Source organism: Bradyrhizobium nanningense (assembly GCF_004114535.1).
Taxonomy (GTDB): domain Bacteria; phylum Pseudomonadota; class Alphaproteobacteria; order Rhizobiales; family Xanthobacteraceae; genus Bradyrhizobium; species Bradyrhizobium nanningense.
In genome coordinates this window covers 1-53,133 of record NZ_LBJC01000074.1, presented here as the reverse complement: position 1 = coordinate 53,133, position 53,133 = coordinate 1, and the positions used below count along the sequence as shown (strand labels likewise).

Genomic DNA, 53,133 nt, shown 5'->3' with positions numbered 1-53,133 from the left:
CGCTCGGCGGCGGGCAGCAGCCGGTGCCGGCGGGCAGTCCGGTCGGAGCGCCCGGCGGCCGCGGCGCTGGCGAGCCGCTCGATCTCGCCAACACCAGCCCTCGCTATCAGCCGCAGGCGGCCCAGCCCGGCAATCCGCCGGCCCAGCAGGGCTATCCGGCCCCAGGCGGCACCGGGCTGACCACCCTGCCGCCCTCGGCGACGCCGCGCGACGAGTTCGACCTCGGCATCGGCTACATGCAGCGCAAGGACTATGCGCTCGCCGAGCAGACCATGAAGAACTTCACGCAGAAATATCCGAGCGACCCACTGCTCGGGGATGCGCAGTACTGGCTCGGCGAGAGCTACTTCCAGCGCCAGCAATATCGCGACTCCGCGGAAGCTTTCCTCGCCGTCACCACCAAATACGAAAAATCGGCCAAGGCGCCGGATGCGCTGCTGCGGCTCGGCCAGTCGCTCGCCGCCCTGAAGGAGAAGGAGGCCGCCTGCGCCGCCTTCGGCGAGGTCGGCCGCAAATATCCGCGCGCCTCCGCCGGCGTCAAAGCCGCGGTCGACCGCGAGCAGAAGCGGGTGAAGTGCTGACGCCTGGGTCCTGACAACGCGGACGGCGCTGCGCTAGATTGCGCCCGCCATTCGCTGGCGATTGCTGGGCAGCGTCATGTCAGACGACGACCATTCTCCGATCTCGACACGCGAGGCGAGCCGCCTCTTCGCCGGCTTGAAGAGCGCACCGGCGCTGGTGCTCGCCGTCTCCGGCGGGCCGGACTCGGTTGCGCTGATGTGGCTGATGGCGCGCTGGCAGCGCAGCCTTGCGCGCGCACCGCGTCTCACCGTCGTCACGGTCGATCACGGTTTGCGACGCGAGGCGGCGCGCGAGGCGCGCGAGGTCAAGCGGCTCGCCGCCGAGCTCGGATTGCCGCACCGGACCCTGCGCTGGCGCGGCGCCAAGCCGAGGACGGGGCTGCCGGCGGCCGCGCGCGAGGCCCGCTACCGCCTGCTCGCAGACGCCGCGCATGCCGTCGGCGCCAGCCACGTGCTGACCGCCCATACCCGCGACGACCAGGCCGAGACGCTGTTGATGCGGCTGCTTCGCGGCAGCGGACTTGCCGGCCTCTCGGCAATGGCTCCCTTCAGTGAGCGCGACGGAATCGTGCTGGCGCGCCCGTTGCTCGACGTCTCGAAGTCGCAGCTGATCGCGACCCTGAAGCGGGCCAAGGTCGGCTTTGCCGACGATCCCACCAACCGCGACACCGCCTTCACCCGGCCGCGGCTGCGCGTGCTGCTGCCGCTTCTCGCGGCCGAGGGCGGCGATATCAGGAATCTGGCGCGGCTCGCGACCAGGCTGGCGCGGGCCAATGCGGCGGTCGAGGTGCTGGCCGACGGCGCCGAGCGCTTCCTCCGTTTGCGGGATCGCGGCGATGCGCCGCAGGCGGGGCAGCGAAGCTTCGAGGCTTCGGCCTTTGCCGCCCTGCCGGACGAGGTCCGGCTACGGCTCCTGCTGCGGGCCATCAACGCGCTCGGGCATGAAGGGCCTGCGGAACTCGGCAAGGTCGAAACCCTGATGTCCGTGCTGGATCAGGCCATTGCGGCAAGTCTCCGCGCTGGCACCGATCGCCGCCCGATCCTGAAGCAGACGCTTGCGGGAGCCTTGATCAGCCTTGCCGGCGGGCGTATCCAGATCGCGCCGGCGCCGGCCCGGCGCCGCAAGGGCGGAATAGGCGCGGGCGAGGGCGGATCATGACACCAGCCATTTCGGCCCCACACCGTCAGGACACCTTAACCAGGCAGGAAAAACCCCGGCTCAAGCGCCATTATTTCAGCGGGAATCGCTCTAAGATGGGCTAAATAGTCCCATCTCGTTCCCTTGGCAGCGACCCGGGCGGCACCTAAATTGTATGCGTCTAACCGAGAGGATTCCTTGGGGATTTTCTCCAGCTTGCCCAAGTAACACCCGAAGGTAACTCCTGAAGGACCAGGCCGCGATCCGCGCGACCACGAAGGAAGATCGATGAACGCCAATCTGCGCAATTTCGCCCTCTGGGTCATCATTGTTTTGCTGCTGTTGGCGTTGTTCACGCTCTTCCAGAATCCGGGTCAGCGAGCCTCCTCGCAGGACATCGCCTTCTCGCAGCTCTTGAGCGAGGTTGACCGCGGCAATGTGCGCGACGTCGTGATCCAGGGCCCGGACATTCACGGCACCTTCACCAACGGCTCCAGCTTCCAGACCTATGCGCCGAACGACCCGACGCTGGTGAAGCGCCTGTATGACAGTAAGGTGCAGATCTCCGCGAAGCCGCCAGGCGACAACGTGCCGTGGTTCGTCTCGCTCTTGGTCTCCTGGCTGCCGTTCATCGCGCTGATCGGCGTCTGGATCTTCCTGTCGCGGCAGATGCAGGGCGGCGCCGGCAAGGCGATGGGCTTTGGCAAGTCGCGCGCCAAGATGCTGACCGAAGCCCATGGCCGCGTCACCTTCGAGGACGTCGCCGGCGTCGACGAGGCCAAGCAGGACCTGCAGGAGATCGTCGAATTCCTGCGCGACCCCGGCAAATTCCAGCGCCTCGGCGGCCGCATTCCGCGCGGCGTGCTGCTGGTCGGCCCTCCCGGCACCGGCAAGACCCTGATCGCACGTGCGGTCGCGGGCGAAGCCAACGTGCCGTTCTTCACCATCTCAGGTTCGGACTTCGTCGAGATGTTCGTCGGCGTCGGCGCGAGCCGCGTCCGCGACATGTTCGAGCAGGCCAAGAAGAACGCGCCCTGCATCATCTTCATCGACGAAATCGACGCCGTCGGTCGTCACCGTGGTGCAGGCCTCGGCGGCGGCAATGACGAGCGCGAGCAGACGCTGAACCAGTTGCTGGTCGAGATGGACGGCTTCGAGGCGAACGAGGGCGTGATCCTGATCGCCGCGACCAACCGTCCCGACGTGCTCGATCCCGCGCTGCTGCGTCCGGGCCGCTTCGACCGCCAGGTCGTGGTGCCCAATCCTGACGTCGTCGGCCGCGAGCAGATCCTGAAAGTTCACGTCCGCAAGGTGCCGCTGGCGCCGGATATCAACCTCAAGACCATCGCGCGCGGCACCCCGGGCTTCTCCGGCGCCGACCTGATGAACCTCGTCAACGAGGCTGCGCTCACCGCCGCCCGCCGCAACAAGCGGATGGTGACGCAGGCCGAGTTCGAGGAGGCCAAGGACAAGGTGATGATGGGCGCCGAGCGCAAGTCGCTCGTCATGACCGAGGAAGAGAAGCTGCTGACGGCCTATCACGAGGGCGGCCACGCCATCGTCGGCCTCAACGTGCCCGCGACCGATCCGATCCACAAGGCGACCATCATCCCGCGCGGCCGCGCGCTCGGCATGGTCATGCAGCTCCCCGAGCGAGACAAGCTGTCGATGTCTCTGGAGCAGATGACCTCGCGTCTCGCGATCATGATGGGCGGCCGCGTCGCCGAAGAGCTGATCTTCGGCCGCGAGAAGGTGACCTCGGGCGCCGCCTCCGACATCGAGCAGGCGACGCGCCTGGCCCGGATGATGGTGACGCGCTGGGGCCTGTCGGAAGAGCTCGGCACGGTCTCCTACGGTGAGAACCAGGACGAGGTGTTCTTGGGCATGTCGGTGTCGCGGACGCAGAACGCCTCCGAGGCCACGGTGCAGAAGATCGACTCCGAGATCCGTCGTCTGGTCGAGGAAGGCTACAAGGAAGCAACCCGCATCCTCACCGAGAAGCATGCCGACCTCGAGGCGCTGGCCAAGGGTCTCCTCGAGTTCGAGACGCTGAGCGGCGACGAGATCGTCGATCTGCTCAAGGGCAAGAAGCCGAACCGCGAATCCGTACTCGAGCCGGCCACGCCGCGCGCCTCCGCGGTGCCCCCGGCCGGCAAGTCGCCGCGCCCGCGGCCCGATGCGGATCCCGGCCTGGAGCCGCAGCCGCAGGCGTGATCGCGGGGCGCCAGATGAGATTGAAAAACGCGGCGGAAACGCCGCGTTTTTTGTTGGCTGGCGGTGCGCTGGTGCTGCGCGTCCGAGGCGCGAGCGAAGCGCGCTGCGCCGGAAGCGGGCGGCAGGGGCGGAGCCCAGAATCCGCCCGGGGCAAAAGCGCGAAACACTAAAGAAGAACTTAACGCTTGCGTCCTAGTTTGGCCCGCCATGACTGACCAGGTCGTCCACAGCGCGGTTCAACCGTTTTCGGCACGTGCAGCGCTGCCTTGGGCCGTGGGGCTCGTCGTCTATGCTTTGCTGCTGGTTGCCGGGCCGCGGCTGCTGGGCGATCCCGACAGCTATTCCCACATCGCGCTCGGACGCTGGATCATCGCGCATGGCACCCTGCCGGCAAGCGACCCGTTTTCCTTTTCGAAGCACGGCGCGCCCTGGATCACCTTCGAATGGCTGTCCGAGGTCATCTATGCCGCTGCCTACGCGCTTGCGGGCTGGCCAGGCGTCGTCGCCATCGCGGCCGCGGCGATCGCGCTTGCGTTCGGCCTGTTCACGCACGTCCTGCTGCGCGAGCTGTCGCCAACTCTGACGCTGTTGATGGTGATAGCAGCCATCGTCCTGCTGGCGCCGCATATGCTGGCGCGGCCGCATGTCCTCGTGCTGCCGCTAATGGTGGCCTGGGCGGCGGCGCTGGTTCGCTGCATGGACCGCGGCGGCCCTCCGCCCTACTGGGCTCTGCCGCTGCTGATCCTGTGGGCTAATCTGCACGGCAGCGGGGTGCTGGCGCTTGGGCTGATTGGCCCCGTGGTGCTCGAGGCGCTGCTGCGCGAAGAGCGAAGCCAATGGCCCCGCGTGCTGCTGCACTGGCTGCCATTCACGGCGCTCGCCTTGGCGGCGTCTTGCCTGACGCCGCACGGGCCGGAGCCGCTCCTGATGCCGCTGACGACGCTCGGCATCGGCTCCGCGCTCGCCTGGATCGGGGAATGGCGGCCGCAGGATTTCGGTGATATCGGTGGCTTCGAGATATTGCTGCTGGGGAGCATCTTCGCGCTCTCACGCGGCGTGACGCTGCCGGTCGTTCGGGTCCTGGTGGTGATGGGCCTGCTCCATTTCGCGCTGGCGCAAATCCGCAATGCGGATCTGCTGGCCATGCTGGCGCCGCTCTATCTGGCGGCTCCCCTGGGGCGGACGTTCGGCGGACCGGCCGGAAGCGATGTGGCCGGTTCGTCGCGCGGGCTGACTCTGGCCGCACTCTGTGTATTCGTCGCGATCAGCGCGGTAGGCTTGGCGCGTGACTTACGGCCGGCTCCGAGTATCACCCCTGAGGCCGCCGTAGACAAAGGCGGCCTGGCCGGGCCGGCGCGCGTGCTCAACGATTATTCGTTCGGCGGTTATTTGATCTTCGCCGGCATTCCCACCTTCATCGATGGTCGCGCCGAATTGTACCGGGGGCCGTTCATCGAACGCTACAATCGCGATCTGGCGCTGACCGACCTCGGAGATTTCCTCAAGCTGCTCGATGAGTACAACATCGGCGCAACGCTGCTTGCGCCGCGCACACCGGCGGTCGCGTTGCTCGACCGGCTGCCCGAGTGGCAGCGCGTCCACAGCGACGATGTGGCGGTCGTGCATAAGCGGCGCGATACGCCGCAAAGATAAGTCAGGCGGTATCGTCCCAAGTGAGCCGCGGGAAAGATCTCGGTGACGCGCCGGGTCACTCGTTGACGGCGCGAATTGCGGGTGTGGCCGCCGCCTCGTCGCGATCGAAGCCGGCTCGGGTCTGCACCACATAGAGCGGGCGGCGCTTCACCTCGGCATGGATGCGGCCGACATAAAGCCCCACGATGCCCGTCATCAGCATGTTGATGCCACACAGCAAGGACACGAGGACGATCGTCGAAGACCAGCCGGTCACAAGGTGGCTGTCCTTGCTGAGCCATAGCAGAACGACCCAGCCGCCGTAGAGCAGCGCCAGGCCGGAGACCGTCAATCCGCACCAGATTGCCAGCCGCAAGGGCAGGTCGGAAAAGCCGAGCGCGGCGTTCACCGCGAGGCGGACCATCTTGAACAACGGGTATTTGGTTTCGCCCGCGGCGCGCTCGAGGCGGTGGAAGGCGACCTCGGCCTGGCGGAAGCCGAGCCAGGCGATCATGCCGCGCACGAAGCGATCCTGCTCCGGCATCTGCCGAAGTGCCTCCAACACCTTGCGGTCGATCAGGCGGAAGTCGCCGACATCGGCGGGAATGGCGACGGAGGACATCTTGCCGAGGAGCCGGTAGAACAGATGCGCGGTCGCGCGCTTGAAATGGCTTTCGCCCTCGCGCGACAGGCGGCGGGCGTGGACGATGTCGTTGCCCTCCTTCCACTTCGCGATCAATTGCTCGATCACTTCGGGCGGATCCTGCAGATCGGCATCCATGACGATGATCGCTTCACCCTGCGCGGCTTCCATGCCGGCGGTGATGGCGATCTGATGGCCGAAGTTTCGCGACAGGCCGATGAAGCGGAAACGCGGGTCACGCTTGGCGAGCGCTTGCAGCACGATCGAGCTGGAATCGCTGCTGCCGTCGTCGACGAAGATCGCTTCTGCCGGCCCGTCGAGCCGGGATAGGACGAGGTCGAGCCGATGCAGCAGGACCGGCAATACGGCTTCCTCGTTGAACACGGGGATGACGAGGCTGTAGCGGATCGATCTGGAATTGGCCGCCATGCGAAGGATTCCGACTGGGGGTTGCAGGGGCGCAAGTCTATCGTTCCGGGGTTAAGGTCGCCTTGCCGCAACCGTTAAGGGTCTAGGCCACGGGGAAGTTGCTGGCAGGGCGGACGGGGAGGTGAAGTCCGGTTAACCACACTGGTGCAGCCGCGGCTTCGGTCTAGGACTTGTGGCGGATCTTGTAGAGAGCAAATCGCTCCGAGGTGTCCAGCACATCCAACAAGGTCGGCAGCGGGTTTGCGGCCCGCGGCCCAAGAACATACAGGTAGTCGTAATCCTCGGACCAGGTCCGTATGAACGACGGCACCTCCGCCGACGGCTGGCTCGTCGCGATCGCGGTGAGCAAGCTCACTGGCAACACTCCACCGTCGGGGGTGGCAAGACGGCGCACGGCCTCACGCGGCCGCAGAGGCTGCTTGCCCACCTCCGTGAATAGGTTGGGCACGAATGCGTTGGCGTAGTGCACGGCCAGCGTCGGCGCATAATACATCGGATACGAGGTGAGGTCGGCGAAGGGCGGGTCGCCAGCGTCCCCCGTGTTGGCCACCAGGACGCGGGAGCCGCGATCCAGCTTGTCGAACGAGGCGATGATTGCCGCATAGTCGGCGCGGTAAGGCAGCCAGACCGCGAGGACGACGGCGAGATTGAGCAGTGCGATGCCGCTGATTCCTGCGAGCGCAGCCATTCTCCACGCCTGGCCCGGCAGCCACAGCGAGCAGAAGGCCGGCAGGATCAGAGCCGCGGCGGGGATCACGCGAAGATCGGCAAACGAGGTTCCGAACAGTTTTGAGGGAATGACCAGATAGAGCAGCGCAAAACCGATCGCGAGCCAGCTTCCGGCCGGATCGAGCCTGAGAACGCCGCGTCTTGCGGCGAAAAGCAACGCGATCATCAGCGCCAGTCCGGTAGCGGCTCCGATCGTCAGATTGTAGCCATTCATGATGCGGAGCGGCCAGACCGGCTTGAATCCGAGAAACCAGTCCGTGCCTTCGTTACCGATCGAGCCCGCAGCGAGACGCATGATCCCGAACAGCGCAAGCGCCGGGACGGCCAATGCGCCAAGCCGCGCGGCCGCGACGGGATAGGCGACTTGCCGTTGGCGGATGCGCGACAACTCGAAAAGGCCAAGGGTCGCGCCGTAGATGCCGAGCGAAAAGAAATGCGCCACATACAGCGCAGCGACGAAGATCAAATTGGCGATGAAACGCAGCGGCCATGGGCCTTCTGCCGACATCAGATAGAAGGCGATACCCCAGAGCGCGAGGCCGAGCCCGAACTCGAAATTCACGAAGCCCCAGCTGAACGGCAGGCAGTAGAGGAAAGCCAGCGCAGCGAAGCCGGCAAGCTGGACCCGTCCCTTCCGGACCCATTCGAGCAGCAGCGCGCCGGAGACGATCAGCAACTGGCTCAGCAGCAGAAACAGCCGCGTGGCGCTCTCGACGCTCGTCAGCCGCGCCATCTGCGGGACCAGCAGATCCATGCCGAGGTTGGGATAGAAGGCCCAGGCCACCACGTAATACGGATTGGCATCGGGGGTGCCGCTTTGGCTCAGAATGTACATGCGGGCGAGGTGATTGGGATAATCGACCATCGCGGGAATGGGAGTCAGCAGCACCGGAAGAAACGAGACGGCCGCCAGCATTGCCAGAACGGCAATCGCCACCGATCGATCCGAGCCGAGACGCGTCGGGATGGTCAAGGCTGGCCTGCCGGATTCGGAGGCGTCGCGGCCGCGCTGTCCGCATGGTCTCGTACATGAATGACGGCGATGTCGTCCGCGTAGATCCGCTTCCAGCCCTTGAGCTGGTCGAGGATCTGCGGGCCCGGCGCATCGGCGACCAGGAGCGTTGCGTCGATCTTGTACTCGTCGAGCAGGCGCGGCAGCACTTCGGGCTTCTTGCCTTCCGTCGCCTTGAAGAAGTCCATGACGAATTTCTCGCCGTAGAGCTCGGCGCGACCGTCGATGAAGACCGGAATATCGCGCGAGATCAGATAGCCGCCGAATTCGTAGGCGTTGAAGATTCGCTGCACCTTGCGCTGCTCGAGCAGGTCGACCGCCGCAACCGGCGTCTGCGCCATCGTGAAGCTGAAGCGGTGGTGCGCCATGTAGAGCGACGTCGAGGTCCAGCTTGCCGCCACGATCATCAGCGCCCCTGTTACGGTGACATAGCGGGCCGGCCAGCGATCGGCACCCGCGGCGTCAGCCGGCGGGCGCGGGAACATCTCGCCGAGCGGCTTTGCCAGCACCAGCGGCACCAGGAACGCAAATGTCTCGATGCTCCTGACATGGGTCAGCGCGCTCCAGGTCAGGAACAGGATTAGGAAGATCCGGGGCGCCGACAGTACGAGACCGCGATAATAGCCGAATGCGATCAGGCCGAGCAGGGCGCCTTCGAACGAGGTGAACGTGGTGAAGTTCGCCGGCATCCATTCGAAGATTATCGACAGCAGCTCGCCAAGGCCGAGAATGCTGGTGGCGCCCTGTAACGTCCGCCAGCCGTAGGGCGTGCAGCAGCTCGCGATCAGCGCGCCGATTCCGAACAGCACCCAGCGCATGAACAGGGCAAGCCGCCGGCCCTTCTCGGCATGCTCGACCGCCTCGAGCGAGATCGGGCCGATCAGCGCGAGGCCCAGCACGAAACCGCCGTGCAAATTGGCCCAGAGCGCCATCAACGGCAGCCAATACCAAGAGGGCGCGCTCCTGCGGTCGGCGGCCGCCATCAAGAGGCCAACCCACGCCACCATGACGGGCAGCGCCAGGATATGCGGACGCGCCAGCACGTGGTGGGTCGACAGCAGCAGCGCCAGCATCGCGAACAGCACGGCGCGTGGCGCCTCGATCTGCGCGCCAATCAGATAGACGAAGATCGCTACCGCGAGCGCGACCCCGGCCGCGGTGAGGATGACGGGACCTGCCCAATCCCATTGCGCATAGGAGGAAGCGAACAGCACCTGCGACAGCCACGACGTCGAATTCCACGGCACGCCCGTTCGCGTGAAGGAATAGAAGTCGACGGTGGGCATGGCGCGGTGATCGAGGATCCATTGCCCGATCTTGATCTGCCAGAACGTGTCGGAATCCTGCAGCCGCATGTCGCCGAGGTAGAGGATTAACAGATAGGCGCCGGCACCGGCGCACAACGGCACCAGGGCCCTCGCGCGGCCCTGCACCGCGATGCCGTTGGCAAAGGAAAGGGACATGCCGCTTCGTCGTCCTGTTGTTCTTGTCGGTCGAGCATGATCCGGACCCGAAAGGGCCGCGTTGGCGCAAAGTGTTGTGCGGCTTTCCGACAGGATCACGCTCAAACAACACCCCGAACCGCGACGATCGATTGATCTCGTCGCGCTTCAGCTCGAGCGGGCGGCATTGGATCACGGCGGTCATAACTTCGGGTAAACCTGCAGCACCACGCCGGCTTCATGTCCCGACAATTTAACAGATTGTTTTAGATTCCAATTTACCATCGGCCCACACACGCGATCCGCTCGGTGTTTACGCAGTCGAATTAACTGCGGCGCAATTCTTTGCCCCTACGGTCGGTTCCATGGTCGGGCGGCGCTGGGAAGCCGAAAAGACCAGATCAGTTGTAAGCCTCGTGTACTCATTTGGAGCACTCTATGAAGAACCTCGTTGCGCGTTTCGTGAAGGATGAATCCGGCGCCACCGCCATTGAATACGGTCTGATCGCCGCCGGCATCGCGCTGGCGATTATCACCGTCGTCAACAACCTCGGCAGCACGCTGAACACCAAGTTCACCGCGATCTCGACCGGCCTCAAGTAGAGCCGGACGACCAGAGAATTTCGAGAGCCCCGTCCTTGACGGGGCTCTTTTCTTTTGGACGAGGCTTGTCAGTTCTCCTGGACAATGCTCGCCAGTGCAGCCGACGAAGCGGGCGCTGCAGACCCGTGTGGCGCGCGGCTCCGGTCGAGGCAGAATTTCGCGGCCCAGATCGAGGCTGCCGCAAGGCCGACCCCGGCAGCGACGTCGATGATGTAATGCGCGCCGATCACCGGCGTCGCCGCGATCATCGCCAGGTTGAGCGCGGCCGCGATGCCGCCGAGGCCGCGCACCGGCCACAGCGCCCACATGTAGAGCACCGCAGACGCCGCGTGAAAGCTCGGAAACGAGACGATTCCGGAGAGGGAGAACAGCCGGAGCTCGTGCAGGCTGCCGTCCCGGAGCGCGAGGATATCGCGCAGCTGCCCGGCATAGACCGCGGTGTTGATCTCGGGGAAATGCGCGGCCGGCAGATGCAGGGCATAATAGGTGCCGATCGCAGGCACCACGGCCGAGATCGTGATGGTGACCCCGAGCCCCAGGCCCATCGCGAGCATGAATAATTGCAGCCGCACATAGCGCGCGGTCAGCGCCAGCACGACGGGAACGCCGAGCAGCGGATACTTGATCAGTCCGTAGGCGCGCGCAAGGCCGTTTGCGAGCCAGGGATGATCGTTGACGTAGCGCGCGATCGGTTCCGGATCGAGGCCCAGCGCCCGGTCGATCGCCAGCAGCGCCTGGTCCTGCAGCGGCCAGTTCAGCTTGCCCGCGACGTAAGTCAGTGGTCCGACGATGGCGCAGATGAGGATGAGCTGTCCGATGGCGCCGAGTGAAAACACCAGCTTCGGATCCGCAAGGTCGCCCTTGACGATCCGGTGGCCATAGGCGATCGCGATCAGCGCCGCGGCGATCGCCACGACCACGCCGGAGGCGACCGGCTCGAGACTCAGTCCGGTCGCGGGAAGGCCGAGCGCCAGCAGGGTCCCCATCCCGAGAATCGGAAGCCAGTTGAGGTGGAAAAGCTGCCAGGCGGTCCGGGCGTCCGTGTCGAGCATGGTGTACCGAGATGGAATTGCATTGCCTCCGTACAGTTACGGACCCGCATTAAGATCGCTGTAAGAAGTGTGGTTATCGATCTTACAACCGTGGCGTGGTACTTTTATGTGTTGGTAGCGACCTCTCCTGGTGGCGTCCCACGTATTTGTGCCTCACCCATCTGAATGATTGCTCAGTCCTTACTTTCCCGCGGCACCAACCTCATTGAAGACGGATAGATCTGATGAGAACGCGTGTGGCTGCATCGGCTGTTTGCATGCTCACCATTTGCGCGTCGGTATCTCACAGCTCCGAGCTGCAGCTTTTCGCTTGGCCGGTTGCTTGCGAGTTGGGAACGACGTGCTTCATCCAGAACTACGTTGACCATGATCCCTCGGACAAGACCTTGGACTTTCGATGCGGTCATCGAACCTATGACGGCCACGACGGCACCGACATCCGGCTACCCGATCTGGCCGATCAGAGAAAAGGCGTCGAGGTCGTTGCTGCCGCTTCGGGGCGCGTTGCGCACACGCGCGACGGCATGGATGACGTATCGGTCAAGGTCCTCGGCAAAGCTGCAATCGCCGGAAGGGAGTGTGGCAACGGCGCAGTCGTCGAACATGAGAACGGCTGGAGCACGCAATACTGCCACATGGCCAAAGGCAGTCTCAGAGTGAAGCCCGGCGACAGGGTCAACTCCGGGCAGGCGCTTGGTCTGGTGGGTCTGTCCGGAAACACCGAGTTCCCACACCTGCATTTCACGGTGAGGTATGACGGGACAGTCGTGGATCCCTTCGCTGAGGGCGCCGCGAAAGGCGAATGCAATTCCGGTCGTTCGTTGTGGCAGCCAACGCTCGACTCCGTTTCGAACTATCGGCCGACCGAGATCATCAATGTCGGCTTTGCTGACCGAGCGGTGACTATGGACGAGATCGAGACCGGAGAGATCAAGCAATCTCCGCCCGGCTCTCATTCTGCCGCTCTGGTTGCGTATGTTCGCGCGATCGGGCTTCAGGCGGAGGACGAGCAAGCCATCGAGCTGAGGTCGCCTGAGGGGCAACTCATCGCGGAATATCGCGCACCGAAGCTGCCGCGAGATCAGGCCCAATATTTCGTCTCGGCCGGAAGGAAGCGCGGAGGCTCCGCCTGGCCGCCTGGCGCCTATACGGCAACTTTTGTCCTTCGCCGAAAAGGTGCCGAGATCGAGCGGCGGTCCTTCCAGGTGGACATCGCGCCATAGCATCTCGTCTCGCGAATCCCAGCGCCCCTGCGGGCGGCATTCCTTTCGGCAAGCAGGGTCCGTGGCGAGGTGGCGCGAGCAAGGCCCAATCAGCCGTCGCGATCAGCGCCGGCGCTGCAGCCGGTCGCCGTGACGCTCCACGCATTTCCCATCTTGTCATCTACCCTGAATAGTTGTTCAGTCCTTGCGGGGCGATTTGCATCTTTGACGTGACGAAGCGTTCGGCCGCAGGGCGTGCGGCTGGCGTGTGGGACAGGAAGCGCGCCATGGTTTATCGGCGGACGCATCAAGTGGTGAAGCGCCTTGCGGCGCGGCGAAGCGCAATTCTGGCGGCGGCGCGGGAGACTGCGGCGGAAGGCGGGATGGCGGCGGTGCAGATCGCGCCGGTCGCGGTCCGGGCCAATGTCGCGGCCGGCACGGTCTACCGTTACTTCCCCTCCAAGGCCGAGCTGATCTCTGAACTCATTGCCGAGGTCTCCCGGGACGAGCTCGCGGCAATCCGGCGGGCGGCCGATGCCGCGCCGGGGCCGTCCTCGGCATTGGCCGCGGCCGTGACAACCGTGGCGGTCCATACCCTGTCGCAGCGCAGGCTCGCCTGGGGCATCCTGGCCGAGCCCGTCGATGTCGACGTCAGTGCCTCGCGCCTGGCCAGCCGGCGCGAGATCGCGGGCGAGATTGCTGGGCGGATCGACGCTGCGGTGCGGGCCGGTCACCTGCCGGCGCAGGACACCGCGCTCGCCGCCACCGCCTTGCTTGGCGCGCTGCATGAGGCCCTGGTCGGGCCGCTGGCGCCCGACAATCTCGATGATCCCGTCAAGATGCGCGATGCGGTGCAGACCGTGACGCTGCTGGCCCTGCGCGCGGTCGGCGTCATGGACGCCCGCGCCAGGGGTCTGGTGGTGCAGCAGACGCTGCTGCCGACGACGAAGACGCTGGTTGGCGCGTAAAATCGGCCGCGCGATCGAGGCGGCGGCCTGATCGCGCTCAGGTCGTTGACGCAACGAGCCTTTTTGCAAAACCCCAGCAAGCTCGCCGGAAGCTCCGGCTACTTTGCATGGGGTTGTTTTTCGATATTTGCGTTGACCGGGTCGTGGCGACCTACATATTCGCGTCGCCTTCGGGGCCGACCGAGGCGATGCGCACCATGTTGGTGGTGCCGGGGATGCCGAGCGGGACGCCGGCGACGATGATCACGCGCTGGCCGGCGCGGACGAAGCCGTCCCGGAACGCGATCTGGCCGGCGCGGCCGACCATGTCGTCCTGGTCGCGCGCGTCCTCGGCCACCACGCAGTGCACGCCCCAGACCACAGCGAGCCGGCGTCCGGCGGTGATGTTCGGGGTGATCGCCACGATCGGCGGCTTCGGCCGCTCGCGCGCCACGCGCACCGCGGTCGAGCCCGATGAGGTCCAGCAGATCAAGGCGGGCAGGTCGAGCGTCTCGGCGATCTGCCGCGCGGCATCCGCGATGGCATCGCCCGCGGTGGACTCCGGCGCCGGGCGCTGGGCCATGATCACCGAGCGGTAGGTCGGGTCGCGTTCGACCTCCTCGCCGATGCGGTTCATGGTCGAGACCGCTTCGACCGGGAATTTTCCGGCCGCCGATTCCGCCGACAGCATGATGGCGTCGGCGCCCTCGTAGACCGCGGTTGCGACGTCCGAGACCTCGGCGCGGGTCGGGACCGGTGACTGGATCATCGATTCCAGCATCTGGGTCGCGATCACCACCGGCTTGCCGGCGCGGCGCGCCATGCGCGTCATCTGCTTCTGCAGGCTCGGCACGCGCTCGAGCGGCAGCTCGACACCGAGGTCGCCGCGCGCCACCATCAGCGCATCTGAGGCCTCGATGATGTCGGCGAGGCGGTCGATCGCCTGCGGCTTCTCGATCTTGGCCATGACCGCGGCACGGCCGCGGATCATCTTCTTGGCTTCGAGCACGTCGTCGGCGCGCTGCACGAAGGACAGCGCGATCCAGTCGATGCCGGTGACGAGGGCCGCCTCGAGGTCGGCGCGGTCCTTCGGCGTCATGGCGGAGACCGGCAGGTCGGTGTCGGGCAGGCTGACGCCCTTGCGGTCGCTCATCTTGCCGCCGACCACGACACGCGTCACCGCGTGCTCCTTCGAGGTCTCTTCTGCGATCAGCCGCACCTTGCCGTCGTCGAGCAGCAGCGCGTGGCCCGGCCTGAGTGCGGCCAGGATCTCCGGATGCGGCAGGTGGACGCGCGTGGCATCGCCGGGCGCCTTGTTGGAATCGAGCGTGAAGGTCTGGCCGTTCTGGAGCTGCACCGAGCCTTCGGCGAAGGCACCTAGCCTGAGCTTCGGGCCCTGGAGGTCGACCAGGATGCCGATCGGCCGGCCATAGCTCGACTCGACGTTGCGGATCGTCGCCACCAGCTCGCGCATCTTGTCATGCGGGGTGTGGCTCATGTTGATGCGAAACAGGTCTGCGCCGGCCTCGAACAGGCGGCGAATCATCGCGAGATCTGAAGAGGCCGGTCCCAGGGTCGCGAGAATCTTGATACGGCGAAGACGCCTCATGGCTTATTTCCAGACGGGGGCGGGGCGGCACCTGGCGGGAGGCCGGGTGCGGCGGGGGGCGTACCACCGGGCGGGCTATTGGGCAAACCCGGAACCCCGCCCGGGCCAACCGGACCGGGTAGACCAGGTACGCGTTGCTGCGCCGGCTGTTCGTTGGCGTCGGTCAGCTGCACCGTCCACGCCCGCTGCTCACCGGTGTCGACCTCGAAATAGCCGGTCCGGTCGTAGCCGCGCGCGAGGCAATCCTCGGTGCCGCGGATGGTGAACTCCTTGTCGCGCGAGCACATGAAGGCCTGCCCCGACCACTCGCCGCCGCGATCATAGTCGATCGCGTAGATGTAATAGTAACGGGCGACCAGCGTTCCCCGCAGCAGGGTCTCGCAGGAGCGGGAGGAGATGTTCCACCAGCCCTCGGTGGTCCAGCCCTCGGCGTCCTTGTAGCCGAGCGCAATGCCGACCCGGCTCGAGGTGTTGTTGCAGAGGCGGAAATCCGCGGAGGCCGGGCTGGCGCAAAGGCACAGCCAGGCGATCACCAGCACCGGGACCAACCGGGCGAGCAGACGAAGCGGGGGGAGGGGAGATTCGGCAATCATTGTCGCGGTAGCTATACCAGATCATTGACGATTTGGCGTAGGGCCGGGGAACCGCCCCAAGAGAGCGCAATTCCGTCGTCGGGCCGGTTTGCGCCGGGATATGGCAAAATCTGTGACAGGGCCCACCTGATCCCGTAAGGGTGACCTCCATCGGGTCGGGCCCAAGGGATGAATACAGCTATGGCAATCGACGACAAAACCAGAACGGAGCTCGAGGCGGCCGCTTTCCGGCGCCTGGTCGATCATCTGAAGACGCGGACGGATGTCCAAAACATCGACCTGATGAATCTGGCGGGCTTCTGCCGCAACTGCCTGTCCAACTGGCTCAAGGAAGCCGCCGACGCTCAAGGTGTCGCCATGAGCAAGGATGAGAGCCGGGAGGCCGTCTACGGCATGCCCTATGAGACCTGGAAAGCGAAATACCAGGGCTCGGCCACGCCCGAGCAGCTCGAGACCATGAAGAAGGTCCATCCCCACGGCCACGGGCACTGAGTTCGCGCAAGCCTTGAGTCGCATCACACAACAGCTTTCTTCGCTCTGCCGCAGGAAGGTGTGGGCGCGCTGTGGACGAGCACGATGGTGCCTTGAACGCAATCGGCACCAACCCTAAGGGTTCTAGCCAGCACGCGCGGTGAGGATGCCGGCGTCACCTCGTTTTGCCAGTTTCATTGGGAGTACCTAGATGGCCACCTCCGCCGCCGTCCGCGACGACGAGCCCGCGACGAAATTTGCCAAGGACCAGCTCAAATCCATCATCGAGCGCATTGAGCGGCTGGAGGAAGAGAAGAAGGCGATCTCCGACGACATCCGCGACGTCTATGCCGAGAGCAAGGGCAACGGCTACGACGTCAAGGCGCTGCGCACCATCGTGCGCCTGCGCAAGCAGGACCCGAACGAGCGCGCCGAGGCCGAGACGATTCTCGAGACCTACATGCAGGCGCTGGGGATGATCTGAGGCGTCCCGCCCGGGTGGCGTTGCAGCGCATTGGACTTGGGCGAGATCTTTTCATCTGCTAGACTGCTCGGTGAAGGGACCGAGCGATGGATGTGCCGGGACCAGAGCGAAGGCTCGCCGCGGTCCTCGCTGCCGATATGGTCGGCTTTAGCCGACTTATGGAGGTCGACGAGGCGGGTACCCTTGCGCGCCTCAAGACCCATCGGGTCGAGCTGATCGATCCCGCCATTGGTAAGAATCGCGGCGTCATCATCAAGACGACCGGCGATGGCATGCTCGCCGAGTTTCACAGCGTCGTCGACGCCGTGCTATGTGCCACCGAGGTTCAGCGCCGTATGGCGCGGCGCAATGCCGACGTCCCGCCAGCGCGATGGATACAATTCCGTATTGGGATCAATCTTGGCGACGTCATCGTCGATCAGGATGACATTTTTGGTGACGGGGTGAACGTCGCGGCGCGGCTGGAGGCGCTCGCCGAGCCTGGAGGAATCTGCGTTTCAGGCGCGGTGCGCGACCAGCTGGGCGAACGATTGGACGGAGTCCAATTCGACGATCTCGGCGAGCAGACTGTCAAGAACATCGCTCGTTCGATCCGTGTCTTCCGCGTCCGGCTGTCGGAGGGGCTTGCAAGCCTGCCCCAAGCGACAACGGCTGTTGCGCCGACCGTTGGCTCGAAGAAGCCATCCATCGCAGTGTTGCCGTTCGCCAACATGAGCGGCGATCCGGAACAGGAATTCTTCGCGGACGGTCTCACGGAAGACATCATCACCGAGCTCTCGCGCTTCCACGACTTGCTCGTGATCTCCCGAAACTCAACCTTCGTCTACAAGGGCAAGGCCGTAAAGGTCCAGGACATCGGCCGGGAGTTCGGCGTCGACTACGTCATCGAGGGTAGCGTGCGGAAAGCCGGGGGGCGCGTTCGCGTCACCGTGCAATTGATCGATGCCGAAACTGATCGCCATATCTGGGCCGAACGTTACGATCGCGAGCTCCAGGATATCTTCGCGATCCAGGATGAGATGACCCGCGCAATCGTCGCGACGTTGCCAGGCCGCGTGGAAGCGGCAGCACATGACCGCACCAAGCGCAAGCCGACCGAGAACATGCGGGCCTACGAATGCGTGCTGGCTGCAAAGCTGCTGCATCATCGTTCGACCCGCGAGGACAATGCTCAGGCGCAGATCCTGCTCCAACGGGCACTGGCGATGGATCCGAACTACGCCCACGCTCACGCCTGGAAGGCATGTGTGCTCGGCCAGTGCTGGATCTATGGCTGGTGTGCCGACCGTGACGCAACCTTTGAGCAGGTGGCTTCCGAACTCGAGATCGCGCTGGCACTCGACGACAATGATGCGGATGTGCACCGGATCCTTGCCGCGCTCAATCTGACGCGCCACGACTATGAAAAAGCCACCTATCATCAGGAGCGTGCGCTAGCTCTCAACCCGAACTATGACCTTATCGTCGTGCAGCAGGGAGAGCTCCTGACCTGGCTTGGCCTACCGGAGGAGGGCATCGACTGGATCAGGAAAGCGATGCGCCTCAATCCTCATCATCCCGAGCGGTTCTGGAGCCATCTTGGTCGTGCGTATTATTGCGCGGAAAGATACGCCGAGGCTGCCGAGGCGTTTTCAAGGATCACGCGACCCGATCACACCCATCATGCGTTCCTGGCAGCCATATTCGCGCAAATGAACAATGCCGTCGCGGCTGGCGCTCACGCCGCTGAGGTTCTCAAGCGCGAACCTGGATTCTCTGTGGCCGCGTACCTTGCAACCTTGCATTACAAGCGCGCGATCGATCGCGAGCGTCACGAAGCCGGGCTCGTCAAGGCTGGTCTGCCGGCATGATCGATGCGTGGAGAAAACAACAGGCAGGAGAGCTTTGCCGGGTCCAAGCGCTCAGCGCAGCGCGGCAGTCCGCACGACGAACGACGTCGTCTGGAGTTTTGCGGTGGCGCTGCCCGAGAAACTGTCACAGGACAGGCCCTGCATCGGGTCGTCGACAAAACCCATCGCGATCACGGCTTTCGGCTTGACGAAATAGCCGCGCAGCGCCGCCGTATCGAGCTCGCCCATCAGCGTGACCGACATCGCACGGCTGGCGCTCGGCGACAGCATCACGATCTTGAGCCAAACGCTCTCGCCCTTGGCGGCGGAGAGGCGGGTCGCGGTGGCGATCATGCCGTCGGTGCTCTTGCCGACCACCGAGTTGATCTCGGTCGCCTGAGCGAGGCTGCGCGATGCGGGGCGGGCAGAACGGGGGATCGGCGCGGAGGCGGCGACGACATTGGCGCGGTCAACCGGCGAGGCGGCCGGCGCGAAGGCCAGCGCCTGAAGAGCCGAGTTCGACACGCTCGCGGTGGCCTGCGGATCGGTGGCGGCGGCAAGGGCCTGGCGGGCCTTCAATGCGGCCACTTGGGCCGGCGTCGCCTGCTGCGGCGCGGCCGGGATGTCATCCCAGAAGCCGCGGGCATTGATGATGTCGGCCGGGGTCTCCGGCTTGCCGTCAACCGATTTGCCCGCCGCGGGCTTGTCTGCCACCGGCGCGGGCTTCGGCTTGGGCGGCGCAACCAGCTGCGCATCGGCTGAGGCGAGCTGGATCGCAGCGGCGATCTGCGGCTTGGCGCGGGGCGTCGGCACCAGTTCGGCGGGCTTGGCTGCTGCGGCGACGGTCGGTACCGCCGGCTTCGCGGCCGGGGCGGGCGCGCCCTCGTCGTCCTCGTCGCTGGCGGCCGGAGCTGCAGACTTGCCCTTGAATAGCGCGGCAAAGAAGTTTGGCTTGCTGCCGGCATCGTCGCCGCTGCCGCGTCGCTCGATCTCGGCCTTGGCGAACTCATAACCCTTCAGCGGCACGCCGTCGGTCGGCAGATGGACCGTCTTGCCGTCCGGGAAGACGCGGGCGAGCTGGTCATGCGTCATGCGCGGCCAGTGCCGGATGCTGCCGGTGTCCAGATGCACGAAGGGCGAGCCGGAGGTCGGATAGAAGCCGACGCCGCCGCGCTGCAGGCGCAAGCCGGCGAAGCGGATCTGCTCCAGCGGCACGCTTGGAATGTAGAAGTCCATCGCATGTCCCAGCATGTGCTGGCTGAAGCGCGCCACCCCGGAGGAGCGGCGGCGGAGCATGGCGTTGGTGGCGGGGGAGCGGTAGGAGGAGATGATCTGGATCGGCTGCTTCGCGTCGACGTCGCGGTAGACTTCCCAGAGGATGTCGAACAAGTGACGGTCCATGACCGTCTCGTCCTGGGTGCGCCAGTCGCGCAGGAAATGGTTGAGCTGTTTCAGCGCCGCTTCATCGTAGCGGCCGTCGCGCTTGAAGGTGACGGTGAGGTCTTCGCCGGAATGGGTGTGGTGGAAGGAGAGGGTCTTGGTCTCGTTCAGCGCGGCGGCATTATGAACCGAGCCTGCGCCCGCAAGCAGCGATACGGCAGCGAGGCCGATCCGCGAACCGGCCTTCACTCCCGCATGGGACAACGACAGCACAACGAATTGGCGTGCGAGACCAGTCAGCACGTATGAGCCCACCCAGTCGACGAGCGTTCAAATGGACTCTCCCGCCAACCCCGTTAGCAGCGCGAAGAGGATGAACGCTTTCTTAAAGCGAGAAGGTTAATTCGAGGTTGACCTTCCCGCCCCCAAACCAAGTCAGAATACGATCCTAACCGGTTGAGTGTGGCAAAAAAACGCCCGCTGCCCGGATCCAGGTCGACAATGGTTAACGTTAAACGGCCCCATCCATGGGACGGGGCCGTTGATATCGTTGCAGAACTCGGAAAACAGGGGCCGCGAGAGGCTTAACGCGTGAACACCCGCTGGGACCGGCGGCCGACCGGAGCCGGCGGCGGGGTCGGGGCCCCGCCTCCGAACAGCCGCTCGAAGAAGTTCGGGCCGGACGAGCCGAAGCCGCCGCCATTGTTGGCCACCGCCACGCCTGAGGGCAGGGTCGTTGCCGGGCGCGAATAGCTCGGCTGCGAATGGGCCACGACGGCCTCGAGATCCTTGCCGCGATTGTTCTTCAGGATGTTGATCATGGTCGCGTCGCGGCCATAGACGTCCTTGCGGAATTGCAGTTTGCCGGCATCGTCCACGAACGCGGTCTGATAGGTGATGTTGACCGGGATCGGCGTCGGGAATTTCAGGTCGATCTCGCTCTTGCCATACATGCTGCGCACGCGCTCGGGCGTGTATTTCTCGTTCGGCATGGTGATGTTGAGCAGCACCGAGGCGTACTGATCGGGGTTCTGCACGCGCATGCAGCCATGGCTGAAGGCGCGATCTTCCCTGGCGAACAGGTTCTTGTCCGGCGTGTCATGCTGATAGACCAGGAACTTGTTCGGGAAGTTGAAGCGGATGCGGCCGAGCGCGTTGGCTTCACCGGGCGGCTGCGAGATATGCACCGAGCCGTCGCGGTTCTGCTCGAGCTTGAGGCCCATGCGCTGGAGCACGGTCGGGTCCTGCTGAAGCGCCGGCAGGTACTCGTTGTAGACGATCGACGGCGGCACGTTCCAGGTCGGATTGACCGTAATGTACTTCATCGTCTCGGTCAGCAGCGGGGTCGCATGCGTGCCCGGCTTGCCGGTGACGACGCGGGTGGTCCAGACCTGCTGCCCGCGCTGCATCACCTTCAGCGTATAGTCGGGAATGTTGAGGATCACATAGGCATCGCCCAGCGATGGCGCGCCGAGGTCGCGCGGCAGCCAGCGCCAGCGCTCCATGTTGACCAGCACCACGTCGATCTGCTTGTCGCGCTTCGGGGTGTTGAGCGCCTTGACCGTCTTGTCGTCGAGGATGCCGGTCGCCTTCATCTCGGCGCCGCTCTGGAATTTGCGCACGGCTTCGGCGAGCGCGGCGTCATAGCGGGTGTCGCTGGCGTTCTCGGCGAGGCCGAGCTTGGCGCGCAGCTGCGGCACGCGCGGATCTTCCACGACGATCTCAGCCTGCTTCTTGCCGGCCGGGGTGTATTTCAGCGCCGGACCGTCGGCGATCTCGATCACCGGGCCGTTGCCCTGACCGCGAAGCTCCGCGAGCTTGGCCTTCAGCTCCTTGTAGAGCTTTTGCGGCGGGTTGTAGCTGTCGAGCGCGGTGGAGGCGTCAGTTGCGCTCGTGACCTTGGCGAGCACCTCGTTCGGATCGACCGGGTGCTCGGGATAGAGGATGTCGGCGCTGACCTGCGACCAATGCATGCGGCCGCTCTGGGCATGGCGCGCATAGTCGAACATGCTGGCGGTGAGCTTGAGCTCGGCATCGGCCAGCGCATCGGGCGTGGTGGCGCCGGCGAAATCCGGCACTGGATAGTCAGCGGGATTGAGGCCGTCGGAAGCGGCGTCCTTCAGCCGCGCGATCACGCCCTTGGCCGCAGCGGTCAGGCTACCGCCTTGCGTCCAAACCGGCGCGAAGTCGCGTGCGCCATAAAACTTCTCGATCGCCGCGCGCTCGTTCTTGCGGTCGAAATGGCGGGACGTCTTGGCGCCGATAATGTCCTTGAGCTTGTCGGCGACTGGCTGGTCGGCGGCGGGAACGTTGCTCGCAGCCTTCACCGGCTCGGCGGCCGGAGCCGCAGCGGGTGCCGCGGGCGCAGCCGGCGTTGCCGTCGCTGTGTCGGCCTTGGCCGGCTCGGTTTTCTCTGGCTCAGTTTTGGCGGTCTCGCTCTTCGGCGCCTCGGTGGCGGGTGTCGTGGCGACGTCGGAAGGCTTGGCCTCGACCTTGTCCGGGGTGGGGGCGACGTCAGCCTTCACAGGCTCCTTTGCCGGCTCCTTGGCGGAGTCCTGAACGGTGGCGGTGGTGTCGAGCTTGATGTCGGCTGCTGTCGGGGGCGGGACGTTGGCCGGCTCGGGGCGCGGGATCGCAGCTTCGATCGCGAGCTCGGCAGCGCTGCTGCGCGCCTGATCCTGCGCCAGAGCTGAGCTGGCCGACACCGTGAGGAAGGTTGCCGCGACCGTCATCAAGACACGGTCGAAACCCGCACGGTGGTTCAAACAGTCACGCATTGTGTCGCACCCCTCGGGTGAACTGTCCCCCATGGAACAGCTTCGTTATCGCCAATTGAGCTTCGGCTAAATCGCGCCGGCCTCTCGAAAGTTGCACGCCTGCACGCAACGATTCCTACGCAGACGATATACAGGCCCCGGTTTTGCAGCCAGCGCCAACCGGAACAATTCACGCCAAACTGACTTCAAGGGAGCCTGTTGGCAACGGATTGTGCGCTGGCCCCACGCGCTTTTCCCTATGTCTGTCACTTCCAAGTCACGGTTCAAGACGCAACCAAATTCTGTCGTCATGCGAACGGCTTACAGCCGGTCTTGCATCGCCCCGCGAACCTCCGTTCGCATCAAGCTCAGTGCGTCTCCTCGCCGCTTTTCCCGCCATGTCCGGGAACCCCGGCCTCGTCGAGTTTGCGGTAGAGCGTGGACCGGCCGATTTTGAGGCGGCGGGCCACCTCGGACATCTGGCCGCGATAATGCGAGATCGCGAATCGGATGATCTCGTTCTCCATGTCCTCGAGTGCGCGGACATCGCCGGTCGGGGTCAGCATGGCGAGAGTTCCAACGGCCGGGAGCGGCGCGATCGGTATTTCGTTACTTGACACGACTGAAGGGGTCGCCGCCGGCTCGAGCATCAGCGGGGCCGTCGGAATCTCCGCGCCGGAGTACTGTTGCGAGGCGAGCAGAGGGAAATCACTGAGGCCGAGCTGGTCGCCCTCGCTCATCACCACTGCACGGTAGACCGCGTTCTCGAGCTGGCGGATGTTGCCGGGCCAGTCGAGCTGGGCGAGATGCGCCATGGCCTCGCCGCTGATGCCGGTGATCTGGCGGTTCTCCTCGGCGGCAAAGCGCGCCAGGAAATGTCGGAGCAGATGCGGGATGTCCTCGCGCCGAGCCCGGAGCGAGGGAATCGTCAGCGGCAGCACGTGCAGGCGGTAGAACAGATCCTCGCGGAAGTGACCCTGTTTCACCCGCTCCAGCAGCCGGCGATTGGTTGCCGAGACGATACGGACGTCGACCTTGACGGGCTTGCGGCCGCCGACCGCCTCGACGGCGCCTTCCTGGAGCGCGCGAAGCAGCTTGACCTGCGCAGTCAGCGGCAGCTCGCTGACCTCATCCAGAAACAGCGTCCCGCCATGGGCCTCGACGAACTTGCCCATGTGCCGTTCGGTGGCGCCGGTGAAAGCACCCTTTTCGTGGCCGAACAGAATGGATTCGACGAGGTTGTCGGGGATCGCACCGCAATTGACGGCGACGAACGGCTTTGCCTTGCGCTCGCCGCTGCCATGGATGGCGCGCGCGAACATCTCCTTGCCGACGCCCGACTCACCTTCGATCAGAACCGGAATCGCGGAGTTCGCTGCCTTCTGGGCGGCGCGCATGACGCCCGCCATCGCCTCGGCGCGCGTGATGATGTCGGAGAAGGTCAGCCGGCCCTCGCGGCTGTGACGGATGCGCTGCAATTCGCCCTTGAGCGCGGAGGCGTTGAGAGCATTGCGCAGTGAGACCTGAAGTCGCTCGAGGCCCACCGGCTTGACCACGAAATCGGCCGCACCTGCGCGCATCGCCGAGATCACGTTGTCGATGCCGCCATGGGCGGTCTGCACGATGACGGGGACGCTGAGGCCCGCTTCGCGCATTTTGGCCAGCACACCCATGCCGTCGAGGCCGGGCATCACGAGATCGAGGATGACACCGTCGATGGCCGGAGCATCGGGAGCGGTGAGGGCGGCGATCGCGGCGTCGCCGGAATCCACGACGACCGTTTCATAGCCGCATTTCTGCACCATGTTCTCGACCAGCCGGCGGGCTACGGCGTCGTCGTCGGCGATCAAAATACTGGCAGCCATGGTGTTCCCCGCACGCTACTACTATCTGTCTCGAATCGGGGCACTCTGGCCGAAGCCGATTAACGCACTCTTAAACCTTGATGCCCCAGCCCGCCGCCGCGATTGTTGAACACAGGTTTCCCACACAATGAATTCGCGCTCCAAGTCTGCTCTGAACAAGCCTGCTCTCAAGAAGTCTGCCCTCAAGAAGCCCGCTCTCCGCAAGCCTGCCGCCAAGACATCCGCCGTCAAGACATCTGCCGTCAAGAAATCCGCAGCCAAGACAAAGCCCTCCAAGACCTCACTCGCAAAGCCCGCGAGCAAGACCGGTAAGCTTCCGGAGTGGAACCTCACCGATCTCTATTCCGGGATCGATGCGCCGCAGGTGGCGCGCGATCTCGAAAAGATGGATGCCGACTGCGTCGCGTTCGAGACAGACTACAAGGGCAAGCTGGCAACAGGGACAGCAAACGAAGATGGCGGAAAATGGCTCGCGGAGGCGGTGCGACGCTATGAGGCGATCGACGATCTCGCCGGCCGCCTCGGCTCCTATGCCGGGCTTGTCCACGCCGGCGACAGCGTGGACCCTGCGATTTCAAAGTTTTACGGCGATGTCTCGGAGCGATTGACGGCCGCGTCGACGCATCTTCTGTTCTTTGCGCTCGAGCTCAATCGCGTCGATGACGATATTTTGAACCGTGCGATGCAAGCCCCCGAGCTCGCGTACTACCGCCCGTGGATCGAGGATCTGCGCAAGGAGAAGCCGTATCAGCTCGACGACAAGCTCGAGCAGCTTTTCCTGGAGAAAGCGCAGACCGGCTATTCCGCCTTCAACCGGCTGTTCGACCAGACCATCTCCGGCCTGCGTTTCAAGGTCGGGTCCAAGGAGCTGGCGATCGAGCCGACGCTCAACCTGCTGCAGGACCGCGATGGCTCAAAGCGCAAGAGCGCGGCCGAGGCGCTGGCAAAAACCTTCAAGGCCAATGAGCGCACCTTTGCGCTGATCACCAACACGCTCGCCAAGGACAAGGACATCTCCGACCGCTGGCGCGGCTTCCAGGATGTCGCGGATTCCCGGCACCTCAACAACCGGGTCGAGCGCGAGGTGGTGGATGCGCTGGTGGCCTCCGTGCGCGCGGCCTATCCAAAATTGTCGCATCGCTATTATGCGCTGAAGGCGAAGTGGTTCGGCAAGAAGCGGCTGGCCTATTGGGACCGCAACGCGCCGCTGCCGTTTGCCGCGACCGACGTCATCGGCTGGCCGGAAGCGCGAAGCATGGTGCTGACGGCCTATCGCGGCTTCTCGCCAAAAATGGCCGACATCGCCGAGCGCTTCTTCACCGATCGCTGGATCGACGCGCCGGTGCGGCCGGGCAAGGCGCCGGGTGCGTTCTCGCATCCGACCACGCCGTCCGCGCACCCCTATGTGCTCATGAACTATCAGGGCAAGCCGCGCGACGTGATGACGCTCGCCCACGAGCTCGGCCATGGCGTGCATCAGGTGTTGGCGGCGAAGAACGGCGCGCTGATGGCGCCGACGCCGCTGACGCTGGCGGAGACCGCAAGCGTGTTCGGCGAGATGCTGACCTTCCGGCGGCTGCTGGCGCAGACCAAGAGCGCCAAGCAGCGCCAGGCGCTGCTGGCCGGCAAGGTCGAGGACATGATCAACACCGTGGTGCGGCAGATCGCGTTCTATTCCTTCGAACGTGCAGTCCACACCGAACGCAAGAATGGCGAGCTCACCGCGACGCGGCTCGGCGAGATCTGGCTGTCGGTGCAGGGCGAGAGCCTCGGGTCGGCGATCGAGATCAAAGCGGGCTACGAGAACTACTGGATGTACATCCCGCACTTCATCCACTCGCCGTTCTATGTTTACGCCTATGCCTTCGGCGATTGCCTCGTGAACTCGCTTTATGCCGTCTACGAGAACGCGGCCGAGGGTTTTGCCGAGCGCTATCTCGACATGCTCGCGGCCGGCGGCACCAAGCATTATTCCGAGCTGCTGCGACCGTTCGGGCTCGATGCCAAGGATCCCAAATTCTGGGACGGCGGCCTGTCGGTCATCGCCGGGATGATCGACGAGCTGGAGGCGATGGGCTGACAGGGCTAGGTGCATTTCGGTGCCGCAGCGCACAAGCCCGGCCCGCTGACCTGCCTGCCAAGTTGTATGGAACCTGCCCTGAACATTTGAACGTTTGCACGCCGGGGCAGACTAATCGTTGGAGGAGCATTCCGGCTCGAAATACATCTGTGATTGTTGTTCATCGTCGTGGGGATGCTCGGCCAGGGAGGCGAACATGGCCAGGACCGGTGCTCGGGACCCAAAGACAGAGCCCCCAAGGGCGGTCGAACAACAGCAGTCGTGGGGGTGTCAGCACCGGAAGATCGTGAAGCGCGAGCTCGCAGCCATCAACAACCGGCGGCGCGCCGAAGGCATTGAACCTGTCTCCTATCCCGGCGACGAAAAGGCCGTCGAGACGGTTGGCCTTGCCTTCTCGGGCGGTGGAATTCGATCTTCCGCAGTCTGCCTCGGCGTCTTGCAGGCCCTCAATCACCACGGACTCGTCAAGCACATCGACTATCTCTCGACCGTCTCGGGCGGCGGGTACACCGGCTGCTCGTTCACCGCGAGCATGGCACGCGCGCAAAATTTCGTCTTCGGAAGCGGGCCGTCACCCGGAGCCCAGAACGCCAACGAGATCAGCGATACGCCTGCCGTCGGCCATATTCGAAACTACTCGAACTACCTCGTTCCGGCCGGCGCACGCGACTTGCTCACCGGCGTTGCAATCGTCGTGCGCGGGCTCGTCGCCAATCTGAGCCTGACTTTGCCCGTCGTGCTGCTCGTTGCTGTGATCACGATCCTGTCCAACGCCGCACGCTCATCGCTTTATACGACAAATTTCTTCGGGCTAAGCGTCGACGACAGCCAGAGCCTCGGTCCGCTCTCCAGCCTGGGATTGATGCCCGCCTATTTTCTCGTCGGGCTCGTTGCCGCCTTGCTGCTTTTGTTGGTCGGACGCCTCTTCAAAGCCGGGCGGCGCGAGCTGTTTCGCTACCTTGCTGGTCTTGCGTTTGCGATGGGACTCATCTGCGCGATCGCCAGCTGCCTGAACGTCGATCACTTCGGCCTTTCGCTTGCGGCCGTCCTGCTCGGCCTCGTGCTTTTCTTCGGCTGGGCCGTGCTGCGATCGGTTTCGCCGACCAAGGGGGGTGAATTCCGCGGCTATCCGTCGACTGCCGGCGCGACCTATCTCGTTCTGCTTGCCGCCATCTGCTTCTTCGAATTCCAGCCCTTCATGATCGCTCAGATGTTCGAAGTCGCGGAAGCCAGTACGGCTCAGTCCGGCGCCATCGTTGCGGGCGTTGCAATCAAATGGGTCCAGTCGCTCGCGGCCATCACTGCGCCGGTTGCCGCGGCCGTTACGGTGTTCCGGCAGCAATTCGCCGACCTGCTGAAGGGCGCCGGCGCCTCGGACCTGGGCTCACGCCTGCTCGCCCATGTGGCGAAAGCCGCCGTGCTTGTCGCGGGACTGGCACTCCCGCTGCTGATCTGGGTCGGATATCTCTATCTCTGCTATTGGGGCATCGCGAACGACAAGACCCTCGACGCCGTCTATCGTCAATATCCCATGATCGAGGAATGGGGGCCGGTAGGTGTGCAGCCCGCGCTCCCGTCCGCCAGTCTCGACGTCAAGGGCAATGTTCAATTCGACTCGGCGGCGCGTAAATTCTCCGCCGAGATCAGCAACGGCGAAAAGAAGCCAGCCGTCGCGAAGCCGGTGGGACCGATTACGCATATCCCCGCATGGCTGTTTTCGATTGCCTCACTGCAGTCCCCCGACGCATTCAAGTGGTCGACGTACCAGTTTGGCAACAGCGTCAATTTGCGGATGGCGCTATTCTACTTGCTGTCCGGTTCGATCCTGTTCGGCCTGTCGTGGGTTCTTGGGCCGAACGCCAATTCGCTACACCGGCTCTATCGCGATCGCCTCAGCAAAGCCTTCTTGTTCAACCCGCTCTATTACGCCGATGGCGAGCCGTCGCGGAACGAGCCGAGCCTCGATCAGGGGAGGGACTTTCTTCCACTCGACAACGAGAAGCTGAGCGGTCTGCTTCATGGAATCGTCTACGGGGTGGATCGAGCGGGAGCGATGACGATCACGACATCGAAAAAATGCAGCCTGGCCTCCCCGTATCACATCATCAACGCCGCCCTGAACATCCAGGGATCCGACTTCGCCAACCGGAGGGGACGTAATGCCGACTTCTTCATGTTCTCGCCGCTGCACGTCGGCAGCGAGGCGACCGGTTATGCCAATACACGAGCGCTCGAGAAGGTCGTGCCGGACCTCGATCTGGCAACCGCGATGGCGATCTCGGGAGCCGCTGCCTCCTCGAACATGGGGTCGGGTTCGATCCGCTCGCTGACCCCGACGTTGGCCTTGCTCAACGTGCGCCTGGGATACTGGCTGAAGAATCCGCGCTGGGTCTCGACCAAGGACAAGCCGCAGCACCACTCGATCCCTCTGTTTCTATGGTCCGAAATCTCGGGTCGGCTCTACGAGAATGCTGATGCGGTTTATCTGACTGACGGCGGGCACATCGAGAATCTGGGCGTCTACGAGTTGTTGCGGCGACGCTGCAAGGTGATCATCGCCGTTGACGCTGAGGCTGATGCGCCGATGAATTTTTCGTCGTTGGTGACGCTGCAGCGCTATGCGCGTATCGATCTCGGAATTATCATCGACCTGCCCTGGACGCCCATCCGCAACACCACCCTCGAGTGGATGAAGTGCAATGCAGCCAAAACCTCGAGCTCAGCCCTGCGCTCGGCGGGCGGGCCGCACGTCGCCGTCGGCACCATCGACTACGGCGCGGGGGAAAACGGCTATCTCGTCTACATCAAATCGTCCTTGACCGGAGACGAAAACGACTACATCCGCGACTACGCGCGCCGCAATGACACCTTCCCGCACGAAACCACGGGTGACCAGTTCTTCTCGGAGGAGCAGTTCGAGGTCTATCGTGCGCTTGGCTTTCATATGACGCATGGCTTCCTCGCCGAGGGCGCTGGCGCTGACGCGATCGTGGTCAACGTTCCCGGAGAACGTTGCGCGAAACGAAACTTCAGCGACAGCAAGCTGGAGCCCATCAGGGCAGTCCGCCGCGCGCTCGGCCTGCGCTGATAGGCCTTCGGCTCGTCGCACCCCGGGGCCGCCGCCCAGCGGGTGCCGACCGGCCTGTGCGAATTCCCGGCAATTGGAATTCCAAATGACCTGATTTGCAGGAAAACCGCGCCTGCCTGCCGTTGCCCTGCCCGAAACTTTGCGGTATCCCAGCCTAAGAATTGAACTTTCGACTGGGGACATTCCATGGCTGATCATAGCGAAGTGGCGTACAGCACCGCCGATGGCAACGACTACGTTGCCCACGAGCAGACCTACGAGGGCTTCATCAAGCTGGTGAAGTACGGCACGGCCTCGGTCGCGCTCATCGTGATCCTGATGGCGATCTTCCTGACCTGATCGATCGGCAGCTGCACACGCCAGCGGCAGCAGCTGCCTAGAATATTTGCATCCAAGCCGGTGCTAAAACCGGTATCGAACGCCGCGGGAGTAACGCTCAAGTTTGCGCGCGCGCTGTCCCGCGCCGCCGGAGGACCTATGAAGATCGCCGTTGCCAAGGAAATCGATCCGTCGGAGCCGCGCGTCGCCGCTTCGCCTGATACGGTGAAGAAGTTCAAGGCGCTGGGCGCCGAGATCGCCGTCGAGCCGGGCGCCGGCCTCAAATCGGGCCTGCCGGATTCCGAATTCACTGCGGTGGGTGCCACCGTCAGCGCCGACGCGCTGAAAGATGCCGACATCATCATCAAGGTGAAGCGTCCCGAAGCCTCGGAGCTCGCGCAGTACAAGCGCGGTGCGCTCGTGATCGCCATCATGGATCCCTATGGCAACGAGGCCGCGCTGAAGACGATCGCCGATGCCGGCGTCTCCGCCTTCGCGATGGAGTTGATGCCGCGCATCACCCGCGCGCAGGTGATGGACGTGCTGTCCTCGCAGGCAAACCTTGCCGGTTACCGCGCCGTGATCGAGGGTGCCGAGGCCTTCGGCCGCGCCTTCCCGATGATGATGACCGCGGCCGGCACCGTGCCTGCGGCCAAGGTGTTCGTGATGGGCGTCGGCGTCGCCGGCCTCCAGGCCATCGCGACCGCGCGCCGTCTCGGCGCCGTCGTGACCGCGACCGACGTGCGTCCCGCCACGAAAGAGCAGGTCGAATCGCTCGGCGCGAAGTTCCTTGCCGTCGAGGACGAGGAGTTCAAGAACGCGCAGACCGCCGGCGGCTACGCCAAGGAAATGTCGAGGGAATATCAGGCCAAGCAGGCCGCGCTCACCGCCGAGCACATCAAGAAGCAGGACATCGTGATCACCACCGCGCTGATCCCGGGCCGGCCGGCGCCGAAGCTGGTCAGTGCCGAGATGGTCAAGTCGATGAAGCCGGGCTCGGTGCTGGTCGATCTCGCCGTCGAGCGCGGCGGCAATGTCGAGGGCGCGAAGCCGGGCGAGGTCGTCGACCTCGATGGCATCAAGATCGTCGGCTACACCAACGTCGCGGGCCGCGTTGCGGCCTCGGCCTCCAGCCTCTACGCGCGCAACCTGTTCTCCTTCGTCGAGACCATGGTCGACAAGAAAGAGAAGAAGCTCGCCGTCAACTGGGACGACGAGCTGGTCAAGGCCACCGCGCTCACGAAAGACGGCGCCGTCATCCACCCGAACTTCCAGCCGAAGGTTTAAGGAGACCCGCCATGGAGCATGCTGCACAGGTCGTCGACCCCTTCATCTTCCGGCTGTCGATTTTCGTCCTCGCCGTCTTCGTCGGCTATTTCGTGGTGTGGTCGGTGACCCCGGCGCTGCATACGCCCCTGATGAGCGTGACCAACGCGATCTCCTCGGTGATCGTGGTCGGCGCGCTGCTCGCGGTCGGCGTCGGCATGGTTTCGAGCGGCTCGGGATGGGCCCGCGGCTTCGGCTTCGTCGCGCTCATCTTCGCCTGCGTAAACATATTTGGCGGCTTTCTTGTCACCCAGCGCATGCTGGCGATGTACAAGAAGAAGTCGAAGTGAGCGGCCACCTCGGGCTGAAGGATTAATGGGGACCTGAGATGAGCGCCAATCTCTCTGCATTCTTGTATCTCGTGGCGGGGGTGCTGTTCATCCTGTCGCTGCGCGGGCTGTCGAGCCCGGCTTCGTCGCGCCAGGGCAATCTGTTCGGCATGATCGGCATGGCGATCGCGGTCGCCACCACGCTGGCAAGCCATCCGCCGGCCGACGGCCTGGCCTGGCTGCTGGTCATCCTCGCAGTCGCCATCGGCGGCAGCATCGGCGCGGTGATCGCCCGCCGCGTGCCGATGACCTCGATGCCGGAACTGGTCGCGGCCTTCCACTCGCTGGTCGGCATGGCCGCGGTGCTCGTTGCCGCGGGCGCGTTCTATGCGCCCGAGGCCTTCGACATCGGCACTCCCGGCAACATCCATCCGCAGAGCCTGGTCGAGATGTCGCTCGGCGTCGCCATCGGCGCGCTGACCTTCACCGGCTCGGTGATCGCGTTCCTGAAGCTGTCCGCGCGGATGAGCGGTGCGCCGATCATTCTGCCGTTCCGCCACGTCATCAACATAGCGCTCGCCGCGGCGCTGGTGTTCTTCATCGTCGGCCTCGTGCTGACCGGCAGCGCGTTCGACTTCTGGATGATCACCATCCTGGCGCTGGCGCTCGGCGTGCTCATGATCATCCCGATCGGCGGCGCCGACATGCCGGTCGTGATCTCGATGCTGAACTCCTACTCCGGCTGGGCCGCGGCCGGCATCGGCTTCACGCTCGGCAATTCCGCGCTGATCATCACCGGCGCGCTGGTCGGCTCCTCGGGCGCGATCCTGTCCTACATCATGTGCCATGCGATGAACCGATCCTTCATCTCGGTCATCCTCGGCGGTTTTGGCGGCGAGACCGCCGCGGCCGGCGGCGGTACGGGCGAGCAGAAGCCCGCCAAGCTCGGCTCGGCCGACGATGCCGCCTTCATCATGAAGAACGCGCAGAAGGTCATCATCGTGCCCGGCTACGGCATGGCGGTGGCGCAGGCCCAGCACGCGCTGCGCGAGATGGGCGACATCCTGAAGAAGGAAGGCGTCGAGGTGAAATACGCCATTCACCCGGTGGCAGGCCGTATGCCCGGCCACATGAACGTGCTGCTGGCGGAGGCCAACGTGCCCTATGACGAGGTGTTCGAGCTCGAGGATATCAACTCCGAATTCGCGCAGGCCGACATCGCCTTCGTGATCGGCGCCAACGACGTCACCAACCCCGCGGCCGAAGAGGACAAGACCTCGCCGATCTACGGCATGCCCGTGCTGCAGGTCTGGAAGGCCGGCACGGTGATGTTCATCAAGCGCTCGCTCGCCTCCGGTTATGCCGGTATCGACAATCCGCTGTTCTATCGCGACAACACCATGATGCTGCTCGGCGACGCCAAGAAGGTCACCGAGAACATCGTCAAGGCGATGTAGCGCGTGGAAGAAGCGGACCGTGGCCCTGAACAAGGAGTGGCACCGGTCCCATCGCATGCCGCCCAAGGCGACGCGCGAGCAGCGCCTCAAATGGCACGCCGCCCACAAGGCGGCGTGTGGCTGTCGCGACGTACCGGCAAGCCTTCCGCCTGACGTCATGAAATTGCTGCGGAGCCGTCGCAAGTCCTGAGTTCAAACCGGGGCCGGCCGCGCAATGATCACCATCGCCAAATGGACCATCGTCCTGCTCGCGACCGTTTATCTCGCCGGGCTCGTCGTGCTGTATGTCCGGCAGCGCGAGATGCTGTTCCCCATACCGACTGCCAGGCGGACCTCTCCTGATGCGGCGGATTGTCCCGAGGCGGAGGAGCACGTCCTGACCACATCGGACGGCGAGAACGTCATCGCCTGGCACGTGCCGGCAAGGGCCGGCCGTCCCGTGATCCTGTACTTCCCGGGCAATGGCGACTTTCTTGCCGGTCGTGTCAGCCGCTTCAAGGCGATGATTGCTGACGGCACCGGCCTCGTCGCGCTGTCCTATCGCGGCTATGCCGGCTCGAGCGGCGCGCCGAGCGAGCAGGGCTTGCTGCGCGATGCCGCCGCTGCCTACGCCTTCACCACCACCCGCTACGAGGCGGAACGAATCGTCGCCTGGGGCTTTTCGCTCGGGACGGGCGTGGCGGTCGGGCTCGCCACCGAACACGCCATCGGCAAATTGGTCCTGGAGGCGCCGTACACCTCGACGGCCGACATTGCCGCATTGGCATTCCGGTACGTGCCGGTGCGCCTTCTCATGCGCGACCAGTTTCGCTCCGACGAACGGATCGCACGCGTCACGGTGCCGCTGTTGGTGATGCATGGCACCAATGATCTTGCCATTTCGATCCTGTTCGGGGAGCGTCTGTTCGCGCTCGCGCATGAACCGAAGCAGTTCGTTCGCTTTGCGGGCGGCGGACATGACAATCTCGATAGTTTCGGTGCGGTCGAAACGGCAAGGCGCTTCATTGGATATTAAACGACCTGTCATGCGGCTCCGGGGCGTCTGCCTCGTCGCCATCCTCACCTTGTTGCCGCAGCAGGCATGGGCCGCAACCGGGCTCGATGGTGCGGCGATGCGCTGGCCCTATGCGCTGCCCTTTGCCGGCCTGTTGCTGTCGATCGCGCTGGGGCCGCTGTTGCTTCCGAAGATCTGGCACCATCATTACGGCAAGATCGCCGCTGCCTGGTCGCTGGCGGCGCTCGTCGCGCTCGTGATCTTTGCCGGCAGCATGGCGACGCTGGCGGCGCTCGTTCACGCCATGCTCGCCGAATATCTCGGCTTCATCGTGCTGCTGTTCTCGCTCTATGTCGTGGCCGGCGGCATTCTCATTACCGGCGACATCAAGGCCACGCCGGCGACCAATGTTGGCATCCTCGCGCTCGGCACGCTGGGTGCGAGCATCGTCGGCACCACGGGGGCCGCGATGATCCTGATTCGTCCACTGATCCGAGCCAACCGGCCGCGGCGCCACAACGCCCATGTCATCGTCTTCTTCATCATCCTGGTTGCCAATGTCGGCGGCGCGTTGAGCCCGCTCGGCGATCCTCCGCTGTTCGTCGGCTTCCTGCACGGCATCGACTTCTTCTGGACCACACGGACCATCTGGCTGCAGACCGCGCTCGTGGCCGGATTGCTGCTCGCGATCTTCGCCGCCATCGACGTCTGGCGCTTCCGCAGCGAGCCTTTGCTCGGGGAGGCCGGCCCCGCCAAGCCGGTCCGCATCCGCGGCCTCGTCAATCTCGCGCTGATAGCTGCCATCGTCGCGAGCCTGCTGATGTCGGCGATGTGGAAGCCCGGCATTGCCTTCGATGTTCTCGGAACGAAGCTCGAGCTGGAGGATATCGCGCGCAATTTGGCGCTGCTGGCGATTGCCGCGCTGTCGGTGTGGCTGACACCGGACGAGCACAGGCTGGCCAACGGCTTCACCTGGGAGCCGATCCGCGAGGTCGCAAAGCTGTTCGCGGGCATCTTCGTCGCCATCATTCCGGTCATTGCCATGCTCAACGCCGGTCACCACGGCGCCTTCGCGGGGCTATTGGCAGCCGTGACGGCACCGGACGGCACGCCGCGCGAGGTCGCCTATTTCTGGTTTACCGGATTGATGTCGGCGTTCCTCGACAATGCGCCGACCTATCTGTTGTTTTTCCAGCTCGCCGGCGGCGATGCCCAAACGCTGATGCACGAGATGTCGGGCACGCTCGCTTCCATCTCGATGGGAGCGGTCTACATGGGAGCGCTGACCTATATCGGCAACGCGCCGAACTTCATGGTGAGCAGCATCGCCAGCGAGAACGGCATCGAGATGCCGAGCTTCTTCGGTTATCTCCTGCGGGCCGGTGCCGTGCTGATCCCGCTGTTCCTGCTGCTGACCTTGCTGCCGGTCGCGCCGATCCTGCGCTGGCATTGAATCTGCCGGCCGATTTGCTACTGCTCGGCTGAAACGATTGGATCCGGTGGATGAGCGCGCATAATCCGATGCCCCGGTCGGCCTGGATCTTTCCGGCGCTGGCCGTGCTGTTGTTCGCAGCCGTCAGCGCGACGAACTACGTGTTCACGCTCTCGCTGAGCGGGCTCGTCTTCGCGACCGTGCTGCTCGTCATCCTGTTCGGCACGGTGTTCGCTGCGGTTCATCATGCCGAAGTGATCGCCGAACGGGTCGGCGAGCCCTACGGCACGCTGGTGCTGACGCTCTCGGTGACCATCATCGAGGTGGCGCTGATCACCACGATCATGCTGGGTGACAAGCCCGCGCCGGAACTGGCGCGCGACACGGTGTTCGCCGTGGTCATGATCGTCTGCAATGGCCTCGTCGGGCTCTGCATCTTCATCGGCGGCCTGCGCTATCGCGAGCAGGGTTTTCAGCTCTCCGGCGCCAACGTCTATCTCAGCGTCCTGTTCGCGCTGGCGACCATCACGCTGATCATGCCGAACTACACGACCAGCACGCCCGGGCCGGTCTATTCGGCAGCGCAACTCGGTTTCGTCGACGTGGTCACGCTCGCGCTGTACGGGGTATTTCTCTACACCCAGACGGTCCTGCACAAGGATTACTTCGTCCATGAACGGGCGGACGGGGACAGCGGAGAGCTGCACCTGCCGGGCGGGATGTTCGTGCTCAGCGTCGTGCTGCTGCTGATTGCGCTGCTGGCGGTGGTGCTGCTCGCCAAGAAGTTCTCGCTGGTGGTCGATGCCGTTGCGGTCAAGATCGGCGCGCCTCCGGCCTTTGCCGGCCTTCTGGTCGCGCTCCTGATCCTGATGCCGGAAGGCGTTGCGGCTGTAGCTGCGGCCCGCAAGAACGACCTGCAGAAGAGCATCAACCTCGCGCTCGGCTCGTCGCTCGCCACCATCGGGCTGACGATCCCGGCCGTCGGCGTCGCCACCTACGCGCTCGACAAGGAGCTCGAGCTCGGCCTCAGCGCCCAGGGCAGCGTGCTTTTGCTCCTGACCTTCTTCCTGAGCATGCTGACCTTCGGCACGGGCAGAACAAACGTCCTGTTCGGGCTGGTCCATATGGTGGTATTTGCCGTCTACGTGTTCATGGTTTTCGTGCCCTGACCCACTTTGCGCGTCCGCGGCCCTACAGGGTCCGGGTCGCGTCCCAGGAGAGTTCCCGATGCTTGCCGCCAGATCCGAGGTTCAGGTCGATAACGAGGAGGTCCGGGTGACCGAGTGGCGCCTCGGTCCGGGCAGCGCCACGGGGCATCACACCCACGGCATGGACTACGTGATTGTTCCCGTCGTGGCGGGGGAGATGACCATCGTGGCCCCCGGCGGCGAGCGGTCCAAGGCGCAGCTTGCGGCCGGGAAATCCTATTTCCGCAAGGCGGGCGTCCAACATGACGTACTTAACGAAACCTCAACCGAGATCGTGTTCCTTGAGATCGAGCTAAAGCCGTAAATCCGACCCTACCACTTGCCATCGATCCGTCGCAGTTGATCCCTTACAATGCCCCAAAGTTCCCGCATCAGATCGCGCGGGGAGTGGCCGGAATGCTGAAATACCTCGCTAAAATTTCAATGGATATTTTCCCCTCGGTGCTCGCGACGATCATCGGGGCGTACATCGTTAACCACTACATCAACGCCAAGCCGGCGGCTGATACCCCCGCGGCCGTTGTGGCTCCTGCCGAGGCCGGCAAGAACGGCAAGCCCGCCGATGTCGCCAATCTCCCGGCGCCCGGCGTCAAGGCGAAAGGCATCTCCGAGAAGAGCGTGACGGACAAGCCGGCGGCTGAGAAGGCCGCCGATCAGCCGGCCGTCGAGCACAAGGCTGCGGACGTGACACCGGCCGAAGCGAGCCCGCGTGGCAAGCCGTCGGCGCGCGAGAAGGCGGCCGCCAAGGCTACGCCGACGTCGACCCCTGCCGCGGGTGTACCCGCTCCCGCTGCCCCGGTGGCAGAGGCCAATTCGGCGCCGGCTGCGACCCCGGATGCCAACGATCTCGTGCGTGCCGCGATCGAGCGCCTGCGCAAGACGCCTGAGGGCAAGTCGTCTGAAGGCAAGTCGTCTGAAGGCAAGTCCGTCGAGGCCAGATCTTCCGAAACCAAGCCGGCCGAGGTTCGGCCGTCAGAGGCCAAGTCAGCCGAGAGGTCAGCCGAGCCTGCGGTGCGGGAAGCCTCCCGCGCGCCGGAGGCCCCGCGGATCATCAATATGGAGCCGTCCGCGGTCCGCCCGCTGCCGCCGCCGATTACGGTGTCGACGCCCTCACCTGAGGCCTATGGCAATAATGGCTCCTCGTCGGCCAATCCGCCCTACACCGCCTCGGTCGGTAACGACGATCCGAATCGGATAACGCCGCCGGCTGATATTCCCGTGCCGGTGATTGCGCCGCCCCTCGACCTGCGCGCCGATGCCGGTGCCTCCATGCCGCGGCCGAAGAAGACCAATGTGGCCGACGAGATGCTGTCGGGCATGAAGTCGATGTTCCACTCCGTGCTGCCGAAGAGCGCCACCCCCGACTAAGACGACAGTAGCTGCCTGCGCCCAAGCCGTCAGCCGCCGACGCGGGCGAGGCCGCTGCGTGCGGTGTCGTCGCGTGGACGAAGCGAGACGGCCCTGGTGTAGGACGCCGCCGCCTTGGCCTTGTCGCCCAGCCGTTCATAGGCCTGTCCGCGCGTGGTCCAGACCTGCGCGTTGTGCGGATCCGCCTCGGAGGCCTCATCCAGATCGGCTGCGGCCTCCTTGACCTTGCCGAGCGCGAGATAGCTGGTGGCGCGGCCGAGCAGCGGCTCGACCTTCTGCGGGTTAAGCCCGCTCGCAGCGCTGAAATCGGCGATCGCGAAGTCGTGCTGGTTCTTGCTCTGATAGATCAGCGCGCGGCCATAGAGCGCCTGGGCATTGTAGGGATCGAGCCCGACGGCGCGATTGAACTCCTCGAGCGCTGCCGCGGTCTCGCCTGACTTCGCCAGGGATTGCGCCTTTGCGGTGTGAGCCTGAGCTTCGGTGACGTTGGCGGCGCTCACCGCGCTCTCAGCGGGCGCGGCTTCCTTGGGTGCCTCCTGCGGCTTGTCCTTCTCCGGCATCAACGATCCCAGATCGAAGGAGCAGCCGCATAGCGCAATCCCCATCAAAGCCAGCGCGAACGGCCGCCAGATCTGGCGTCGCCGCGCCAAGCCGCGCTCGGGAAAAGGGGAGGCCATCTACGGTTCGCTCGCGCTCGTGCCGCACCGGTCGTGCCCGTCCCAGAAGGCACCGCTCACAAACAATAACGCGGGCCAGTGGCCCGCGTCATCGGAAACTGAAGTCTTGCAAGATCCGGTAGATCAGCGCGGTCCGCGCGGACCTGCACCCGGGCCACCACGACCGCCGCGATCACCGCCGGGACCGGCACCGAACACCGGCTTCGGCTTCATCGGCAGCAGGCCTTCGCGCTGCAGCTTCTTGCGGGCCAGCTTGCGCGCGCGGCGCACGGCTTCGGCCTTTTCGCGGGCCTTCTTCTCGGAGGGCTTTTCGTAGTGACCGCGGAGCTTCATCTCGCGGAAAATACCCTCGCGCTGCATCTTCTTCTTCAGCGCCTTGAGGGCTTGATCGACATTGTTATCGCGAACGAGAACCTGCACGCGGCATCCTCTTCAGTGGATCGGATTTGAATTCTGGTAAGACGAAGGGGATGGCGAAACGCGCAAGCCCTTAACCTTGAGGGCGCGGATGTACCAGACAAAACCCTGGATGTCCACCGGCCAAGCGGGAATTCGGGCCAAGTTCAGCCATTAAATGAGGCAAAATATCTCCGTGCGGCCCTGATTTGGGAGATTTGACGCCAATGGTGGGGCCGTTTCCGGAGCTCTGTTCCGGAATCTTGAAAGCAGGGGACTGCACATGGATATCAAGAAATACGCTGCCGAAGCCATTGGGACCTTTTGGCTCACATTCGCAGGTTGCGGGAGCGCGGTGATCGCCGCCGGCTTTCCGCAGGTCGGAATCGGCCTGGTCGGTGTCTCCCTCGCGTTCGGGCTCAGCGTGGTCACCATGGCCTATGCGATCGGCCATATCTCGGGTTGCCATCTCAACCCCGCGGTCACCGTCGGTCTTGCTGCCGGCGGCCGTTTCCCCGCCGGGCAGATCCTGCCCTACGTGATCGCCCAAGTGGCTGGTGCGATCGTGGCTGCATGGCTCCTCTATGTCATCGCGAGCGGGGCTCCCGGATTCGACGTCAGCAAGGGCTTCGCATCCAACGGCTATGATGCGCACTCGCCCGGCCAGTACAGCATGATCGTGTGCTTCCTCACCGAGGTGGTGATGACCATGATGTTCCTGTTCATCATCATGGGCGCCACGCATGGCCGCGCGCCCGCAGGCTTCGCACCGCTCGCGATCGGGCTCGCGCTGGTGATGATCCATCTCGTCAGCATCCCCGTCACCAACACGTCGGTGAACCCGGCGCGCAGCACGGGCCCTGCGCTGTTCGTCGGCGGCTGGGCGACAGCGCAGCTGTGGCTGTTCTGGGTCGCACCGCTGATCGGCGGTGTGCTGGGCGGGGCGATCTATCGCTGGCTCAGCGAGGAGCCCGCAGGAATCGTCGCCGGCGTGAAGACGGCGTAGAGAGCGTTTTCGAGCGAAGCGGATACCGGTTCGCGTCTAGAAAACGCGTCAACAGATTGCCAAGCGGGATCGCAGCGATTGCTGCGGTCCCCTCACTTGCTCTGGTTCACCTGCCTTGCGACGGCCCGATTTCGGTGACGTGGCCCATCTTGCGGCCGGGACGCGGCGCCCCCTTGCCATAGATGTGCACGGTCGCGCCCGGCACAGACAGCCACTTCTCGTAGTCGTTGATCTCGTCGCCGATCAGGTTGGTCATGGTGACGACCTCGCCGTGCCGGACCGGCTTGCCGAGCGGCCAGCCGGCGATGGCGCGGATGTGCTGCTCGAACTGCGAGACCGACGCGCCATCGAGCGTCCAGTGCCCGGAATTATGCACGCGCGGGGCGATCTCGTTGACCAGCACCTTCGGTCCCGTGCCATTGGCGAGCACGAACATCTCGACGGCGAGCACGCCGACATAGTCGAGCGCGCTCGCGATCTTTCCGGCAATGCTGCGCGCTTCCTCGGCAAGCGCAGCCGGGATCGGCGCCGGCGCGCGGGATATCTTCAGGATGTGGTCGCGGTGCTCGTTCTCGGTGACGTCGAAACACTCGACCTCGCCTGTGACCGAGCGTGCGGCGATCACGGAGATCTCGCGCTCGAACGGCACGAAGGCTTCCAGGATCGCCGATTTGGTGGCGAGGCTGGTCCACACCTTGGCGATGTCGTCGCCCTCGCGGATGATGGCCTGGCCCTTGCCGTCATAACCGAAGCGGCGGGTCTTGAGCACGGCCGGAACGCCGATCCTGGCGATCGCCTCGCGCAACGAGGCGACGGAGGTGACGTCGGCGTAGGCTGCGGTGCCGATCCCGAGGCGCGTGACAAAATCCTTCTCGGCGAGCCTGTCCTGGGTGGTCTCAAGGATCTTGCGATTGGGCAGCACCGGGCGGCGCGCGTCCAGCACCATCGCAGCGGCCGAGGGCACGTTCTCGAATTCGTAGGTGATGACGTCGACGTCGCCCGCGAACAGCTCGAGCGCTTCGACATCGGCATATTCGGCGCAGGTCGCGTTCAAGACGACGTCGAAGGCCGGCGAGTCCGGATCGGGCGAGAACACCTGGCAGCGCAGGCCGAGCCGCGCCGCAGCCATCGCCAGCATCCGGCCCAATTGTCCGCCGCCGAGGATTCCGATGGTGTCACCGGGCTTCAGCTTCACGTGCCTGCTGTCGGTCACGCCTTGTCCTCCGGGCGCTCGGCGACCGCCTCGGTCTGAGCCTTGCGCCAGGCGGCGAGGCGATCGGACAAGGCCGGGTCGGACAATGCCAGGACGGACGCTGCCAGCAGCGCGGCGTTGGTCGCGCCGGCCTTGCCGATGGCGAGGGTGCCGACCGGGATGCCGGCCGGCATCTGGACGATCGAATAGAGCGAATCGAGGCCCCTGAGTGTCTTGGATTCGACGGGAACGCCGAATACCGGCAGTTCGGTCAGCGCCGCCGCCATGCCGGGCAGATGCGCAGCGCCTCCAGCGCCGGCGATGATGACCTTGTACCCCGCGGCCTTGGCGCCCTTGGCGAAAGCAAACAGCCGGTCGGGGGTGCGGTGGGCCGAAACGATGCGGCTGTCGGCTGCAATGCCGAGCGCAGCAAGCGTGTCGGCGGCGTGCCGCATCGTGTCCCAGTCCGACTGGCTTCCCATGATGATGGCGATCGGCGCGGTCATGACGTTAATTGTGCCCGAAAAACAGAAGGATAGGCCAGATTAACGGTTCCGGCCGGCGGCTCGCAAGGCGGTGGCAAGGAGAAGGGAATCCACTATCCTGTCTTGGTGAATCCCCGCAAGCCTTCATTGAGCAGGATGCCCATGAAGAAACCAAAAAGGGCGAGCGCTGCGAAGGCCAAAGCGGGCCGGAAGACCAGCGCCGGCCGTTCCAAAGCCGCCCCGAAGCGGCTGACCAAGCGTCCGGCGAAGCCGCCGCGGCGCGGGGCGTCCGGCGATGATGGAGCCAAGGCGACCGTCAAAGCGACGATCCGGGGCTTGCGGACCAAGCTCAAGCATGCACAGCGCCGGGTCGCGGAGCTGGAAGCTGCGGCCGATACCGATTTCCTGCTCGAGATCCCCAACCGGCGCGGCTTCGAGCGGGAGCTCGCGCGCGCCATCGCCTACATGAAGCGCTACCGCGCCAGCGGGGCACTGATCGTGCTCGACGTCGATCGGTTGAAGCCGATCAACGATTCATTCGGTCATGCCGCCGGCGACGAGGTGCTCAAGGCGATTGTCGCCACACTGGCGAGGCAGGTCCGTGCCTCCGACGTGGTCGGCCGGCTCGGCGGCGACGAGTTCGCGCTGCTGCTGTGGAATCTGAGCGAGACCGATGCCAAGGCGAAGGCCGCCGCCTTCGAACGGGCAATCGACGAATTGTCCTTCGTCTTTCGCGGCCAGCACGTCACCGCGGGCGCCTCCGCCGGCATCGCGTCGTTGGGACCGCATTCCGATGCGGCCCGCGCCCTCGAGGAGGCGGATGCCGCCATGTATGTGCGCAAGGCGCACCGGCGGCACGAGCCGCGGATCTGGCTGGTCGGCAGCTGATTCTTACAGCGTGGCGAGATCTTCCGGCACGTTGCCGAATTTGCGCAGCAGCGTGGCGTCACCGAATTCGCCGGTCATGGGATCGCCGCTGCGGCTGAACGCGACCGCACCGATGTGGCCTGCGCCGCGCGACAAGGCCTCGGCGCGCCGCAACGCGGCCGTCGAACTCTGGCATTCTTCCGCGGCGCCGGCGACAGGCGAGCCGTCGGCGTCGATCAAGAAGGGCATTGCAACGTAATAGGTCACATCCGACATGGCGTTGCTCCGATGGAGCATGATCCGGAAAAGTGTGAAGCGGTTTTCCGACAAGATCATGCACGAAATAAAAGCGCGATCTCCATCGCGCTTTGAAACTCAGGCGGCGCTGCTCTTGCTCCGCATCTTGCTGCGCGAGGTTTCCGGAATGCAGCCGGCGGAGATCGCCGCCTGCAATTCCTCGAGTTCGGCTTCCAGATATTCGTTGGCCATGATCAGCGCCTTGATGGTGCTGCGCAGATTGCCGTCGCACATCGCGATGGCCTGGTCGCAGGCCTCCTCATAATGGCTGTTGTCGAGAAGGGCGGCTGTCGACATCTGCATTGTTCCTTCAGTTGTCCTGGGGCGTTTCCTGGGGCGGTTGGGGTGCCCAAATGTTCCTATTTTGTTCTTTTCGAGTCAAGCGGATTCATGCGCGAACCGCCGCGCCAAGCAGCTCACGGATCAAGCGATGATATCAGGGGTAATCTGGTCTTCGATGAAGGCGATGCGGTCGCGCAACAACAGCTTGCGCTTCTTCAACCGCTGCAACCGCAACAGGTCGGGCGCGGGCGATTGATGCAGTGCATCGATCGCCGCATCGAGATCTCGGTGTTCCTGCTGCAACCGGGTGAGCTCGGCTTCGAGCTCACGCTCATCTTCATTGGTCATGTCTGCGGTGGCCGAAAACCGATAAGGCGTGAGACTAAGGCTGTGGATGCCCTGTGGAAATTATCGTCCTTGCGCGGCGTGACCGCAAGCGATCTGCGACCCTCGCTCGCCGATCTCCCGCAACATATTTCTGCGGGGGCGCTGAGGGGTTGTGCGAGCGCATTGATATCATGGATTTTTCCCGCGTGGTTCCTTTACTCACGCTTCGTTACATATGAATTTTCAAAAATGAAGCTGCGACGACGGATACCCATCGACAGAACGAATCGGTGATGTAGACTTCATTGTCCGGATCGAATCCTAAGGTTCAACCCTACCGAGGAGGTTTCGAATGACAATTCAGGCACATCTCGTTGAATTGGAACGGAAGCACAAACTTCTCGAAAACGAATTGCACGACGCTCTCGTGCACCTTTCAACAGACGACCTGCAAATTGTTGAGTTGAAGCGCCGGAAGTTGATGGTCAAGGACCAGATCGAGCGTCTGAAGCACGGCGACACGCTCCACTAGCAACCCCCGTAACAGTGTAGAGTTGATCGAACCCTTATCCGCAGGGATGGGAGCCTTTGCGCTCATCCCTGCTACAGGGCGCACCGTGCAAAGATGTTTGCGCGGTTTAGACGTCTGCGAGCTCGGCGACGTGATCTGCGATCGCCAGCGATGACGTCAGTCCGGGCGATTCGATGCCGAACAGGTTGACCAGGCCCGCGACGCCGTGATCGCGTGGCCCCTGCATCAAGAAGTCCTGCGTTGCCACCGCGGGCGGCACGATCTTCGGCCGGATCCCCGAATAGCTCGGCATCAACGCGCCGTCAGGCAGCGTCGGCCAATATTTGCGGATCGCCGGATAGAAGCGCTCGGCGCGCGACGGATCGACCTCATAGTTGATCGTCTCGATCCACTCGACGTCGGGGCCGAAGCGCGCCTGGCCTGCCATGTCCAGCGTCAGATGCACCCCGAGCCCGCCAGGTTCGGGCACCGGGTAGATCAGGCGCGAGAACGGCGCCTTGGCATTGCAGCTGAAGTAATTTCCCTTGGCGAGATAGGCCGGCGGAATTCGGTCCAGCGGCATGCCGTCGATGTTGCGCGCCACCTTCGTCGCCGAGAGCCCCGCGGCGTTGACGAGGAGGCTGCATTGCAGCGTCATTGGCGCCTCGCCGCCGGCCTCGATCTCGATGGCGCCGCCGGCCGCCTTGGCGCGGATCAGCGGGGTGTGAAACGCGAAAGCCGCGCCTGATGCCTCGGCTTCGCCCCGCAGCGAGAGCATGTAGGCGTGGCTGTCGATGATGCCCGTTGAGGGCGACAGCAGCGCGGCATCGCAAGCCAGCGCCGGCTCCAGCGCGCGTGCCGCCTCGCCCGCCAGCAGCTGCATGTCGAGCACGCCATTGGCCTCGGCATGCGCCTTGATCGATTGCAGCTTCGCGGTCTCCTGCGGGCTGGTCGCGACGATCAGCTTGCCGCAATTCTTGTGCGGGATGCCGCGCTCGGCACAGTAGCGGTAGAGCGCGTGCTTGCCGTCGACGCACATGCGCGCCATCCAGCTCCCGGCGCGGTAGTAGATGCCGGCATGGATCACCTCGCTGTTGCGCGAGGAGGTGATGGTGCCGATCGCCTCGGCCTCCTCGAGCACGATGACCTCGCGCCCGGCCTGCGCCAGCTTTCGGGCCACCGCGAGCCCGACCACGCCAGCTCCGATGACGACGCAATCGACCCTATCCATGGTTGTGCAGCATGTCCGCTGGGAGCGCCGGTGGCATCAGGCCCGGGAAGAATGGCGCCCGGCCGTTTTCCGTTAAGGAAGAATTTATCATGTCAGGGCAATTGGCGTATTTCACGTCACATTTTTCTGTTGCGCGTACAGGCGTTTACCCGATCCAAACCCGTGAAGCCAGACAATCCGACGTTGAAATCGCGGGTGGCTGATGGCTGAGAAGAACTGGCACGAGGGCAGCACGCTTCCGATTGCTGTGCAGGCCGTTGTGTGTCTGGCCGGCACGGTTGCGCCCGCGCGCGCCTTTGCGCTGTCGGACGGCCTTGCCGCGCCGAGCTTTCTTGGTGAGCTCGATCCCAACGTGGTCTGGGAAGCCCTGATCGCGGGCATCGTCGTCTGTGCCTTCCTCGCCGCGATCGCGCTGTGGATCCATTCCTCGTTGCGCCGGACCCGGCGCTTGCAGCTGCGGCGCAATGCCTTCGTCTCCTCCGCCATGAACAATCTCAATCAGGGCGTGGTGATGACGGATTCGCAGCGCCGCATCATCTTCTGCAATGACCGCTATCTCGAGATTTACGGCCTGACGCGCTCGGATGTCTGGGCCAACATGAGCGGCCATGAGCTGCTCGAGCTGCGACGCAAGCGCGGCGTGCTCGGCGTCGCCTCCGACGACGAGTTCTACGAGAAGGCGGCCAGCACCAACGGCCTGATCACCGAACTGCCGGACGGGCGGGCCATCCTGGTGAAATATTTCGTGCTGCCCAACGGCGGTTCGGTGGCGACGCATCTCGACGTCAGCGAGCAGCGCAAGCTCTCGCGACAGCTCGCCTCGACCAAGCAATTCCTCGAAACGCTGCTGGACAACGTCCCGGCCTGCGTGGCCGCGAAAAACATCGAGGATGGCCGCTATATCTTCGCCAACAGCGCCTATGAGCGGTTCTGGGGCTTCTCGCGCGACCACGTCGTCGGCAAGAATGCGCGCGAGCTGTTCGAACCCGCCTCGGCTGGTAGCATCGAGGCGACCGACCGGGCAGCACTCGATTCGCCGGACGGCCAGTTCCGCAACGAATTCGAGGTCGATCGCGGCGGCGAGCGGCGCATGGTCGCCTCGATCCGGATCGTGGTCCGCAACGAGAGCAACAAGCCCGAATTCCTGATGCTCGTGTTCGAGGACATCACCGACCGCCGCTCGCTGTCGAAGGAGCTGGAGAGCACCAAGAAGTTCCTCGAACTGGTGGTCGACAACATCCCGGTGGCGCTGATCGTCGAGCAGGTCAAGGATGGACGCTATCTGCTCGCCAATCGCAGCGCGGAGACGATCCTCAATCGCCGGCGCGAGGAAGCCACGGGCCTGACCGCGTCAGATATCTTCAACCCCAAGGAAGCCAAGCTGATCATCGCGCGCGACGAGGCCGCGATCAAGAAACGCGGGATGATCACCGAGGAACATCCGATCTCGACCAAGGATGGCCTGCGACTGTTCCTGACCCGCCGCGCCACCGTGCTCGGCGATGCCGGCGAGCCGCAATATCTGATCAAGACCCACGAGGACGTCACCGACCGCAGGCAGACCGAATCGCGCATGGCGCACATGGCCTATCACGACGGCCTCACCGATCTGCCGAACCGTGCCGCGTTCCTTCAGGCGCTGACCCAGATGATCGAGGCCTGCGAAGGTACCGACGAGGAGTTCGCCGTCCTGTGCGTCGACCTCGACGGCCTCAAGGAGGTCAACGACGTCTTCGGCCATGCACTCGGCGACAAGCTCCTGATCGAGGTGGCCCAGCGGCTTCAGGACTCCGCCCGCGGCGGCGTGGTCGCGCGCCTGTCCGGCGACGAATTCGGCCTCATCATCGACGGCAAGCAGCCGGATTCCGGCCTCGCGCTGGCGCAGCATCTCGGCGAAGCCGTCGCGAAGGAATTCCAGATCGACGGCCGGGCTGTCCGCGCCGGCGCCACCACCGGCATGGCGGTGTTCCCGCACAACGGCACTGACGGCGCCTCGCTGCTCGCCAATGCCGGTGCGGCGCTGTTCCGCGCCAAGCAGAAGTCCCGCGGCACGATCAGCCTCTACCAGCCGGAGATGGATCAGCAGATCCGCGATCGCCGCGTGCTGCACCAGGATTTGTCGATGGCGATCAAGAACGGCGAGCTCTCGCTCGCCTTCCAGCCGCAAGGCGTCGCCGGCCACAGCGTTGCCGAGAGCGAGATCATCGGCTTCGAGGCATTGTGCCGCTGGCAGCATCCGGTGCGCGGCCAGGTCTCGCCGGCCGAATTCATCCCGATCGCCGAGGAGAGCGGCCTGATCGTCGAGATGGGCGAGTGGATCCTGCGCGAGACCTGCCGCGAGGCGGCGTCCTGGCCGAAGCCGCTCCAGGTCGCGGTCAATCTGTCGCCGGCGCAGTTCATGCACGGCGACGTGGTGGGCCTCGTCCATTCGATCCTGATCGAGACCGGCCTTGCACCCGGCCGGCTCGAGCTGGAAATCACCGAGGGCGTGCTGATCGAAGATTTCGACCGGGGCCTCGCGCTGCTGCGTCGCCTGAAGGCGCTCGGCGTGCGCATCTCCATGGACGATTTCGGCAGCGGCTACTCCTCGCTGAGCTACCTCCAGGCGTTCCCGTTCGACAAGATCAAGATCGACCGGGCCTTCATCATCAATCTCGGCCGCAACCCGCAATCGGCTGCGATCGTCCGTGCGGTGATCGATCTCGGCCACGGCCTCGAAATGTCGATCATCGCCGAGGGCGTCGAGACGGTCGAGCAGCTCGCCTTCCTCGCCAAGGAGGGCTGCGACGGCGTTCAGGGCTATCTGCTCGGTAAGCCGCTGCCGATCGGGAAGTATGCCGGTCTCGTCGGTCGCGCCGAGGTCATGGAGCTCGCGCTCAAGACCGGCTAGAGCGTTTTCGAGCGAAGTGGACACCGGTCCGCGTCAAGAAAACGCGTCAGAATATGAATCGAGAGCCCCGTTCCGATTTCATCGGAACGGAAATGGCTCTAAAGCGCGACGCGATTAGGATGAATCGTCATCGCGCTTTAGGTTGTTGTTCAAGCATGATCTTTTCGGAAAACCGCTGCGCACTTTTCCGGATCATGCTTTAGTGATGATGGGGCGCTTCGCTCCTTCTCGACGGCCTCATGGCGGATTACGACCTTGCGATCATCGGCGGTGGTCTGAACGGTGTCAGCCTCGCGCGCGATGCAGCCGGCCGCGGTCTGCGGGTCGTCCTGTTCGAGCAGGGCGATCTCGGCGGCGCGGCGTCCTCGGCGACACCGCGGCTGATCCACGGCGATTTGTCGGTGCTGGAGCGGCGAGGGTTCTGGCGGGTGCGCCGGGCCCTGGCCGAGCGCCGGATCTGGCTCCGGATTGCGCCGCATGTGGTCCGGCCGATGCGCTTCGTGATCCCGGCGCATTCCGACGAGCGTCCACCCTGGCTGCTGCGCGCCGGCCTGTTCCTCTATGATAGCCTCACCAGCCGGAGCGGTCTGCCTGGATCTGCGACCATCGACATCACCCATCATCCGGTCGGCAACGCGCTGAAGCGGCCGTTCGGCACGGCCTTCGAATATTCGGACTGCGTCGTCGACGATTCCCGCCTGGTGGTGCTCACGGCGCTGGACGCGGCCGAACGCGGCGCTGCGATCCGGACCGGTGCGCGCTGCGTCCGTGCCGATCGGACCGACACATGGCGGCTAGCGATGGTCGATCGCGGCCATCGCCGCACGATCACGGCCCGGGCGCTGGCCAACACCACCGGGGCGTGGGCCTCGATGGTCGCGGAGACGGTGCTGCGCCAGCCGCAGCCCGCCGCAGCGGCCATGCAGATGAGCCAGATCATCGTGCCCAAGCTGTTCGATTCGGACAACGTCTACGTCTTTCAGAACAGCGACGGACGACTGATCTTCGCATCTCCCTTCGAGCGGCAGTTCACGCTGATCGGAACGGTCACGCATGACTTCACCGGCGATCCCGCCATCGTCGCGATGCGAGGGGCCGATATCAGCTATCTCTGCGAGGCGGCCAGTCGCTATTTCCGCGAGCGTGTCGCCCCGGCCGACGTGATCCGGACCGTCTCCGGCGTCAATTTGACGCCTGCGTCCGCACGGCGAGGCGACGGCACGACGCTGTTCCACGCGCGCCGGCGCAAGGCGCCGCTGATCACGATGTTCGGCGGCGACGTCACGACCTCGCGCCTCCGGGCGGAGCGGGCCGTGACGAGGTTGACGCCGTTCTATCCGATGTCGCCGCGCTGGACCGCTGGCGCGGCGCTGCCCGGCGGCGATTTCGCCTGGGACCGTTTCGACACCCAAGTCGACCTTGCGCGCGAGCGCTGGCGCTTTCTCTCGGAGGGGGAGGCCCGGCGCCTGGTCGCGGCCTATGGCTCGCGGCTCTCGGCCGTGCTTGGCGAGGCCAAGACCCGCGACGAACTCGGCCCGGCCTTCGGCCCCGAACTGACCGGCGCCGAGGTGCGCTACCTGATGGCCTGCGAATGGGCGCGCTTTCCCGAGGACATCCTCTGGCGCCGCTCCAAGCTTGGCCTGACGATGTCTGCGGCGGATCGCGACACGCTCGCCGCGTTCATGGCGGGTGTGAACGATCCATCCCGACCCGGTTGAGCAAAAGCCGATCGGCCGCTAGCGTGCGGCGGAATTGGGGTTGGCAGGGAACATGACCGACGAATTGCCCAAAACGCACGCCGCGACAGGTGCGGCCGATCGAGAAGCAGCCCCCGGCCAGCCGCTGCTGCGCATCGAGGGCGTCGCCAAGACGTTCGGGACGTTCCGCGCCGTGGATGGTGTCTCGCTCGACATCAGGGCCGGCGAATTTTTCGCGCTCCTCGGCCCGAGCGGCTGTGGCAAGACCACGCTGCTGCGCATGCTCGCCGGCTTCGAGGCGCCGGACGAGGGGCGCATCCTGCTCGGGGATAAGGACATCGCGCAGGCCTTGCCGCATGAGCGGCCGATCAACATGATGTTCCAGAACTACGCGCTGTTTCCGCATCTCTCCGTGCGCGACAACATCGCCTTTGGCCTGAAGCGCGCCGGCATGGCGCGTGCCGACATCGCCACACGGGTAGCCGAGATGGTCGCACTGGTGAAGCTCGAAGGGCTGGAGAAGCGCAAGCCCGACCAGCTCTCCGGCGGCCAGCGCCAGCGCGTGGCGCTGGCTCGCGCGCTGGCACGGCGGCCGCAGCTCTTGCTGCTCGACGAGCCGCTTGCGGCGCTCGACAAGAAGCTGCGCGAGAGCACGCAAGGCGAATTGATGGAATTGCAGCGTCGGCTCGGCACGACCTTCATCATCGTCACCCACGACCAGGAGGAGGCGATGACGATGGCGAGCCGGATCGGTGTGATGAACGCCGGCAAGCTCGCCCAGGTCGCGAGCCCCCGCGAACTCTACGAGGCGCCGCGCTCGCGCTGGATCGCGGAGTTCGTCGGCGACGTCAATGTATTCGACGGCGAGACCAAATTGCGCGATGGTCATCGCCTGGTCATTGGCACGCGCGATGCGGGGCCGCTGGTGGTGGCTGAGCCACGCGAGCCGGTCGGCGCGGGAAAATTGGCGGTCGCGATCCGCCCCGAGAAGGTCAAGCTGTCGCGGCGCGGCCCGGTGAGCGAGGCCGGCTATGAGACGGCGATCAACCGGCTCGATGGCGTGATCGCCGACGTCTGCTATCTCGGTGGCAGCACCACCTACAAGGTGAAGCTCGAAACCGGCGGAACGGTGCAGGCGTCCGTCGCCAACAGCGCGCGGCTGGATGTCGACGCCTACAGCGTGGACCAGCAAATCGTCGCCTGGTTCTCGCCCGATGATTGCGTGGTGCTGCAATCATGAGCGCCCGCCGCATCTTCGCAAGGCCAGCGCGCTTTGCCGCGATCGCGCCGTATGTCTGGATGGTGCTGTTCTTCCTGGTGCCGTTCGCCTTCGTCTTGAAGATCAGCCTGTCGCAAACCGCGATCGCACAGCCGCCCTACGATCCGGTGTTCGACGTGACGGCGGGATGGGACGCGCTCAAGGCGGCCCTTGCTGCGCTGTCGTTCGACAATTTCAGGCTGCTCGCCTCCGACGATATCTATGTGTTTGCTTATGTGCGCAGCCTTACCGTCGCCGTCACGGCGACTGCGCTGTTGCTGCTGATCGGCTATCCCATCGCCTATGGCATGGCGCGGCTGCCGAAGAGTTGGCAGGCGGTGGTGATGGTGCTGGTGATCGTGCCGTTCTGGACCTCGTTCCTGATCCGCATCTATGCCTGGATCAACATTCTGCAGCACGACGGCCTGCTCAACCAGATCCTGCTGGCACTGCATCTGGTCAGCCAGCCCGTGGTCTGGCTCTCCACCGACAGCGCGATGTATATCGGCATCGTCTATTCCTATTTGCCGTTCATGATCCTGCCGCTCTACGCCACGCTCGCCAAGATGGAGCCGGCGCTGGAGGAGGCAGCCGCCGATCTCGGTGCGCCGCCGTGGCAGGTGTTCTGGCTCGTCACCTTCCCGCTGTCGCTGCCCGGCGTCGGCGCCGGCGTGCTGCTGTGCTTCATTCCCATCGTCGGCGAATTCGTCATTCCGGACCTTCTGGCCGGCTCCAATTCGCTGATGATCGGCCAGACCTTGTGGCTCGAATTCTTCACCAACAAGGACTGGCCGGTCGCCTCTGCCGCGGCCATCGTGCTGCTGGTCGTGCTGCTGGTGCCGCTGTTGCTGTACGAGCGGCTGCAGAGGCGGCAACTGGAACTGGGGCGCTGAGACAATGCGCAAGGTCTCCCGTCTCTCCCGCTTCAACATCGCCTCGCTCGCGCTGGGACTGGCGTTCCTTTATCTGCCGATCCTCATCCTCGTCATCTATTCCTTCAACGCCTCGCGTCTGGTGACGGTGTGGGGCGGTTGGTCGCTGCGCTGGTATCACGCGTTCTTCAATGACCGCGCCATGATCGAGGCGGCCTGGATGAGCCTGCGGGTCGCGGTCGCCTCCGCGACCATTGCCACGCTGCTCGGCACGCTCGCCGCCGTCGCGCTGTCGCGTGGCGAACGCTTCCGCGGCCGTACGCTGTTCTCCGGAATGCTCTATGCGCCACTGGTGATGCCGGAGGTGATCACTGGTCTGTCGCTGCTGCTGCTGTTCGTCGCCCTGAACGCCGAGCGCGGTTTCTGGACCGTGACGATCGCGCACACCACGCTGACGATGTGCTTCGTCGCCGTGGTCGTGCAGTCGCGGCTCGGCTCGCTCGATCGTTCGCTGGAGGAGGCGGCGATGGACCTCGGCTGCGACCCGGTCCGCGCATTCGTGTCCGTGACGTTGCCGCTGATCGCCCCCGCGATCGTCGCCGGCTGGATGCTGGCCTTCACCCTGTCGCTCGATGACCTCGTGATCGCGAGCTTCACCACCGGGCCCGGCTCGGCGACGCTGCCGATCCGGATCTACTCCGAGGTGCGTTTGGGGGTGAAGCCGGAGATCAACGCGATCTGCACGCTGGTGATCGCCCTGATCGCTGTCGTCATCGTCATCGCCTCGCTCGCCTCGAAACTGTCGAGTTCGCAGGGCGAGAGCGCGGCACCGTTGTAGCCCTTGCTGTCATTGCGAGGAACTCTTGCGACAAAGATCAATCCAGTCTGCCTCTGCAGAGGTAGTCTGATCTTCCCCCAAAAAAGTGGACAGGGTTCAAGCCGATTTTAGCTCCATCTCGACCGGGCTGATATAGCCGATAGCCGAGTGTCTGCG

General features: G+C 64.6%; 46 protein-coding genes. 29 read left to right on the top strand and 17 right to left on the bottom strand.

Annotation, left to right across the window (positions count from 1 at the left end; all coding sequences use genetic code 11):
• The 4 genes from ybgF to XH84_RS33750 all read left to right on the top strand — a co-directional run.
• Nucleotides 1-581: tol-pal system protein YbgF (gene ybgF / locus XH84_RS33765; RefSeq protein ID WP_128948623.1), on the top strand; the 581-nt coding region annotated here is incomplete at its 5' end.
• 76 nt (nt 582-657) lie between these two features.
• Entirely contained in the window at nt 658-1,740 is a 1,083-nt protein-coding gene (gene tilS, locus XH84_RS33760; RefSeq protein ID WP_128918240.1) for a tRNA lysidine(34) synthetase TilS, read from the top strand.
• 267 nt (nt 1,741-2,007) lie between these two features.
• Nucleotides 2,008-3,933, top strand: a complete 1,926-nt coding sequence (gene ftsH, locus XH84_RS33755) for an ATP-dependent zinc metalloprotease FtsH (RefSeq protein WP_128918239.1) — start codon at nt 2,008-2,010, stop codon at nt 3,931-3,933.
• Between the two features lie 63 nt (nt 3,934-3,996).
• Nucleotides 3,997-5,586: a hypothetical protein gene (locus XH84_RS33750; protein ID WP_245471953.1), complete on the top strand. Its 1,590-nt coding sequence runs from the start codon at nt 3,997-3,999 to the stop codon at nt 5,584-5,586.
• 55 nt (nt 5,587-5,641) lie between these two features.
• On the opposite strand, the gene XH84_RS33745 is transcribed toward XH84_RS33750, so the two are convergent.
• The 3 genes from XH84_RS33745 to XH84_RS33735 form a co-directional block, all read right to left on the bottom strand.
• The gene (locus tag XH84_RS33745; RefSeq protein WP_128918238.1) at nt 5,642-6,637 is read right to left on the bottom strand and encodes a glycosyltransferase family 2 protein; all 996 of its coding nucleotides are present in this window, start codon (nt 6,635-6,637) and stop codon (nt 5,642-5,644) included.
• Between the two features lie 163 nt (nt 6,638-6,800).
• Entirely contained in the window at nt 6,801-8,303 is a 1,503-nt protein-coding gene (locus XH84_RS33740) for a hypothetical protein (RefSeq protein ID WP_128918244.1), read from the bottom strand.
• A 32-nt stretch (nt 8,304-8,335) separates the two neighbouring features.
• Nucleotides 8,336-9,841, bottom strand: a complete 1,506-nt coding sequence (locus tag XH84_RS33735; RefSeq protein ID WP_128918237.1) for a hypothetical protein — start codon at nt 9,839-9,841, stop codon at nt 8,336-8,338.
• A gap of 417 nt (nt 9,842-10,258) precedes the next feature.
• On the opposite strand from XH84_RS33735, the gene XH84_RS33730 reads away from it, so the two are divergent.
• Entirely contained in the window at nt 10,259-10,423 is a 165-nt protein-coding gene (locus tag XH84_RS33730) for a Flp family type IVb pilin (protein WP_126258786.1), read from the top strand.
• Nucleotides 10,424-10,491: 68 nt separating this feature from the next.
• On the opposite strand, the gene XH84_RS33725 is transcribed toward XH84_RS33730, so the two are convergent.
• Nucleotides 10,492-11,475, bottom strand: coding sequence for a phosphatase PAP2 family protein (locus XH84_RS33725; RefSeq protein ID WP_128918236.1), 984 nt, complete (start codon nt 11,473-11,475; stop codon nt 10,492-10,494).
• A 224-nt stretch (nt 11,476-11,699) separates the two neighbouring features.
• On the opposite strand from XH84_RS33725, the gene XH84_RS33720 reads away from it, so the two are divergent.
• A complete protein-coding gene (locus XH84_RS33720) occupies nt 11,700-12,698 on the top strand; it encodes a M23 family metallopeptidase (protein WP_128918235.1) in 999 nt (332 codons plus the stop codon).
• A gap of 266 nt (nt 12,699-12,964) precedes the next feature.
• Nucleotides 12,965-13,645, top strand: a complete 681-nt coding sequence (locus XH84_RS33715; RefSeq protein ID WP_128918234.1) for a TetR/AcrR family transcriptional regulator — start codon at nt 12,965-12,967, stop codon at nt 13,643-13,645.
• A gap of 151 nt (nt 13,646-13,796) precedes the next feature.
• Here the strand turns inward: XH84_RS33715 and pyk are convergent, their stop codons facing one another.
• Together pyk and XH84_RS33705 are read right to left on the bottom strand one after the other, a co-directional pair.
• Nucleotides 13,797-15,233 (bottom strand): pyruvate kinase, encoded by a 1,437-nt coding sequence (gene pyk / locus XH84_RS33710; protein WP_128918233.1) that lies wholly within the window; start codon nt 15,231-15,233, stop codon nt 13,797-13,799.
• Nucleotides 15,230-15,826, bottom strand: coding sequence for a DUF1036 domain-containing protein (locus XH84_RS33705; protein ID WP_128918232.1), 597 nt, complete (start codon nt 15,824-15,826; stop codon nt 15,230-15,232). Before XH84_RS33705 ends, pyk begins: the two co-directional genes overlap by 4 nt.
• Nucleotides 15,827-16,006: 180 nt before the next feature.
• On the opposite strand from XH84_RS33705, the gene XH84_RS33700 reads away from it, so the two are divergent.
• From XH84_RS33700 to XH84_RS33690, 3 genes are all read left to right on the top strand, one after another.
• Nucleotides 16,007-16,318, top strand: a complete 312-nt coding sequence (locus tag XH84_RS33700) for a DUF1244 domain-containing protein (protein ID WP_128918231.1) — start codon at nt 16,007-16,009, stop codon at nt 16,316-16,318.
• Nucleotides 16,319-16,508: 190 nt separating this feature from the next.
• Entirely contained in the window at nt 16,509-16,781 is a 273-nt protein-coding gene (locus XH84_RS33695; protein ID WP_008546273.1) for a DUF2312 domain-containing protein, read from the top strand.
• An 86-nt stretch (nt 16,782-16,867) separates the two neighbouring features.
• The gene (locus XH84_RS33690; protein ID WP_128918230.1) at nt 16,868-18,631 is read left to right on the top strand and encodes an adenylate/guanylate cyclase domain-containing protein; all 1,764 of its coding nucleotides are present in this window, start codon (nt 16,868-16,870) and stop codon (nt 18,629-18,631) included.
• Between the two features lie 51 nt (nt 18,632-18,682).
• On the opposite strand, the gene XH84_RS33685 is transcribed toward XH84_RS33690, so the two are convergent.
• The 3 genes from XH84_RS33685 to XH84_RS33675 all read right to left on the bottom strand — a co-directional run bounded on the left by XH84_RS33685 (nt 18,683) and on the right by XH84_RS33675 (nt 24,611).
• Nucleotides 18,683-20,293: a peptidoglycan L,D-endopeptidase MepK gene (locus tag XH84_RS33685; protein ID WP_245471952.1), complete on the bottom strand. Its 1,611-nt coding sequence runs from the start codon at nt 20,291-20,293 to the stop codon at nt 18,683-18,685.
• A gap of 281 nt (nt 20,294-20,574) precedes the next feature.
• Nucleotides 20,575-22,767 carry a L,D-transpeptidase family protein gene (locus tag XH84_RS33680; RefSeq protein ID WP_128918228.1) on the bottom strand — a complete coding sequence of 731 codons (2,193 nt, stop codon included), beginning with the start codon at nt 22,765-22,767 and terminating at the stop codon, nt 20,575-20,577.
• A gap of 347 nt (nt 22,768-23,114) precedes the next feature.
• Nucleotides 23,115-24,611 (bottom strand): sigma-54-dependent transcriptional regulator, encoded by a 1,497-nt coding sequence (locus XH84_RS33675; RefSeq protein ID WP_128918227.1) that lies wholly within the window; start codon nt 24,609-24,611, stop codon nt 23,115-23,117.
• Nucleotides 24,612-24,738: 127 nt separating this feature from the next.
• Here XH84_RS33675 and XH84_RS33670 point away from each other — a divergent pair, with 127 nt between their 5' ends.
• The 11 genes from XH84_RS33670 to XH84_RS33620 all read left to right on the top strand — a co-directional run bounded on the left by XH84_RS33670 (nt 24,739) and on the right by XH84_RS33620 (nt 38,151).
• Nucleotides 24,739-26,691, top strand: a complete 1,953-nt coding sequence (locus XH84_RS33670) for a M3 family oligoendopeptidase (RefSeq protein WP_128918226.1) — start codon at nt 24,739-24,741, stop codon at nt 26,689-26,691.
• A 196-nt stretch (nt 26,692-26,887) separates the two neighbouring features.
• Entirely contained in the window at nt 26,888-29,779 is a 2,892-nt protein-coding gene (locus XH84_RS33665) for a patatin-like phospholipase domain-containing protein (RefSeq protein WP_128918225.1), read from the top strand.
• A 186-nt stretch (nt 29,780-29,965) separates the two neighbouring features.
• Nucleotides 29,966-30,118 (top strand): aa3-type cytochrome c oxidase subunit IV, encoded by a 153-nt coding sequence (locus tag XH84_RS33660; protein ID WP_018317799.1) that lies wholly within the window; start codon nt 29,966-29,968, stop codon nt 30,116-30,118.
• Between the two features lie 138 nt (nt 30,119-30,256).
• Nucleotides 30,257-31,384, top strand: coding sequence for a Re/Si-specific NAD(P)(+) transhydrogenase subunit alpha (locus XH84_RS33655; RefSeq protein ID WP_128918224.1), 1,128 nt, complete (start codon nt 30,257-30,259; stop codon nt 31,382-31,384).
• Between the two features lie 11 nt (nt 31,385-31,395).
• Nucleotides 31,396-31,713: a proton-translocating transhydrogenase family protein gene (locus XH84_RS33650; RefSeq protein WP_024337650.1), complete on the top strand. Its 318-nt coding sequence runs from the start codon at nt 31,396-31,398 to the stop codon at nt 31,711-31,713.
• Between the two features lie 38 nt (nt 31,714-31,751).
• Nucleotides 31,752-33,149: an NAD(P)(+) transhydrogenase (Re/Si-specific) subunit beta gene (locus tag XH84_RS33645; RefSeq protein ID WP_128918223.1), complete on the top strand. Its 1,398-nt coding sequence runs from the start codon at nt 31,752-31,754 to the stop codon at nt 33,147-33,149.
• A 214-nt stretch (nt 33,150-33,363) separates the two neighbouring features.
• Nucleotides 33,364-34,164, top strand: coding sequence for an alpha/beta hydrolase (locus XH84_RS33640; RefSeq protein ID WP_430642003.1), 801 nt, complete (start codon nt 33,364-33,366; stop codon nt 34,162-34,164).
• Between the two features lie 10 nt (nt 34,165-34,174).
• Complete coding sequence (locus XH84_RS33635; RefSeq protein WP_164936106.1) at nt 34,175-35,596, top strand: sodium:proton antiporter; 1,422 nt, start codon at nt 34,175-34,177, stop codon at nt 35,594-35,596.
• 50 nt (nt 35,597-35,646) lie between these two features.
• Complete coding sequence (locus tag XH84_RS33630; protein ID WP_128918222.1) at nt 35,647-36,744, top strand: calcium:cation antiporter; 1,098 nt, start codon at nt 35,647-35,649, stop codon at nt 36,742-36,744.
• Between the two features lie 58 nt (nt 36,745-36,802).
• Nucleotides 36,803-37,087, top strand: coding sequence for a cupin domain-containing protein (locus XH84_RS33625; RefSeq protein WP_028140292.1), 285 nt, complete (start codon nt 36,803-36,805; stop codon nt 37,085-37,087).
• Between the two features lie 92 nt (nt 37,088-37,179).
• Nucleotides 37,180-38,151 carry a hypothetical protein gene (locus XH84_RS33620; protein WP_128918221.1) on the top strand — a complete coding sequence of 324 codons (972 nt, stop codon included), beginning with the start codon at nt 37,180-37,182 and terminating at the stop codon, nt 38,149-38,151.
• A 29-nt stretch (nt 38,152-38,180) separates the two neighbouring features.
• Here XH84_RS33620 and XH84_RS33615 read toward each other — a convergent pair whose 3' ends face one another.
• Both XH84_RS33615 and rpsU read right to left on the bottom strand, forming a co-directional pair.
• A complete protein-coding gene (locus XH84_RS33615; RefSeq protein ID WP_128918220.1) occupies nt 38,181-38,828 on the bottom strand; it encodes a tetratricopeptide repeat protein in 648 nt (215 codons plus the stop codon).
• Nucleotides 38,829-38,951: 123 nt separating this feature from the next.
• Nucleotides 38,952-39,248 (bottom strand): 30S ribosomal protein S21, encoded by a 297-nt coding sequence (gene rpsU, locus XH84_RS33610; protein ID WP_008546194.1) that lies wholly within the window; start codon nt 39,246-39,248, stop codon nt 38,952-38,954.
• A 259-nt stretch (nt 39,249-39,507) separates the two neighbouring features.
• On the opposite strand from rpsU, the gene aqpZ reads away from it, so the two are divergent.
• Nucleotides 39,508-40,230 (top strand): aquaporin Z, encoded by a 723-nt coding sequence (aqpZ, locus tag XH84_RS33605; RefSeq protein WP_128918219.1) that lies wholly within the window; start codon nt 39,508-39,510, stop codon nt 40,228-40,230.
• A gap of 106 nt (nt 40,231-40,336) precedes the next feature.
• On the opposite strand, the gene XH84_RS33600 is transcribed toward aqpZ, so the two are convergent.
• Nucleotides 40,337-41,443: a 5-(carboxyamino)imidazole ribonucleotide synthase gene (locus XH84_RS33600; protein WP_128918218.1), complete on the bottom strand. Its 1,107-nt coding sequence runs from the start codon at nt 41,441-41,443 to the stop codon at nt 40,337-40,339.
• The gene (purE, locus tag XH84_RS33595) at nt 41,440-41,928 is read right to left on the bottom strand and encodes a 5-(carboxyamino)imidazole ribonucleotide mutase (RefSeq protein WP_128918217.1); all 489 of its coding nucleotides are present in this window, start codon (nt 41,926-41,928) and stop codon (nt 41,440-41,442) included. Before purE ends, XH84_RS33600 begins: the two co-directional genes overlap by 4 nt.
• A gap of 141 nt (nt 41,929-42,069) precedes the next feature.
• On the opposite strand from purE, the gene XH84_RS33590 reads away from it, so the two are divergent.
• Nucleotides 42,070-42,795: a GGDEF domain-containing protein gene (locus tag XH84_RS33590; RefSeq protein ID WP_164936105.1), complete on the top strand. Its 726-nt coding sequence runs from the start codon at nt 42,070-42,072 to the stop codon at nt 42,793-42,795.
• 3 nt (nt 42,796-42,798) lie between these two features.
• Here XH84_RS33590 and XH84_RS33585 read toward each other — a convergent pair whose 3' ends face one another.
• The 3 genes from XH84_RS33585 to XH84_RS33575 form a co-directional block, all read right to left on the bottom strand.
• Nucleotides 42,799-43,050 (bottom strand): hypothetical protein, encoded by a 252-nt coding sequence (locus XH84_RS33585; RefSeq protein WP_128918215.1) that lies wholly within the window; start codon nt 43,048-43,050, stop codon nt 42,799-42,801.
• 99 nt (nt 43,051-43,149) lie between these two features.
• Nucleotides 43,150-43,368, bottom strand: a complete 219-nt coding sequence (locus XH84_RS33580) for a hypothetical protein (RefSeq protein WP_128918214.1) — start codon at nt 43,366-43,368, stop codon at nt 43,150-43,152.
• 126 nt (nt 43,369-43,494) lie between these two features.
• Nucleotides 43,495-43,701 carry a YdcH family protein gene (locus XH84_RS33575; protein ID WP_008546179.1) on the bottom strand — a complete coding sequence of 69 codons (207 nt, stop codon included), beginning with the start codon at nt 43,699-43,701 and terminating at the stop codon, nt 43,495-43,497.
• Nucleotides 43,702-44,032: 331 nt separating this feature from the next.
• On the opposite strand from XH84_RS33575, the gene XH84_RS33565 reads away from it, so the two are divergent.
• Entirely contained in the window at nt 44,033-44,212 is a 180-nt protein-coding gene (locus XH84_RS33565; protein ID WP_028138361.1) for a YdcH family protein, read from the top strand.
• A 106-nt stretch (nt 44,213-44,318) separates the two neighbouring features.
• On the opposite strand, the gene XH84_RS33560 is transcribed toward XH84_RS33565, so the two are convergent.
• Nucleotides 44,319-45,422 carry an NAD(P)/FAD-dependent oxidoreductase gene (locus tag XH84_RS33560; RefSeq protein ID WP_128918213.1) on the bottom strand — a complete coding sequence of 368 codons (1,104 nt, stop codon included), beginning with the start codon at nt 45,420-45,422 and terminating at the stop codon, nt 44,319-44,321.
• A gap of 202 nt (nt 45,423-45,624) precedes the next feature.
• Between XH84_RS33560 and XH84_RS33555 the strand changes: the two genes are divergently transcribed.
• The 5 genes from XH84_RS33555 to XH84_RS33535 all read left to right on the top strand — a co-directional run bounded on the left by XH84_RS33555 (nt 45,625) and on the right by XH84_RS33535 (nt 52,977).
• Nucleotides 45,625-48,312, top strand: coding sequence for a sensor domain-containing protein (locus XH84_RS33555; protein ID WP_128918212.1), 2,688 nt, complete (start codon nt 45,625-45,627; stop codon nt 48,310-48,312).
• Between the two features lie 239 nt (nt 48,313-48,551).
• Nucleotides 48,552-50,030 (top strand): glycerol-3-phosphate dehydrogenase, encoded by a 1,479-nt coding sequence (locus XH84_RS33550; protein ID WP_128918211.1) that lies wholly within the window; start codon nt 48,552-48,554, stop codon nt 50,028-50,030.
• Between the two features lie 52 nt (nt 50,031-50,082).
• Nucleotides 50,083-51,249, top strand: a complete 1,167-nt coding sequence (locus XH84_RS33545; RefSeq protein WP_128918210.1) for an ABC transporter ATP-binding protein — start codon at nt 50,083-50,085, stop codon at nt 51,247-51,249.
• Nucleotides 51,246-52,160 (top strand): ABC transporter permease, encoded by a 915-nt coding sequence (locus XH84_RS33540; RefSeq protein ID WP_128918209.1) that lies wholly within the window; start codon nt 51,246-51,248, stop codon nt 52,158-52,160. The genes XH84_RS33545 and XH84_RS33540 overlap by 4 nt, the downstream gene beginning before the upstream one ends.
• A gap of 4 nt (nt 52,161-52,164) precedes the next feature.
• Nucleotides 52,165-52,977, top strand: a complete 813-nt coding sequence (locus tag XH84_RS33535) for an ABC transporter permease (protein WP_128918208.1) — start codon at nt 52,165-52,167, stop codon at nt 52,975-52,977.
• Nucleotides 52,978-53,133: the final 156 nt, after the last annotated feature.

Bases quoted from the DNA above. Each gene is read 5' to 3' on its own strand.
- XH84_RS33725 (WP_128918236.1), bottom strand. From the start codon at position 11,475: ATGCTCGACACGGACGCCCGGACCGCCTGGCAGCTTTTCCACCTCAAC.
- XH84_RS33735 (WP_128918237.1), bottom strand. From the start codon at position 9,841: ATGTCCCTTTCCTTTGCCAACGGCATCGCGGTGCAGGGCCGCGCGAGG.
- XH84_RS33690 (WP_128918230.1), top strand. From the start codon at position 16,868: ATGGATGTGCCGGGACCAGAGCGAAGGCTCGCCGCGGTCCTCGCTGCC.
- XH84_RS33535 (WP_128918208.1), top strand. From the start codon at position 52,165: ATGCGCAAGGTCTCCCGTCTCTCCCGCTTCAACATCGCCTCGCTCGCG.
- XH84_RS33630 (WP_128918222.1), top strand. From the start codon at position 35,647: ATGAGCGCGCATAATCCGATGCCCCGGTCGGCCTGGATCTTTCCGGCG.
- XH84_RS33590 (WP_164936105.1), top strand. From the start codon at position 42,070: ATGAAGAAACCAAAAAGGGCGAGCGCTGCGAAGGCCAAAGCGGGCCGG.
- XH84_RS33555 (WP_128918212.1), top strand. From the start codon at position 45,625: ATGGCTGAGAAGAACTGGCACGAGGGCAGCACGCTTCCGATTGCTGTG.
- XH84_RS33540 (WP_128918209.1), top strand. From the start codon at position 51,246: ATGAGCGCCCGCCGCATCTTCGCAAGGCCAGCGCGCTTTGCCGCGATC.
- XH84_RS33650 (WP_024337650.1), top strand. From the start codon at position 31,396: ATGGAGCATGCTGCACAGGTCGTCGACCCCTTCATCTTCCGGCTGTCG.
- XH84_RS33660 (WP_018317799.1), top strand. From the start codon at position 29,966: ATGGCTGATCATAGCGAAGTGGCGTACAGCACCGCCGATGGCAACGAC.
- tilS (WP_128918240.1), top strand. From the start codon at position 658: ATGTCAGACGACGACCATTCTCCGATCTCGACACGCGAGGCGAGCCGC.
- aqpZ (WP_128918219.1), top strand. From the start codon at position 39,508: ATGGATATCAAGAAATACGCTGCCGAAGCCATTGGGACCTTTTGGCTC.
- XH84_RS33560 (WP_128918213.1), bottom strand. From the start codon at position 45,422: ATGGATAGGGTCGATTGCGTCGTCATCGGAGCTGGCGTGGTCGGGCTC.
- XH84_RS33565 (WP_028138361.1), top strand. From the start codon at position 44,033: ATGACAATTCAGGCACATCTCGTTGAATTGGAACGGAAGCACAAACTT.
- XH84_RS33670 (WP_128918226.1), top strand. From the start codon at position 24,739: ATGAATTCGCGCTCCAAGTCTGCTCTGAACAAGCCTGCTCTCAAGAAG.
- XH84_RS33615 (WP_128918220.1), bottom strand. From the start codon at position 38,828: ATGGCCTCCCCTTTTCCCGAGCGCGGCTTGGCGCGGCGACGCCAGATC.
- XH84_RS33620 (WP_128918221.1), top strand. From the start codon at position 37,180: ATGCTGAAATACCTCGCTAAAATTTCAATGGATATTTTCCCCTCGGTG.
- XH84_RS33745 (WP_128918238.1), bottom strand. From the start codon at position 6,637: ATGGCGGCCAATTCCAGATCGATCCGCTACAGCCTCGTCATCCCCGTG.
- XH84_RS33715 (WP_128918234.1), top strand. From the start codon at position 12,965: ATGGTTTATCGGCGGACGCATCAAGTGGTGAAGCGCCTTGCGGCGCGG.
- XH84_RS33695 (WP_008546273.1), top strand. From the start codon at position 16,509: ATGGCCACCTCCGCCGCCGTCCGCGACGACGAGCCCGCGACGAAATTT.
- XH84_RS33625 (WP_028140292.1), top strand. From the start codon at position 36,803: ATGCTTGCCGCCAGATCCGAGGTTCAGGTCGATAACGAGGAGGTCCGG.
- pyk (WP_128918233.1), bottom strand. From the start codon at position 15,233: ATGAGGCGTCTTCGCCGTATCAAGATTCTCGCGACCCTGGGACCGGCC.
- XH84_RS33730 (WP_126258786.1), top strand. From the start codon at position 10,259: ATGAAGAACCTCGTTGCGCGTTTCGTGAAGGATGAATCCGGCGCCACC.
- XH84_RS33645 (WP_128918223.1), top strand. From the start codon at position 31,752: ATGAGCGCCAATCTCTCTGCATTCTTGTATCTCGTGGCGGGGGTGCTG.
- XH84_RS33545 (WP_128918210.1), top strand. From the start codon at position 50,083: ATGACCGACGAATTGCCCAAAACGCACGCCGCGACAGGTGCGGCCGAT.
- ftsH (WP_128918239.1), top strand. From the start codon at position 2,008: ATGAACGCCAATCTGCGCAATTTCGCCCTCTGGGTCATCATTGTTTTG.
- XH84_RS33635 (WP_164936106.1), top strand. From the start codon at position 34,175: ATGCGGCTCCGGGGCGTCTGCCTCGTCGCCATCCTCACCTTGTTGCCG.
- XH84_RS33655 (WP_128918224.1), top strand. From the start codon at position 30,257: ATGAAGATCGCCGTTGCCAAGGAAATCGATCCGTCGGAGCCGCGCGTC.
- XH84_RS33640 (WP_430642003.1), top strand. From the start codon at position 33,364: ATGATCACCATCGCCAAATGGACCATCGTCCTGCTCGCGACCGTTTAT.
- XH84_RS33720 (WP_128918235.1), top strand. From the start codon at position 11,700: ATGAGAACGCGTGTGGCTGCATCGGCTGTTTGCATGCTCACCATTTGC.
- XH84_RS33575 (WP_008546179.1), bottom strand. From the start codon at position 43,701: ATGACCAATGAAGATGAGCGTGAGCTCGAAGCCGAGCTCACCCGGTTG.
- XH84_RS33700 (WP_128918231.1), top strand. From the start codon at position 16,007: ATGGCAATCGACGACAAAACCAGAACGGAGCTCGAGGCGGCCGCTTTC.
- XH84_RS33675 (WP_128918227.1), bottom strand. From the start codon at position 24,611: ATGGCTGCCAGTATTTTGATCGCCGACGACGACGCCGTAGCCCGCCGG.
- XH84_RS33665 (WP_128918225.1), top strand. From the start codon at position 26,888: ATGGCCAGGACCGGTGCTCGGGACCCAAAGACAGAGCCCCCAAGGGCG.
- purE (WP_128918217.1), bottom strand. From the start codon at position 41,928: ATGACCGCGCCGATCGCCATCATCATGGGAAGCCAGTCGGACTGGGAC.
- XH84_RS33680 (WP_128918228.1), bottom strand. From the start codon at position 22,767: ATGCGTGACTGTTTGAACCACCGTGCGGGTTTCGACCGTGTCTTGATG.
- XH84_RS33550 (WP_128918211.1), top strand. From the start codon at position 48,552: ATGGCGGATTACGACCTTGCGATCATCGGCGGTGGTCTGAACGGTGTC.
- XH84_RS33580 (WP_128918214.1), bottom strand. From the start codon at position 43,368: ATGTCGACAGCCGCCCTTCTCGACAACAGCCATTATGAGGAGGCCTGC.
- XH84_RS33585 (WP_128918215.1), bottom strand. From the start codon at position 43,050: ATGTCGGATGTGACCTATTACGTTGCAATGCCCTTCTTGATCGACGCC.
- XH84_RS33705 (WP_128918232.1), bottom strand. From the start codon at position 15,826: ATGATTGCCGAATCTCCCCTCCCCCCGCTTCGTCTGCTCGCCCGGTTG.